Origin of the sequence: Pseudonocardia sp. EC080619-01 (assembly GCF_001420995.1) — a bacterium.
Classification (GTDB): Bacteria; Actinomycetota; Actinomycetes; order Mycobacteriales; family Pseudonocardiaceae; genus Pseudonocardia.
Genome location: NZ_CP012184.1, coordinates 3,491,683 through 3,548,312, shown reverse-complemented (window position 1 = coordinate 3,548,312; position 56,630 = coordinate 3,491,683). Strand labels below are relative to the sequence as shown.

At 74.9% G+C, this 56,630-nt stretch carries 56 protein-coding genes (2 of these 56 only partly in view); 16 read left to right on the top strand and 40 right to left on the bottom strand.

Annotated features, from left to right (window positions below):
- The 13 genes from AD017_RS16575 to AD017_RS16515 form a co-directional block, all read right to left on the bottom strand.
- Positions 1–106, bottom strand: the beginning of a protein-coding gene (locus AD017_RS16575) for a cytochrome c biogenesis CcdA family protein (protein ID WP_060574776.1). Its footprint begins 740 nt before the window's first position; the window shows 106 of its 846 coding nt (coding positions 1–106); the start codon lies at positions 104–106; the stop codon falls past the left edge of the window.
- Positions 107–188: 82 nt separating this feature from the next.
- The gene (locus AD017_RS16570; protein WP_010239755.1) at positions 189–785 is read right to left on the bottom strand and encodes a TlpA disulfide reductase family protein; all 597 of its coding nucleotides are present in this window, start codon (positions 783–785) and stop codon (positions 189–191) included.
- Positions 782–1,441, bottom strand: coding sequence for a histidine phosphatase family protein (locus AD017_RS16565; protein WP_082398767.1), 660 nt, complete (start codon positions 1,439–1,441; stop codon positions 782–784). Before AD017_RS16565 ends, AD017_RS16570 begins: the two co-directional genes overlap by 4 nt.
- 2 nt (positions 1,442–1,443) lie before the next feature.
- Positions 1,444–2,766 carry a glutamate-1-semialdehyde 2,1-aminomutase gene (gene hemL, locus AD017_RS16560; RefSeq protein WP_060574775.1) on the bottom strand — a complete coding sequence of 441 codons (1,323 nt, stop codon included), beginning with the start codon at positions 2,764–2,766 and terminating at the stop codon, positions 1,444–1,446.
- A gap of 19 nt (positions 2,767–2,785) precedes the next feature.
- Entirely contained in the window at positions 2,786–3,484 is a 699-nt protein-coding gene (locus tag AD017_RS16555) for a hypothetical protein (RefSeq protein WP_145982519.1), read from the bottom strand.
- A 235-nt stretch (positions 3,485–3,719) separates the two neighbouring features.
- Entirely contained in the window at positions 3,720–4,694 is a 975-nt protein-coding gene (hemB, locus tag AD017_RS16550) for a porphobilinogen synthase (RefSeq protein ID WP_082538259.1), read from the bottom strand.
- An 86-nt stretch (positions 4,695–4,780) separates the two neighbouring features.
- Positions 4,781–6,322, bottom strand: a complete 1,542-nt coding sequence (locus tag AD017_RS16545; protein ID WP_029239855.1) for a uroporphyrinogen-III synthase — start codon at positions 6,320–6,322, stop codon at positions 4,781–4,783.
- A 4-nt stretch (positions 6,323–6,326) separates the two neighbouring features.
- Positions 6,327–7,295 (bottom strand): hydroxymethylbilane synthase, encoded by a 969-nt coding sequence (gene hemC / locus AD017_RS16540; RefSeq protein ID WP_060574772.1) that lies wholly within the window; start codon positions 7,293–7,295, stop codon positions 6,327–6,329.
- Positions 7,292–8,710, bottom strand: a complete 1,419-nt coding sequence (locus tag AD017_RS16535) for a glutamyl-tRNA reductase (protein ID WP_010239771.1) — start codon at positions 8,708–8,710, stop codon at positions 7,292–7,294. The genes hemC and AD017_RS16535 overlap by 4 nt, the downstream gene beginning before the upstream one ends.
- Positions 8,707–9,471: a redox-sensing transcriptional repressor Rex gene (locus AD017_RS16530; protein ID WP_060574771.1), complete on the bottom strand. Its 765-nt coding sequence runs from the start codon at positions 9,469–9,471 to the stop codon at positions 8,707–8,709. The genes AD017_RS16535 and AD017_RS16530 overlap by 4 nt, the downstream gene beginning before the upstream one ends.
- 483 nt (positions 9,472–9,954) lie before the next feature.
- Positions 9,955–11,580: a molybdopterin-dependent oxidoreductase gene (locus AD017_RS16525; RefSeq protein ID WP_227012766.1), complete on the bottom strand. Its 1,626-nt coding sequence runs from the start codon at positions 11,578–11,580 to the stop codon at positions 9,955–9,957.
- Entirely contained in the window at positions 11,577–11,816 is a 240-nt protein-coding gene (locus AD017_RS16520; protein ID WP_369821678.1) for a glutaredoxin family protein, read from the bottom strand. The genes AD017_RS16525 and AD017_RS16520 overlap by 4 nt, the downstream gene beginning before the upstream one ends.
- 2 nt (positions 11,817–11,818) lie before the next feature.
- The gene (locus AD017_RS16515; protein ID WP_060574769.1) at positions 11,819–13,423 is read right to left on the bottom strand and encodes an AMP-binding protein; all 1,605 of its coding nucleotides are present in this window, start codon (positions 13,421–13,423) and stop codon (positions 11,819–11,821) included.
- Positions 13,424–14,120: 697 nt separating this feature from the next.
- Between AD017_RS16515 and AD017_RS16510 the strand changes: the two genes are divergently transcribed.
- The 3 genes from AD017_RS16510 to AD017_RS16500 all read left to right on the top strand — a co-directional run bounded on the left by AD017_RS16510 (position 14,121) and on the right by AD017_RS16500 (position 17,501).
- Complete coding sequence (locus AD017_RS16510; RefSeq protein WP_010237326.1) at positions 14,121–14,759, top strand: sigma-70 family RNA polymerase sigma factor; 639 nt, start codon at positions 14,121–14,123, stop codon at positions 14,757–14,759.
- Between the two features lie 181 nt (positions 14,760–14,940).
- Positions 14,941–16,383, top strand: a complete 1,443-nt coding sequence (locus AD017_RS34580; protein WP_060574768.1) for a DUF5667 domain-containing protein — start codon at positions 14,941–14,943, stop codon at positions 16,381–16,383.
- 233 nt (positions 16,384–16,616) lie between these two features.
- On the top strand, positions 16,617–17,501 hold the full coding sequence (locus AD017_RS16500; RefSeq protein ID WP_033200521.1) for an HAD family phosphatase: 885 nt from the start codon (positions 16,617–16,619) through the stop codon (positions 17,499–17,501).
- A gap of 24 nt (positions 17,502–17,525) precedes the next feature.
- Here the strand turns inward: AD017_RS16500 and AD017_RS16495 are convergent, their stop codons facing one another.
- The 14 genes from AD017_RS16495 to ddaH all read right to left on the bottom strand — a co-directional run bounded on the left by AD017_RS16495 (position 17,526) and on the right by ddaH (position 30,430).
- Complete coding sequence (locus tag AD017_RS16495) at positions 17,526–18,524, bottom strand: lysophospholipid acyltransferase family protein (protein ID WP_010241353.1); 999 nt, start codon at positions 18,522–18,524, stop codon at positions 17,526–17,528.
- 10 nt (positions 18,525–18,534) lie between these two features.
- Complete coding sequence (locus AD017_RS16490; protein WP_060574767.1) at positions 18,535–19,581, bottom strand: NAD-dependent epimerase/dehydratase family protein; 1,047 nt, start codon at positions 19,579–19,581, stop codon at positions 18,535–18,537.
- A gap of 207 nt (positions 19,582–19,788) precedes the next feature.
- Entirely contained in the window at positions 19,789–19,890 is a 102-nt protein-coding gene (locus AD017_RS33465) for a 30S ribosomal protein bS22 (protein WP_010241351.1), read from the bottom strand.
- 194 nt (positions 19,891–20,084) lie between these two features.
- Positions 20,085–20,297: a helix-turn-helix domain-containing protein gene (locus AD017_RS16485; protein ID WP_010241349.1), complete on the bottom strand. Its 213-nt coding sequence runs from the start codon at positions 20,295–20,297 to the stop codon at positions 20,085–20,087.
- Positions 20,298–20,494: 197 nt separating this feature from the next.
- Positions 20,495–21,301, bottom strand: coding sequence for a pyrroline-5-carboxylate reductase (proC, locus tag AD017_RS16480; protein ID WP_060574766.1), 807 nt, complete (start codon positions 21,299–21,301; stop codon positions 20,495–20,497).
- 21 nt (positions 21,302–21,322) lie between these two features.
- Positions 21,323–22,150: a thioesterase family protein gene (locus AD017_RS16475; protein ID WP_010241345.1), complete on the bottom strand. Its 828-nt coding sequence runs from the start codon at positions 22,148–22,150 to the stop codon at positions 21,323–21,325.
- 38 nt (positions 22,151–22,188) lie between these two features.
- The gene (locus AD017_RS16470) at positions 22,189–23,076 is read right to left on the bottom strand and encodes a sugar phosphate isomerase/epimerase (RefSeq protein ID WP_139323973.1); all 888 of its coding nucleotides are present in this window, start codon (positions 23,074–23,076) and stop codon (positions 22,189–22,191) included.
- Between the two features lie 2 nt (positions 23,077–23,078).
- The gene (locus AD017_RS16465) at positions 23,079–24,398 is read right to left on the bottom strand and encodes a hypothetical protein (RefSeq protein WP_145984060.1); all 1,320 of its coding nucleotides are present in this window, start codon (positions 24,396–24,398) and stop codon (positions 23,079–23,081) included.
- A complete protein-coding gene (locus tag AD017_RS16460; protein WP_060574764.1) occupies positions 24,395–25,405 on the bottom strand; it encodes a Ppx/GppA phosphatase family protein in 1,011 nt (336 codons plus the stop codon). The genes AD017_RS16465 and AD017_RS16460 overlap by 4 nt, the downstream gene beginning before the upstream one ends.
- A gap of 47 nt (positions 25,406–25,452) precedes the next feature.
- A complete protein-coding gene (locus tag AD017_RS16455; protein ID WP_010234386.1) occupies positions 25,453–26,142 on the bottom strand; it encodes a response regulator transcription factor in 690 nt (229 codons plus the stop codon).
- Between the two features lies 1 nt (position 26,143).
- Complete coding sequence (locus AD017_RS16450) at positions 26,144–27,385, bottom strand: cell wall metabolism sensor histidine kinase WalK (RefSeq protein ID WP_060574763.1); 1,242 nt, start codon at positions 27,383–27,385, stop codon at positions 26,144–26,146.
- A gap of 203 nt (positions 27,386–27,588) precedes the next feature.
- Entirely contained in the window at positions 27,589–28,323 is a 735-nt protein-coding gene (locus tag AD017_RS16445; RefSeq protein WP_060574762.1) for a phosphoglyceromutase, read from the bottom strand.
- A gap of 17 nt (positions 28,324–28,340) precedes the next feature.
- The gene (rocD, locus tag AD017_RS16440) at positions 28,341–29,576 is read right to left on the bottom strand and encodes an ornithine--oxo-acid transaminase (RefSeq protein ID WP_010232265.1); all 1,236 of its coding nucleotides are present in this window, start codon (positions 29,574–29,576) and stop codon (positions 28,341–28,343) included.
- A complete protein-coding gene (ddaH, locus tag AD017_RS16435; protein WP_174521757.1) occupies positions 29,573–30,430 on the bottom strand; it encodes a dimethylargininase in 858 nt (285 codons plus the stop codon). Before ddaH ends, rocD begins: the two co-directional genes overlap by 4 nt.
- A 100-nt stretch (positions 30,431–30,530) precedes the next feature.
- Between ddaH and AD017_RS16430 the strand changes: the two genes are divergently transcribed.
- The gene (locus AD017_RS16430) at positions 30,531–30,971 is read left to right on the top strand and encodes an Lrp/AsnC family transcriptional regulator (RefSeq protein ID WP_010232268.1); all 441 of its coding nucleotides are present in this window, start codon (positions 30,531–30,533) and stop codon (positions 30,969–30,971) included.
- A 59-nt stretch (positions 30,972–31,030) separates the two neighbouring features.
- Positions 31,031–31,537: a VOC family protein gene (locus AD017_RS16425; RefSeq protein ID WP_060574761.1), complete on the top strand. Its 507-nt coding sequence runs from the start codon at positions 31,031–31,033 to the stop codon at positions 31,535–31,537.
- Positions 31,538–31,553: 16 nt separating this feature from the next.
- Here the strand turns inward: AD017_RS16425 and AD017_RS16420 are convergent, their stop codons facing one another.
- Positions 31,554–32,318 carry a GntR family transcriptional regulator gene (locus AD017_RS16420; RefSeq protein WP_050802404.1) on the bottom strand — a complete coding sequence of 255 codons (765 nt, stop codon included), beginning with the start codon at positions 32,316–32,318 and terminating at the stop codon, positions 31,554–31,556.
- A gap of 188 nt (positions 32,319–32,506) precedes the next feature.
- Between AD017_RS16420 and AD017_RS16415 the strand changes: the two genes are divergently transcribed.
- The 8 genes from AD017_RS16415 to AD017_RS16380 all read left to right on the top strand — a co-directional run bounded on the left by AD017_RS16415 (position 32,507) and on the right by AD017_RS16380 (position 38,136).
- Entirely contained in the window at positions 32,507–32,917 is a 411-nt protein-coding gene (locus AD017_RS16415; protein ID WP_010232272.1) for a VOC family protein, read from the top strand.
- A 10-nt stretch (positions 32,918–32,927) separates the two neighbouring features.
- The gene (locus AD017_RS16410; RefSeq protein ID WP_060574760.1) at positions 32,928–33,560 is read left to right on the top strand and encodes a TenA family protein; all 633 of its coding nucleotides are present in this window, start codon (positions 32,928–32,930) and stop codon (positions 33,558–33,560) included.
- Positions 33,561–33,689: 129 nt separating this feature from the next.
- Complete coding sequence (locus AD017_RS16405) at positions 33,690–34,649, top strand: FAD-dependent oxidoreductase (RefSeq protein ID WP_139323976.1); 960 nt, start codon at positions 33,690–33,692, stop codon at positions 34,647–34,649.
- Between the two features lie 116 nt (positions 34,650–34,765).
- Complete coding sequence (gene cutA / locus AD017_RS16400) at positions 34,766–35,083, top strand: divalent-cation tolerance protein CutA (protein ID WP_060574759.1); 318 nt, start codon at positions 34,766–34,768, stop codon at positions 35,081–35,083.
- 74 nt (positions 35,084–35,157) lie between these two features.
- Complete coding sequence (locus tag AD017_RS16395; protein ID WP_010232279.1) at positions 35,158–36,153, top strand: helix-turn-helix domain-containing protein; 996 nt, start codon at positions 35,158–35,160, stop codon at positions 36,151–36,153.
- A 62-nt stretch (positions 36,154–36,215) separates the two neighbouring features.
- Positions 36,216–36,683 carry a hypothetical protein gene (locus tag AD017_RS16390; protein WP_060574758.1) on the top strand — a complete coding sequence of 156 codons (468 nt, stop codon included), beginning with the start codon at positions 36,216–36,218 and terminating at the stop codon, positions 36,681–36,683.
- Positions 36,676–36,993: a transcriptional regulator gene (locus tag AD017_RS16385; protein ID WP_010232282.1), complete on the top strand. Its 318-nt coding sequence runs from the start codon at positions 36,676–36,678 to the stop codon at positions 36,991–36,993. Before AD017_RS16390 ends, AD017_RS16385 begins: the two co-directional genes overlap by 8 nt.
- A 129-nt stretch (positions 36,994–37,122) precedes the next feature.
- Positions 37,123–38,136, top strand: a complete 1,014-nt coding sequence (locus tag AD017_RS16380) for a helix-turn-helix domain-containing protein (protein ID WP_050802402.1) — start codon at positions 37,123–37,125, stop codon at positions 38,134–38,136.
- A gap of 28 nt (positions 38,137–38,164) precedes the next feature.
- On the opposite strand, the gene AD017_RS16375 is transcribed toward AD017_RS16380, so the two are convergent.
- The 6 genes from AD017_RS16375 to AD017_RS16350 all read right to left on the bottom strand — a co-directional run bounded on the left by AD017_RS16375 (position 38,165) and on the right by AD017_RS16350 (position 46,092).
- Positions 38,165–38,731, bottom strand: a complete 567-nt coding sequence (locus AD017_RS16375) for a hypothetical protein (protein ID WP_060574757.1) — start codon at positions 38,729–38,731, stop codon at positions 38,165–38,167.
- Positions 38,732–38,967: 236 nt separating this feature from the next.
- Complete coding sequence (locus AD017_RS16370; protein WP_010240798.1) at positions 38,968–40,539, bottom strand: AMP-binding protein; 1,572 nt, start codon at positions 40,537–40,539, stop codon at positions 38,968–38,970.
- Positions 40,540–40,686: 147 nt separating this feature from the next.
- Positions 40,687–41,172 carry a YbjN domain-containing protein gene (locus tag AD017_RS16365; protein ID WP_010240797.1) on the bottom strand — a complete coding sequence of 162 codons (486 nt, stop codon included), beginning with the start codon at positions 41,170–41,172 and terminating at the stop codon, positions 40,687–40,689.
- Positions 41,169–42,455 carry a D-inositol-3-phosphate glycosyltransferase gene (gene mshA / locus AD017_RS16360; RefSeq protein WP_010240795.1) on the bottom strand — a complete coding sequence of 429 codons (1,287 nt, stop codon included), beginning with the start codon at positions 42,453–42,455 and terminating at the stop codon, positions 41,169–41,171. The genes AD017_RS16365 and mshA overlap by 4 nt, the downstream gene beginning before the upstream one ends.
- Entirely contained in the window at positions 42,452–45,208 is a 2,757-nt protein-coding gene (locus AD017_RS16355) for a sacsin N-terminal ATP-binding-like domain-containing protein (protein WP_060574756.1), read from the bottom strand. Before AD017_RS16355 ends, mshA begins: the two co-directional genes overlap by 4 nt.
- Positions 45,209–45,246: 38 nt before the next feature.
- Positions 45,247–46,092 (bottom strand): DUF3027 domain-containing protein, encoded by an 846-nt coding sequence (locus AD017_RS16350; protein ID WP_227012764.1) that lies wholly within the window; start codon positions 46,090–46,092, stop codon positions 45,247–45,249.
- A gap of 39 nt (positions 46,093–46,131) precedes the next feature.
- Between AD017_RS16350 and AD017_RS16345 the strand changes: the two genes are divergently transcribed.
- The 3 genes from AD017_RS16345 (at position 46,132) to AD017_RS16335 (ending at position 49,206) form a co-directional block, all read left to right on the top strand.
- Entirely contained in the window at positions 46,132–47,028 is an 897-nt protein-coding gene (locus tag AD017_RS16345) for a glutaminyl-peptide cyclotransferase (RefSeq protein ID WP_202968862.1), read from the top strand.
- An 88-nt stretch (positions 47,029–47,116) separates the two neighbouring features.
- Positions 47,117–48,682, top strand: a complete 1,566-nt coding sequence (locus AD017_RS35360; RefSeq protein WP_060574755.1) for a hypothetical protein — start codon at positions 47,117–47,119, stop codon at positions 48,680–48,682.
- A 17-nt stretch (positions 48,683–48,699) separates the two neighbouring features.
- Positions 48,700–49,206 (top strand): DUF2771 family protein, encoded by a 507-nt coding sequence (locus tag AD017_RS16335; RefSeq protein WP_157178911.1) that lies wholly within the window; start codon positions 48,700–48,702, stop codon positions 49,204–49,206.
- A gap of 9 nt (positions 49,207–49,215) precedes the next feature.
- Here the strand turns inward: AD017_RS16335 and AD017_RS16330 are convergent, their stop codons facing one another.
- The 6 genes from AD017_RS16330 to AD017_RS16305 all read right to left on the bottom strand — a co-directional run.
- Complete coding sequence (locus AD017_RS16330; RefSeq protein ID WP_227013337.1) at positions 49,216–50,193, bottom strand: MsnO8 family LLM class oxidoreductase; 978 nt, start codon at positions 50,191–50,193, stop codon at positions 49,216–49,218.
- A 648-nt stretch (positions 50,194–50,841) separates the two neighbouring features.
- Positions 50,842–51,228, bottom strand: a complete 387-nt coding sequence (locus tag AD017_RS16325) for a cold-shock protein (RefSeq protein ID WP_010224442.1) — start codon at positions 51,226–51,228, stop codon at positions 50,842–50,844.
- A 106-nt stretch (positions 51,229–51,334) separates the two neighbouring features.
- Positions 51,335–53,005, bottom strand: a complete 1,671-nt coding sequence (locus AD017_RS16320; protein ID WP_060576432.1) for an AMP-binding protein — start codon at positions 53,003–53,005, stop codon at positions 51,335–51,337.
- 92 nt (positions 53,006–53,097) lie between these two features.
- Positions 53,098–54,726: a phosphatidylserine/phosphatidylglycerophosphate/cardiolipin synthase family protein gene (locus tag AD017_RS16315; protein ID WP_060574753.1), complete on the bottom strand. Its 1,629-nt coding sequence runs from the start codon at positions 54,724–54,726 to the stop codon at positions 53,098–53,100.
- Positions 54,727–54,770: 44 nt separating this feature from the next.
- Positions 54,771–55,958 (bottom strand): S8 family peptidase, encoded by a 1,188-nt coding sequence (locus tag AD017_RS16310; protein WP_010224445.1) that lies wholly within the window; start codon positions 55,956–55,958, stop codon positions 54,771–54,773.
- A gap of 136 nt (positions 55,959–56,094) precedes the next feature.
- Positions 56,095–56,630, bottom strand: the 3' end of a protein-coding gene (locus tag AD017_RS16305) for a sulfate/molybdate ABC transporter ATP-binding protein (RefSeq protein ID WP_060574752.1). 556 nt of this gene lie beyond the right edge of the window; only the last 536 of its 1,092 coding nucleotides appear in the window; the start codon falls outside the window, past its right edge — the gene reads right to left on this strand; it ends in the stop codon at positions 56,095–56,097.

Below are 56,630 nucleotides of genomic sequence, written 5' to 3'. Positions count from 1 at the left end.
GCGGGACGACGCACGGCGAGGCGAAGCTGACCAGCCCGGCGGCGACCGAGACCAGCGCTGCGAGCAGCAGCGGTCCCGAGATCGCCAGTGTGGTGGTCGCGTCCATCGAATCCCAGGGTAGAAGGGCGACACGCCGCAACGTTCAGCGGGTTCTACAACGTGTAGTGCGACCGTGTGGTCGCCGTGGGTCACCCGGTCGCGGCCGGTGCCGGTTCCGCGGCCAGCTTCGTGATCAGCGGCAACAGGTCCGAGCTGCCCACCGGCACCAGGAACACCGCCGCGACCCGGGCCTGGCGGTCCAGCACGATCGTCGACGGGACGACGTTGCGCGGGTACCCGTCGAGCCGGGCGAGGGTGCGGCCGGACTCGTCGAAGATCGAGTCGTAGGTGAGCCCGCGGTCGTTGGCGAAGTCCTGCGCCGCCTGCCGGTCGTCGCGGACGTCGATGCCGAGCACGACGGCGTCGTCGCGGGCGGTGTCCTGCACCGCCTGCAGCTCCGGTGCCTCGGTACGGCACGGGCCGCACCACGAACCCCAGATGTTGATCACGCGGACCATGCCGGGGTGGTCGCCGATCCCGACCTCCGTCCCGGGCCTCAGCAGGCTCTCGCCCCGCAGGTCGGTGATCGGGCTGCGGCTCTCCGGCGGGTCGTAGGTGATCCGGGTCTGGCCGCCCGGGGCGACGAACCGGAACTCCTGCGGCCCGGAGCCGACGGCGTCGCGGCCGACACCGCAGCCCCCCACCAGCAGCAGCGCGGCGAGCAGCGGGAGCAGGACGCGCCTCATGCGCCGGTCACCATCGCGCCGCTGGGCCCGGCCGGCTCGGCGTAGCGGAGCCCGGTCATCCGCGCCCCGGTGAACTCGACGCTGGTCAGGGACGCGAGCGCGCACTGCCTGCGGCGCGGGTCGTGCCAGAGCCGCTGCCCGAGCAGGTAGCGGCGCACCGTCCAGATCGGCAGCTGGTGCGAGACACAGACGATCTCCCGGCCGGGTGCCAGCTCCCGCGCGGCGTGCAGCGCGCCCAGCATCCGGTGCGCGATGTCGAGGTACGGCTCGCCCCAGGACGGTGTGAACGGGTCACGCAGCAGCCGCCAGGCGTGCGGGCGCCGCAGCGCGCCGTCGCCGACGGCGAAGCGCTTGCCCTCGAAGAGGTTCCCGGACTCGATCAGCCCGTCGTCGGTGCCGATCTCGACACCGTGCGCGTCCGCGATCGGGCCCGCCGTCTGCTGCGCACGCAGCAGCGGCGAGGCGACGACCGCCGCGACGTCGTTGTCACCGAGGTGCAGGGCGACCGTCTTGGCCTGCGCCTCGCCGTGGTCGGAGAGGCGGAAGCCCGGTCGGCGGCCGTAGAGCACCTTCTCCGGGTTGTGCACCTCGCCGTGCCGCAGCAGGTGCACGACGGTCACCGGGCCGCTCGGGGCGGGGCTGGTCCGGTCACCCACGCTCAGGCCCCGTCCGGACGGGTGGCGGACGCGGCGGCCTTCGCGGCAGCGTCGACACCGGTCTCGATCTGCTCGAACGCGGCGTCGTCGAGGGCGGTGGAGACGAACCACCCCTCGAACGCCGACGGCGGCGAGTAGACCCCGTGGTCGAGCAGGGCGTGGAAGAACGCCGGGTGCCGCCAGGTCTCGGCGGCCTTCGCGCCGGCGTAGCCCGTGACCGGGGTGTCGGTGAAGAACGGGGAGAACATGGTGCCCGCGTACTGCACGGTGTGCGGGACGCCCTCGCGGGTCAGCGCGTCGGTGACCATCCGGCCGATCCGGTCGGCGTTCGCCGCCAGGGTCGCGTAGGCGGCGTCGTCGGCGTTGCGGAGCGTGGTGAGCCCCGCGGCGACGGCGACCGGGTTCCCGGCGAGGGTGCCCGCCTGGTAGACCGGCCCGGCCGGGGCCAGGAACGACATGTGCTCGACGGAGCCGCCGAACGCGGCCGCCGGGAGCCCGCCGGACATGACCTTGCCGAAGGTGTAGAGGTCGCCGGCGACGCCGTCGCAGCCGAACCAGCCCTGCTTCGACGCACGGAAGCCGGTCATCACCTCGTCGACCACCAGCAGCGCGCCGTTCGCGTGGCACAGGTCCCGCAGGGCGGCGTTGAAGCCCTCGACCGGCGGGACGACGCCCATGTTCCCGGCCGCCGCCTCGGTGATCACGCAGGCGATGTCCGCACCGCGCTCGGCGAACACCGCACGGACGGCGTCGACGTCGTTGTAGGGCAGGACGACCGTGTCGGCCGCCTGCGCCCCGGTGACGCCCGGGCTGGTCGGCAGGCCGAGCGTCGCCACCCCGGACCCGGCGTCGGCGAGCAGCGCGTCGACGTGGCCGTGGTAGCAGCCGGAGAACTTGACGACCACGCTGCGGCCGGTGATCCCGCGGGCGAGCCGGATCGCGCTCATCGTCGCCTCGGTGCCCGAGTTGACCAGCCGGACCTGCTCGACCGGGGTCCGGTCGACGATCTCGGCGGCCAGGTCGATCTCCCCCGGCGTCGGCGTGCCGAACGACAGGCCCTGCGACGCCGCGGACCGCACCGCCTCGACGACGGCCGGGTGCGCGTGCCCGAGGATCATCGGCCCCCAGGACGACACCAGGTCGACGTAGCGGCCGCCGTCGGCGTCGGTCAGCCGGCAGCCGTCGGCGGCGACCATGAACCGCGGGGTCCCTCCGACCGAATTGAACGCACGGACCGGGGAGTTCACCCCGCCCGGGATCAGCTCGGTCGCCCGCTCGAACAGGCGGGCCGACTCCTTCGGTTCCGGGTTCTGCGGAGTGCTCACGCCGCCAGTCTCCCAGCCGTCAGGCAGGCCGCTGTGCGGCCCCGACCTTGCGGGAGGCGTACCACTCGTTCGCCGGGCGGCTGTAGAGCATCACGACGCCGGCCGAGGCGACCGCCACCACCAGCACCGCGAACAGCGGCAGCGACGAAGCCATGATCAGCAGCAACGGCAGCCCGTAGACGCCGGTGAGGATCGCGACCGTGAGCCGTGCCCCCGGCCGCCCGAGGAACGCCACGACGGCCAGCGCCGCGTAGACCAGCGCCAACACCAGGAAGATCCCGCCCATCACCCGGAACAGCTGGGTCAGCTGGTCCATCGTGATCCCGGCCTGCGCCATCGCCTGGTCGAGCTGGTCGCGCGGGATGCCGGACTCGTCCAGGAGCGCGTCGTCCACCGTGAGGAACATCGTCGTGATCCCCATGACCAGGAACGGGACCGTCGCGGCGATCAGCAGGATCAGCCCGGTCAGCACCTGGCGCGGCCGCACGACCTTCCCGCCACCGGACGGTGCCGGGCCCCAGCCGCCCGCGGTGTTCCACTGCGGGGCCTGGCCGGCCTGGCCGGCCTGGTCCGGGGCCTGCTGCGGGTACGGCGCGGGCTGCATACCCGGGGTCCAGCCCTGCGGGTACGGGTTCTGCGGGTACTGCGGGTAGGCCCCCGACGACGGGCCCGGCCGGTAGTACTGCGGTGGGCCCTGCTGTCCGGGGTCGTTGCTCACGCCCACCACGGTAGCCGGACAGGTGTCCGGTTTGCCACGTTCGGCGGTACCGCGGACGGGTTCGCCTCAGCTCGCGGCCCGTGGCCTCCGCCCGGCGGACCGGGCCACTCCTTCCGGAGAATCGCTTCCCCAGGCAGCGATCTCGCAGAACCCACCCGTCCCGCAGACCCCGGCATCGGTGCGCGGACGCGGTCGCCCCGCGCGGAGCAGACCGGGAGCGGCCCGGCGCGGAGGCTCAGTCCAGCCAGCCCGCGGCCTCGGTGGCCCAGTAGGTGAGGACGACGTCGGCGCCCGCCCGGCGGATCGACGTGAGGGTCTCCAGGATCGTCCGGTCGCGGTCCAGCCAGCCCTTCTCGACGGCAGCCTCGATCATCGCGTACTCGCCGGAGATCTGGTATGCCGCGACGGGGACGTCGGCGACGTCGGCGACGCGGGAGAGCACGTCGAGATAGGCCAGCGCGGGCTTGACCATGACCAAGTCGGCGCCCTCGTCGAGGTCGAGGGCGAGCTCGCGCAGCGCCTCGCGGGCGTTGCCGCCGTCCTGCTGGTAGGTCTTGCGGTCGCCCTTGAGCTGCGAGTTCACCGCCTCGCGGAACGGCCCGTAGAACGCCGAGGCGTACTTCGCCGTGTAGGCGAGGATGCCGGTGTCGGTGAACCCGGCCTCGTCGAGCGCCTCCCGGATGACGCCGACCTGGCCGTCCATCATCCCGCTCGGCCCGACCAGGTGGGCGCCGGCGCGGGCCTGCTCGACGCCCATCCGCGCGTAGACGTCGAGGGTGGCGTCGTTGTCGACCCCGCCCTCGGCGTCGAGCACGCCGCAGTGGCCGTGGTCGGTGAACTCGTCGAGGCACAGGTCGGCCATGACGACGAGATCGTCGCCGACCTCGGCCCGCACGTCGCGCAGCGCGACGTTGAGGACCCCGTCGGGGTCGACGGCGCCGGAGCCGGTCGCGTCGTGCACCGCGGGGACGCCGAACAGCATCACCCCGCCGACGCCGGCCGACGCCGCCTCCGCGACCGCCTTGCGCAGGGTGTCGCGGGTGTGCTGGACGACGCCGGGCATCGACGAGATCGGCACCGGTTCGGTCGCGCCCTCACGGACGAACATCGGCAGCACCAGCTGCCGGGGACGGACCTCGGTCTCGGAGACCAGCCGCCGCATCGCGGGGGTGGTCCGCAACCGACGGGGGCGCTGCGCCGGGAAACCCATGCGCTCCAGGTTACGACCGTCCCGAACACACGTCGGCCCCGCGTCCCCCGGCGGGCGGGGTACACGGGGCCGGACGGGCGCGCCGCTCAGCGGCGGCGAGCCTTGACCTTCTTCGGCGGCGGGAGGTTCCCCTCGGCGCGCAGCTTCGCGGTGTGCGAGGCCAGCGCGTCGACCAGGGTCGGGACCCGGGACTCCTCGGGCTGCACGTCCACCCGCAGGCCGAACTCGCGGGCGGTCTCCGCGGTCGCCGGGCCGATGCAGGCGACCAGAGTGCGGGCGTGCGGCTTGCCGGCGATGCCGACCAGGTTCCGCACCGTCGACGACGAGGTGAAGCAGACCGCGTCGAACCCGCCGGTCTTGATCGCCTCACGGATCGGCGCGGGCGGCGGGGCGGCGCGGACGGTCCGGTAGGCCGTCACGTCGTCGACCTCCCAGCCGCGCTCCTGCAGCCCGGCGGACAGCGTCTCGGTGGCGATGTCGGCGCGCGGCAGGAGGACGCGGTCGACCGGGTCCAGGACGTCGTCGTGCGGCGGGAAGATGTCCAGCAGGCCCTCCGAGGTGGAGGACTGCGCCTCGTCGATGTCCGGGACCAGCTCGGGCTCGATGCCGAACTCGCGGACCTTCTCCGCGGTCGACCGGCCCACGCAGGCGATCTTCACGCCGGAGAACGCGCGGGCGTCGAGACCGAACTCGTGGAACTTCTCCCAGACGGCCTTCACCGCGTTGGTCGAGGTGAAGACGACCCACTGGTAGCGGCCGTCGACGAGGCCCTTGACCGAGCGCTCCATCTGCGCGGGCGACCGGGGCGGCTCGACGGCGATCGTCGGCACCTCCTCCGGAATGGCACCGTGCATGCGCAGCCGCTCGCTCATCACGCCGGCCTGGTCCTTGGTCCGCGGGACCAGCACCCGCCAGCCGTACAGCGCGCGGGACTCCCACCAGGAGAGCTCGCCACGGCGGCCTGCGGCGTCGCCCACGGCCAGGACCAGCGGGCCCTCGAGGTCGCCGCCGTCGGAGGCGAGCTTGCCGACCGACGACGAGACGGTCCGCTGGGTGGAGGTGGTGCCGCCCGAGGTGACCGCGACGGGGGTCTCGCCGGGCACGCCCTGGGCGGAGAGCCCGGCCGCGACGTCGCCGAGGAGCGCACCGGTGGCGTGCAGCACGACCGGCCCGGGCGACGCGGCCAGCGCCGCCCAGTCGACGCCCGCGCGGACGTCGGCCTCGACGTGCGCCGAGCCCAGGGCGACACCGGCGTAGGCCGGGACCGCCGTGGACGCGGGCACGCCCGGCACGACGTCGAACGCCGTGCCCGAGGCGGAGACGGCCATCGCCTCGGCGACGACCGCGTCGTTGGTCAGCGGGTCGCCGGAGACCAGCCGGGCCACCGACCGGCCCTGGCCGGCCTCGCCGAGCAGGTCGCTCGCGATGTCGGCGGGCTGGCCGACGGCGGGCCGCACCTCGGCCCCGTCGGCGGCGAGGGCGAGGATCGACTCCGGCACGTCCGGGTCGGTGATCACCAGCGGTGAGCCGGCGAGCACGTCCCGGGCGCGGACGGTGAGCAGTGCCGGGTCACCCGGTCCGCTGCCCACGAAGGCGATCCGCCCCGGGGTGTTGGCAGGTCCTGTCATCGTTTTAAGAACTCCCGATCCAGCGGTTCACGGAGCCGAGGCCCGCGGGGCGCAGGTCCTCTCCTCCCAGGTCGAGCAGCTCGTGTGCCAGCGTGGCTCCGAGCTTCTCGGCGGCGTCCATCTCTCCGGTGACGGAGGTGCGCAGCACGTCGCCCTCCGTGATGTCCCCGACCCCTGTCACCGCACGCAGCGACAGCCGGTCGACCGCGCGCCCGTCGTCGTCCAGGTCCGAGACGACGTCGGCCAGCGCACCGACCGGGGCGGTGCAGCCGGCCTCGAGGGTGGCCAGGACGGCCCGCTCGGCGGCGACGGCGGCGCGGACGCCCGGGTCGTCGAGCACCGAGCGCAGCACGTCCGCCAGCCCGGTGTCCGTCTCGCGGCACTCGATCGCGAGGGCGCCCTGGGCGGGGGCGGGCAGCATCTGCAGCGGATCGATCAGCTCGTCCGCCTCCTCGATGCGGCCCAGCCGGCGGAGCCCGGCCGCGGCGACGACCACCGCGTCCAGCTCGCCGGAACGGACCTTCCCGATGCGGGTGTCCACGTTGCCGCGGATCGGCACCACCTCGAGCCCCTGGCCGAGCGCGTAGAGCTGCGCGGCACGGCGCGGCGAGCCGGTGCCCACCCGGGCCCCGCGGCCCAGCTCCCCCAGCACGCGGCCGCCGGTGACGAGCGCGTCGCGGGGGTCCTCCCGGCCCGGGACCGCGGCGATCCGCAGGTGCTCGGGCTGGGCGGTGGGAAGGTCCTTGAACGAGTGCACGGCGACGTCGATGTCGCCCGCGTCCAGCGCGTCCCGCAACGCCGACACGAACACCCCGACGCCGAGCTGCGTCACCGGCGCCATCGAGCGGTCACCACTGGTGGAGACGGTGACGAGCTCGGACGGGTGCCCGGCGGCGGTCAGCCGGTCGGCGATCGTCGTCGACTGTGCGACCGCCAGCTTCGACGGTCGCGTCCCGATCTTCAGCGTGCTCACGAGATCTGCTCCGGGGGGCGGGACCCGAGCGACGGCTGCCCGTCGACCGGTGCGTTCAGTGCGGCCGTCACGTCGTTGCCGTCGACGGTCGCGTCGGAGCCGCGGACGGGTGCCGCGACCGCGGCCGCGGCCTGCGGGTCGAGCTCGAACAGGGTGCGCAGCGCGGCGGCGTAGCTGTCCCCGTCCGGCCCCTCGGCCAGGCGCTTGACCTGCACCGTCGGGGTGTGCAGGAGCTTGTCGACGACGCGGCGGACGGTGCGGGAGAGCTCCTCGCGCACATCCCCGTCCAGGTCGGGCAGCCGTCCGTCCAGGCGGAGCAGCTCGGCGTCGACGACCTCGGAGGCCCGACGGCGCAGCGCCGTGACGGTCGGGGTCACCTCGGCCGAGCGCTGCCCGGCCAGGTACTGCTGCGCCTCGGCGTCGACCATCTTCTGGGCGGCCGCGACCGAGCCGCCGTCGGTGGCGTCGAGCAGCCGGCGCTGCAGCGTGATCAGGTCGACCACCCGGACACCGGGCAGGTCGGCGACGGCCGGGTCGACGTCGCGGGGCAGGCCCAGGTCGCACACGACCAGCGGGCGCTCGCGACCGGCACCGGACAGTGCCTCGGCGACCGGGCCGGCGTCGACGACGTGGCCGATCGCCCCGGTGCAGGCGAGCATCAGGTCCGCGGTGCGCAGCTCGGCGGCCAGGTCCTCCATCGGCGCGGACCGCGCCGCGGTGCCCTGCTCGAGCACCTTCTCCACCAGGCGCTCGCCGCGCTCGGCGGAACGGTTGAGGACGACGATCTCGCTCGCCCCGGCCCGGCGCAGGTGCGCGGCGGCCAGCGCGCCCATCGCACCGGCGCCGACGATCACGGCGCGGGTGCCGTCGAGACCGGTGCCGCCCAGCTCCCGGTCGGCGTCGCGCAGCGCCTCGGAGACCACCGAGGCGCCCGCCTCGTCGATCCCGGTGCCGGCGTGCACCCGCTTGCCGACCCGCAGTGCCTGCTGCACCAGCTCGTGCAGCACCTTGCCGACCGAGCCCGACTCGTCGGCGGTGGCGTAGGCGCTGCGCAGCTGGCCGAGGATCTGCGACTCGCCGACGACCATCGAGTCCAGGCCGGCGGCCAGCTGGAACAGGTGCTGGACGGCCGAGCCCGCGTAGTGCACGAAGAGGTGGTCGGACAGCTCGCCGATCGGGAAGCCGGCGTAGCCGCCGAGCACGTCGGTGACGTCACCCAGGCCGCCGTGGAACGCGTCCACGACCGCACAGATCTCGATCCGGTTGCACGTCGAGAGGAGGACGGCCTCCTCGACGTGCGTGCGGTCGAGCATCTCCTCGAGCAGCTTGGGCACGTCGCCCGGGGCGACGGCGAGGCGCTCCAGCACCTCGACCGGCGCACTGCGGTGCGACAGGCCGACCACGAGGACGCTCATCGCGGGGACACCACCGATCCGTTCGTCTCGCTCGTCTCCCGGCCGGCGGCCGGGACCGTGGTCTCACCGGCGGTGTGCCGGCGGGCCACGTGGAACGCGAGGACCTGCAGCTCGACCGAGAGGTCGACCTTGCGGACCTCGACGTCGTCCGGCACCTGCAGCAGCACCGGAGCGAAGTTGAGGATGGACTGCACACCGCTCCGTACGAGCAGGTCGCAGACCGCCTGGGCCGCGGGGCCGGGCGTCGCGATCATCCCGATGGTCACGCCGTCGGCGGCACAGACCTCGGGGATGTCGCGGACGTGCCGCACGCGGATGCCGTTGATGTCGCTGCCGACGAGGTCGTCGTCGACGTCGAACAGGGCGCCGACCGGGAAGCCACGGCCGGCGAACCCGGCGTACCCGGCGAGGGCGTGACCGAGGTTGCCGACCCCGACCAGTGCCACCGACTGCCGGTGGTCCATGCCCAGCTCGCCCTGCAGCCGCGCCTGCAGCGACGCCACGTCGTACCCGACGCCGCGGACGCCGTAGGACCCCAGGTAGGAGAGGTCCTTGCGCAGCTTGGCGGAGTTCACGCCGGACGCACCCGCGAGCTCCTCCGAGGAGACGGTCTCGACGCCGGACTCCCGCAGCTCACCCAGCACACGCAGGTAGACGGCGAGCCGGGAGACGGTGGCCTCGGGTACCGGGCGGACGGGGCGCTCGCCGTCCGGCTGGTCGGCCGGGACGGCCGGGGCACCGGTCTCGGGCGGCAGGCTCACGGGCCTTCCTCCTCCGGCGTCGGTCGCGGGCGGGCGGGGCGCGATGTCGTTCCGGCTCCCGTCCCGCTCGCGGGGGGTTGTCCGCGGACGGTCGGTCATCGAAACTGATCGCACTCCGGGTCGGGGCTGTGCTGTCCGCACCTCTGGCACCAGGGGTGCGGTCACCGGTGCCCGTGCGCGGACCGGTCGGCGGACGGCCGGTCGACGCCGCGCGGGCTGGCCCGGTGGCACGGTGCCGCACGAGCGGCGATGCCGCCGGGCACGGCGACGGGAACCCACGGTAGCCGCTTGTGAAGGCCCGCACAAAGTTGCGATCTTGGTCCTCCGCGTGCTCTCTCCGGGCTCTGACCTGGACCTACCGGTGATCGATGCTCACGAACCGCTCACCGTGCGACCGAGGCCACTTCGAGGTCCACGACACCTCCGTCACCGGACGCCCGCCACCATCCGTGACGCAGGTCTCGGAGCCGGACCGGCCGGCGGTCAGACGACGGTGACGGTGCGGGACGGCAGGCCGGTCGCGGCCCCCGGCAGCGGTGGGCGGCGCTCGTCGGTCTGGACGGCGCCGTCGCCGTCGGTCGCGCGGCACTGCACCGTGTAGCCACCGGGCGGCAGCTCCAGCTCGGCCCGCCACATCCGCCAGGTCGCCCCACCCGCGGGCACCGGCGCGAGCTCGGCGTCCACCCAGCGGCCGTCGCCGGTGCCGACCTCGACCCGGGAGATCCCGCGCGGCACCGCCCACGCCGTACCGGTGACGACGACGCGGCCGGCCGGGACGCTCGCGTACGACGCCGGGGAGTCGATCCGCGACGCCGTCTCCATCGGCCCCGGCGGGTCCCAGCCCCGCGCCCGCCAGTAGTCGGCCCGGGCGGCGAACGTCGTGAACTCGACGTCGGTGACCCACTTGGTGGCCGAGACGTAGCCGTAGAGCCCCGGTACGACGATCCGCACCGGGAAACCGTGCTCGACCGGGAGCGCCTCCCCCTCCATCCCGACGGCGAGGAGCGCGCCGCGCGCCCGGTCCAGCAGCAGCGGGGCCGGGCTGCCCGCCGTCCAGCCGTCCACGGAGGTGGACAGCACCTGGTCGGCGGCCGGGTCCGGCGACGCCTCGGCGAGCAGTGGCGCCAGCTCGACACCGGTGAACCGGGTGGTGGACACGAGATCGCCGCCGACCTCGTTGGAGACGCAGGACATCGTGACCCAGCGCTCGACCAGCGGGCGTCCCAGCAGGTCGTCGAGGGTGAGCGTGAGCTCGCGGCCGACCATCCCGTGCACCCGCAGCGCCCAGGAGGCGGGGTCCACCGAGGGCACCCGCAGCGCGGTGTCGATCCGGTAGAAGTCCGCGACGGGCGTCGCGAACGCCGCGCCGCCCGGGAACGCGGCGCCGGCGGGCAGCGGGGGTGCCGGCGCGACCCGGCCGCCGGCGGCGAGCGCCCGCAGCCGGGCGGTGAGCCCGTCGCGGGCCGGGCCGATCCGCCCGGACGGGAGCAGCGGCGCCGTCAGTGCCGCGCCGGCGCCCAGCACGAATCCGCCCGCACCGGCCAGCGCCCCGGCCCGGAGGAACCGCCGCCGGGTCAGCGACTCCCGCAGCGGGCGGCCGTCGGGCAGCGTCCCGGCGGCCGACGGTGACGGCACGCGGGCCGCCAGCCGGTACAGCCGCCGGAACGTCGTCACGGTGACGACTACCGCGACAGCGCTGGGGACGAGGTCCAGCTGACCGGCCCCGGGTGCGGTCACGGCGGCGACGACGCCCAGCAGCCCGAGCACGGCCAGGCCCACGACACCCGGGCGGTCGGAGCGCCGGGACAGGGCCCCGGCCCCGGCGGCGGCGAGCGCGAGCACGACCACCACCCCGGCGACGACCGCGTGCCGGCTGCCGACGCCGGCGACGACGGTCGCGAGCTCGGCGACCGCGGGCGGGGTGCGGGCCACGACCTGTCCCGCCACCACGCCGACCGGCGCGGCCTGCGGTGCGACGACGAGCGCGGCGAGCTGCCCGGCCCCGACGCCGAGCGCGGTCGCGGCCAGTCCGGCGAGCGCACCGCGCGGCGCGGGCACCACCGGGCGCACGGCGTCCGCGGGGGCCGCGGCATCTGTGGCGGGGCTCACGGACCTGCGGCGAGGTCCGCCCGCAGGCGCGCCTCGTCGACCCGGAACGAGTCGTGCTCCCGGCCGTCGAGGAGCACCACGGGCACCTGGTCGCCGTACTCGGCGCGCAGCTCGTCGTCGGTGTCGACGTCGAGGGTGTCCCAGCCGGTTCCCGTCTCGCCGCACACGCGTGCGAGCACCTCGGCGGCCTCCTCGCAGAGGTGGCAGCCGTGGCGGGTCAGCAGCCGCACGCGCACGGTCACATCCTCGCCAGCGTCCGGCGGGCGATCTTCCCGGTGGGGGTGCGCGGCAGCTCGCCCGCGAACGAGACGACCGCGGGGCGCTTGAACCGGGCCAGGCGGGCCGCGCAGTGCTCGGCGACGGCGTCCTCGGTCAGTCCCGAGCCGGCCACGGCCACCACGACGGCCTTCACCGCGGCGCCGGTCCGGTCGTCGGGCACGCCGACCACCGCGACCTCGGCGACCGCGTCGAGCTCGGCGATCACCTGCTCGACCTCCCGCGGGTAGACGTTGAACCCGTTCACGATCACCAGGTCCGACGAGCGGTCGACCAGGAAGAGGTCGCCGTCCGGATCGAGGTAGCCGACGTCGGCCGTCACGAACCAGCCGTCGGCGTCCGGGCCGCCGGCGCCGTCCGGCCAGTAGCCGGAGAACAGGTTCGGCCCGCGCAGCGCGATCAGGCCGGTGTCGTCGCCCGGGTCGGAGCCGACGTCGAGGTCGATCTCGTCGGCGTCGGGCTCGGGCTCCGGGTCGTCGAGCGGGCGGCCCGCGGCGTCCACCAGCCGCAGCTCGACGCCCGGCAGCGGCCGCCCGACCGAGCCCGGCTTGGCGGGCCGGCCGGGGTCGTTGCTGGTGATCACCGGGCCGCCCTCGGACAGGCCGTAGCCCTCGTGCAGGTCCAGACCGGTCGCGGCGCGGAAGTCGGCGAGCCAGGCCGCGGGCAGCGGCGCGCCGCCGGAGGTGCACAGCCGCACCCCGCCCATCGCCCGGTGCAGGTCGCCCGGGTCCCCGTCCGGACCGGCCCGGTCGAGCAGCATCCGGAACATCGACGGGACCCCGGCGATCACGCTCACCCGCTCGTCGACGACGGCGGCGAGGACCCGGCCGGGTTCGAACCGGCCCGGGAGGACGACGGTCGCCCCGGCCCAGCAGACCTGCAGCAGGCCGGCGGCGAGCCCGTAGACGTGGAACAGCGGCAGCGCGAGCAGCACCCGGTCGACGCCGTTCACCGGCGCGGGGCGCAGCTCGGCGGCCTGCCGCCGGTTGGCCAGCAGCGCGCGGTGGCTCAGCTGCACCCCGCGCGGGCGGCCGGTCGTGCCGGAGGTGAAGACGATGACGGCGATGCGCTCCGGGTCGGCCGGTCCACGCTCGGCGGGCGGCGCGTCCGGCGGTGGCGCCGACGGGTCGGGCGGGGCGAGCAGGGTCGCCCCGGCGCCCTCGGCGCAGCCGGTGGCGACGCGGTCGTCGGCAGCGGCCACGACGACCGACGGGCCCGCCTGCTCGAACACGATCTCCAGCTCGCGGGTGACCGAGCCCGCGCCGAACGGCACGGCGACGGCATCGGCCCGCAGCGCGCCGAACACCGCCACGCAGTACGCGGCCCCGTCCGGCAGGCCGATCGCCACCCGGTCGCCCGGGCGGACGCCCGCCGCACGCAGCCGGGCCGCCTCGGCGCTGATCGCGCCGTCGAACGCGGCCCAGGACAGGGTGAGCGGTGTGTCGCCGGTCAGGTCACGGACGGCGTCGTGCCCGGGACGCCCGGCGGCGTTGCGGGCGACGAGGTCCGCCAGGTGGACGGGGTCGTCCCCGGTGGGACCGGCGGCAGCGGCAGCGGAACTCGGCACGGGTCTCTCCTCGGCGGACGGCGGCGGGAACAGTCTGGCAAACCGCTGCCCGACACCGGCACCGCTCATCGCCGCATACGAACCGTGTCGATTCGGACACGCTCAGCTAACGGTTCACTGACCGCGCGTAAGGGGCCGCTCGCCGGACCGGGGCACGGTGAAAGGCGGCGAGTGCCGTGCACCACTCGATCACCGTTTATGCTCCGCCGCTACACGAGGTTCAACGCGCGAACCGCCGGTTCGACGCGCGACTCACCCGAGGGAGTGGCATGCAGCTCGTCGCCAGCGCACCGCTGAGCAGCGCCCCGGGCGCCGCACGGCACCGCGCCGGGCAGGACGCCCCGCGCCGTGCCGGACCCACCGGGACGTGTCGCGCACGCCGGCGTCCGACCCCCCGGGATCCATGACCCGGCCGATGCGACCGCAGCGGCTCTTCCGGCCGCGAGAACGACCCGAGACCGCAGTTGATCCAGCCGTCCGTCCCGGTGGGGCCCCCGATCCCCGCCGAGACCGACCCGACGCCGTCCGCCCCCAGCCGGACGGGGAGGTGTCCGTGACTTCAGCGACCTCAGCGCCGTCCCAGCCGACGGGGCCGATCGCGTCCGCTCCCCTGGTCGACGCTCACTCCGACTACCCCGCTCAGCCCGCCGCTCACACCCCCGACGGCCGAAACACCCGATCGGGTCCCGAGCGCGAGATGCCGGCACCACGCCAGGCGCCGCAGATCTCCCAGGACCTGCCCCGCCCGGAGCAGGACCCGGCCGACGAGGCCGCCCGTGCCGTCGAGGACGCGAACAGCTCCTGGGCGCTCGTCGAGGCGTGCCAGGCCGGTGACGCCGGGGCCTTCGGCGAGCTCTACGAGCGCTACCACGACGTGGTGTTCCGGTACGTCCTGTTCCGGATGGGCGACCGCGCGTTCGCCGAGGACGTCACCCAGGAGACCTTCGTGCGCGCGCTGCGCCGGATCTCCTCGGTCAGCTACCAGGGCCGCGACATCGGCGCCTGGTTCGTGACCATCGCCCGGAACCTGATCTTCGACTACGTGAAGTCCAGCCGGTACCGGCTGGAGCAGACGACGTCGGAGATGGTCGAGCACTCCCCCGCCACCGGCGGGCCGGAGCAGCAGGTCCTCGACATGGCGACGAACGACGAGCTGCTCGCGTCGGTCGCCAAGCTCAACGCCGACCAGCGCGAGTGCATCCAGTACCGGTTCCTCCGCGGCCTGTCGGTCGCGGAGACCGCCGAACTGATGGACCGCAACGAGGGGGCCGTGAAGGCCCTCCAGCACCGCGCCGTGCGCCGGCTGGCCCAGCTCCTCCCGGACGGCCTGCGGTGAGCGCCTCAGCGGCACGAGCCGCCGGGACGCGAGAGGGGGTGCGAAACACTGCGGTGAGCGCACTACTCGATGCGGTGAACGGTAGTGGACCCGTAACCTCGCGGCCGATCGGTCGTTGTGCAGACGAGCGCGCCAGGTTAGCGCCGACGAGCAGCGCGAGACTGCAGTGAGGACGGACGGCATGCCCAGGGCATGGGACGACAGGTATCCGGCGGAGGACGGTTTCGACCGCGCCCCGGCGGGTGCCCCTGCGTCGGAGGAGCTGGCCCACGAGATCGCACTGGCCGCGGCGCTGGACCGCTCGCGCCGCGACCTCTCACCGGACCCGCACGCGTCGGCACGGATGCGGCAGCGGCTGTTCGACGTGCTGGCCCAGGAGGGCGTGGGCCGCCCCGAGCAGCCGCCCGCCGGTGCCCCGGCACCGCGGCCGGTCGGGAACCGCTCCGAGCTCTCCGACCTGACCGCGCCGATCGGCCCGCCGATCGCCGACGACCTCGACTGGGAGGCCGTCTCGAACCGTGCGTCCGCCGGTGAGCGGACCCCGGTCGCGGACGACCCCGGCGCCCGCTCGTCGCGCTCGCGGCGCGGCGGCAGGCACGTGCTGCCCAGCGACCACCCGGACCACCCCGGCCTGCCGGTCGGCGCCGCCGCGGGCCCCGCCCGCGACGCGGACGCCGGCCCCGGCCGGGAGGAGACCGTGCGCCCGTCGGGACCGCGGATGCTCGACCGCAGGCGGCCGAGCGTCCGGAAGCGGTTCGGCGTCGTCGTCGGCGGTTTCGCGGCGCTGGCCGTGATCGCCGGCGTGACCTCCACGGTCAGCCGCGACGCGCTGCCCGGTGACGCGATGTACGGGGTGAAGCGGGCCAACGAGAGCATCGGCGGCGCCTTCACCGTCGGCGACCAGGCCGAGGCCTCCCGCCAGCTCGATCTCGCGCGCTCGCGGGTGGACGAGCTGGAGAACCTGATGGCGCGGGCCACCCCGCCCGCACCGGCGTCGGTCGCCGCCGCCATGGAGGACTTCGACCGGGCCGCCAGCACCGGCAGCCGCATGATGCTGACCGGCTCCGGAACCGGTGGCGCCCAGGCGGCGGAGCTCGCCGAGCTGCGCACCTGGGCCGCCGCCCAGTCCGGCCGGATCTCGCGGCTCCAGGAGGAGCTGCCCGCCGAGAGCCGTCCGGAGACCGCCGAGGCCGTCCGCCTGCTGGACCGGGTGCTCGCCCGGGCCGAGGCGCTGCGCGCCGACAGCGGTTGTGCCGCGGACAGCGGCGGCACCGTCGACGATCTCGGCCCGGTGCCGGGTGAGTGCCGCACCGGTGGCGGCGCTCCGGTCGACGCGTCGAAGCAGTCGGCGACGGCGACGGCGACCCCGGAGGGCAGCACGGCGCCGTCGAGCAGTGAGGCTCCGACCTCGGAGACCACGAGCCCGGAGACGTCGACGTCCGAGTCGCCGACCAGCGAGACCGGGTCCGGTGACTCCGGTGGCGGCCTGCCGCTGCTGGGTGGCGGTTCGTCGTCGAGCAGCTCGCCGAGCAGCCCGTCGCAGGAGAAGTCGCAGGACGACGACGGTCTGTCGATCACCATCCCGCCGCTGCTGCCGGGTCTCGGCCCGGTCACCCTCGGCTGACCAGGACGTTCGAACGTCGGTACGCGGGCCCGGTCCGGAGCATCACGCTCCGGGCCGGGCCCGCACCCGTGTCCCGCCAGTAGGCTGGGAGAGCGCCCGAGCCCCCTCGGAGCGCGTGACGCCGTCGCACCAGGAAGGCCGCCGTGGTGAGTGATCCCGGGTCCGCTCCGGACGAGGTCCGACTCGACGCGACCGGCGCCGGGACCGACACCGGGCTCGCGGAGGAGCCCGGCGTGCTGGAACAGGCGACCGCGCTCGATCCCGCACAGCGGGCGGGTCAGGCGTCCGCCGCGGCCGCCGTCGCCGCGGAGCACGCCGAGCACGAACCGCCCGACGCCGACGCCCCGCCGCCGGACCTGACCGCCGCGGCGTTCTTCGACGTCGACAACACGATGATGGTCGGCGCCTCGATCTTCCACTTCGCCCGCGGGCTCGCCGCACGGAAGTTCTTCACCACCTCGGACCTGGCCGGGTTCGCCTGGCAGCAGCTCAAGTTCCGGATCGGTGGCCGCGAGGACAAGGGCGGCATCGCCGGGCACCGGGACACCGCGCTCTCGTTCGTCGCGGGGCGGCCGGTCGACGAGGTCGTCTCCCTCGGCGAGGAGATCTACGACGAGCTGATGGCCGACCGGATCTGGGCCGGCACCCGGGCGCTCGCCCAGATGCACCTCGACGCCGGCCAGCGGGTCTGGCTGGTCACGGCGACGCCGATCGAGCTGTCCCGCATCATCGCCCGGCGGCTCGGCCTCACCGGAGCGCTGGGGACGGTCGCGGAGTCCGTCGACGGCCTCTACACCGGGCGCCTGGTCGGCGAGATCCTCCACGGCCCGGCGAAGGCGCACGCCGTGCGTGCACTGGCCGCGTCGGAGGGGCTCGACCTGCGCCGCTGCACCGCCTACTCCGACTCGGTGAACGACGTGCCGATGCTGTCCGCCGTGGGGACCGCGGTCGCGGTCAACCCGGACTCGGAGCTGCGGGACGTCGCGAAGGCCCGGAACTGGCAGATCCGCGACTTCCGGACCGGCCGCAAGGCGGCCCGGATCGGGGTGCCGTCGGTGCTCGGCGCCGGCGCCGTCGCGGGGGCCGTCGCCGCCGGGATGGCCTACCGCAAGAAGTGACCGGGCACCGGGACCGGCGCCCGGTCAGCCCAGGAAGACGTTCCGGCGCTGGGACAGCAGCCGGTACAGCGTGTGCTGGATGGTCTCCCGGACCTGGTCGGTCAGGTTGAACACCAGCATCGGGTCCTCGGCGTCGGCGGCGGTGTGGCCGTCGGTGCGGATCGGCTCGCCGAACTCGATGTACCACTTCGACGGCAGCGGGACGAGACCCGCCGGGCCGAGCAGCGGGAACGTCGGGGTGATCGGGAAGTACGGCGCACCGAGGAGCCGCGCGAGCGGCGCCAGGTCACCGAGCTTCGGGTAGATCTCCTCGGCCCCGACGATCGAGCACGGGATGATCGGCACGCCGGTGCGCAGCGCCGCGGAGACGAAGCCGCCGCGGCCGAAGCGCTGCAGCTTGTAGCGGTCACGGAAGGGCTTGCCGATGCCCTTGAACCCCTCCGGGAAGACGCCGACGATCTCGCCGGAGCTCATCAGCCGCTCGGCGTCGGGGTTGCACGCCAGGGTCGCGCCGGACTTGCGGGCCAGCGAGCCCGAGACCGGCATCGTGAACATCAGGTCCGCGCCGAGCAGCCGCAGGTGCCGGTTCGCGGGATGGTCGTCGTGCACGGCGACCGTGGTCATCACCGCGTCCAGCGGCAGGGTGCCGGAGTGGTTCGCGACGAGCAGCGCGCCCCCGGTCTCCGGGATGTGGTGGGTGCCGATCGTCTCCACCCGGAACCAGCGCTGGTAGAGCGGGCGCAGCACGGGCAGCACCAGGGCCTCGGTCAGCTCGGGATCGAATCCGAACTCGTCGACCTGGTAGTCACCGCCGAGGCGGCGCCGGAGGAACTCCAGCACCTGCTCGAGCCCCGCCTCCCAGGCCGGCTGCTCGTCGTCGTCGGCGTCCGGAACCGGTGGCACCGCGGTCGGGCGCGCCGGTTCCTCGTCCCGCGCGGGGCGGGCTGGTCCCCGGTTGCCCCGGATCGGGATCACCCGCGCCTCGGCCATGCCGTCGCCCTCCTGCTTCTCGCGTGCCTTCATGCCGGCGCCCTCAGCGGAGTGCCCGTGCGAGACCGAGCAGGCCGCGTTCGGCCGACGCGATCCGCTCCGTGCCGAGCACCGGGCTCAGCGCCTTGCCCCGGACGAAGTCGTCGAACGCCTGCGTGGTCGTCCACCGGGGTTCGAACCCGAAGTCGTCGATCAGCCGGGTCAGGTCGACGACCCGGCCGAAGTTGAGGAACCGCATCTGCTCCGGCGAGAAGTCGACCACCCGGGCACCGCGCAGCACCCGGCTGACCGGGGCGACCGCGGTGCTGGGTACCGGCAGCGCGATCTTGCCCGCGCGCCGGATCGCCTGGGACAGCATCAGCACACCGTGCGCGGCGACGTTGTAGACCCCGGGGAGCTCGTGGGTGGCGGCCCGTTCCAGGACGGCGAGCCCGTCCTCCTCGTGCAGGAGCTGGATCCGCGCGTCGTACCCGAGCACCGTCGGCACGACGGGCAGCGCGAAGTACCGGGTCAGCACGGTGTCGATGCGCGGGCCGATGAAGTTCGCGAACCGCAGCACCGTCGCCGTGACGTCCGGCCGGCGGCGGCTGAACCCCCGCAGGTAGCCCTCGATCTCCGCGGCGTCCTTGGCGTAGCCGCCCGAGGGGAGGTCCTTCGCCCCGGTCGCCTCGTCGAACACCGCGGGGTCGCGGGAGCTGGAGCCGTAGACCGCGGTCGTCGACTTCAGCACGACCCGCCGCACGCTCGGCGCCTTCTGGCACGCGGCGAGCAGCTGCATCGTGCCGATGACGTTCATCTCCTTCATCGTCGCGCGGCCGCCCGAGGAGGCGGGGCTGGCCGACAGCGACGCGTGGACGACGGTGTCGACCCCGGCGGTGGAGATGACCTTGGCGATCAGCGGGTTGCGGATGTCGGCGCGCACGAACTCGGCGCGGCCCATGCGCCGCAGCAGGTCCCGCGGCGGCGGGACGGTGTCGACACCGAGCACCCGGTCGATGTCCGGGTTCGCCGCCAGCCGCGCCGCGAGGTGACCGCCGAGGTAACCGCTCACGCCGGTGACGAGCACGACGTTCGGGGTCGGCGACGACATGGGGCGACCTCACTGGACGGAGCCTGCGGACCACGCGGAGACACCGCAGGAACGGTGGACGACCGGACCGATCCTAGTGCGTGGCGGTCGTCGTGGGCACGGCCGCGGACGGGAACGGCGTGACGAGTCTGTGAACGCCGTGTGCGGCCCCGTGAACGACACCGGCCGCGCACCCGCCGATGAGCGGGTACGCGGCCGGTGCGCGAGTCACTTGCCGAGCTTGCGGCGCTGCACCCGGGTCTTGCGCAGCAGCTTGCGGTGCTTCTTCTTCGACATCCGCTTGCGGCGCTTCTTGATGACCGAGCCCATGGGTGCTCCTCCTGTATCGACGCAGATCGCCCGCGACCGCACCACCGGGTGGCCTCGAGGCGGGCCGCCCGCACCCGCCGGAACGACGGAGCAGGCCGTGCGACCGGTGGGAGTCGGCAGCCGGAGAACGAGTCTACCGGGGTGCCGTGACACCCCGGGACCGGGGGACCACCGTACGGGGGACGGTCCCGCGATCAGCCCGCGTCGAAGTAGGCGTTGCGCAGGTAGTCCTCGACGGCGCGCTGCGGCACCCGGAACGAACGGCCGACGCGCGCGGCCGGCAGCTCACCCGAGTGCACCAGCCGGTACACGGTCATCTTGGAGACCCGCATCATCGAGGCCACCTCGGCCACCGTCAGGAACTGGACCTGGGCCGGCCGCAGGGGCTCGGGACGTTCCGCCGCCATCGGGCACCGCCTTCCTCCCCCGACCAGTGCCCCCGGACGCCCGGTGGTGGGGGATGCGTGAGCAGTCTACCGGGACGGATGTGACGATCGGTCCGCCGGAGGGGGGCCCGATCGGGGAACGGTCGGGCGCGTCGGGGTGACGACGGGTCGTCCGATGCGCTGATCGGGGGATGACGGAGGGTGGCCTCCGGTGGTCGTCACCCCCGACCGAGGGCCACGGACCGGTCGTGGGCGGCGGTCACGGCGTCCGCGAACGCCGACCGCAGGCCGTGCCGCTCCAGCTCGCGCAGGGCCGCCGCCGTCGTCCCGGCCGGGGAGGTGACGTTCTCCCGCAGCACCGCCGGGTGCTCGCCGGTCTCCCGCAGCATCCGGGCGGCACCGAGCGCGGTCTGCACCGTCAGCTCGGTCGCGGCCGGCCGGGTCAGCCCGAGCGCCACCCCGGCCTCGATCATGGCCTCGGCGACCAGGAAGAAGTAGGCCGGTCCGGAGCCGGAGACCGCGGTGGCGGCGTCCTGCTTGGCCTCGTCGATCCGCAGCACCGCCCCGACGGTGCCGAGCAGCGCCTCGGTCTCGGCGAGGTGCCCGTCGCCGGCGTGGGCGCCCGGGGAGATCGCGCACATCGCGGCCCCGAGCAGCATCGGGGTGTTCGGCATGACCCGCACGACCGGCGTCCCCGCGGGCAGCGCCCCCTCGAACAGCGACGTCGGCAGGCCCGCGCACAGCGACACCACGAGGGTGCCCTCGTCCAGTGCCCCGCCGATCTCGCCGAGCAGCGCGACGACGTCCTGCGGCTTCACCGCGACGACGACCGTCCCGGCGCCGCGCACCGCATCGGCGGCCGGCTCGGCGGCCACCCCCAGCTCGGCGGACAGCTGGGCGGCGCGCTCCGGGAACCTCTCGGAGAACACCAGCTCCCCGGCGTCCCGCCCGGCGGCGAGCAACCCGCCGAGCAGCGCCTCGCCGATCCGTCCGCCACCCAGTACCGCGATCCGTGTCCCAGTCATGGGCGGCAGCCTAGGAACCCGCTACCCGCCCAGCGGTGCGAGGGCGAGCTGACGGGCCTGGCACACCGTGCGCCCGGTCGCGTCGACGACGGTGACGTCCTCGTCGAACTGGGTCCCCGATACGGTGCGGGAGCGGGAGTCGACCCGCAGCCAGCCGGGCGACGGACGGCCGCGCAGCAGCGCGGTGAGCTGCACCGTGGGCGCCCAGCCCGGACGTCCGCCGAGGTTGAACACGGTCGGCGGGAGGATGTCGCCGGCCAGCAGCGCGAACAGGACGTCCGGCTCCTCGCCGCGCGGGCGCACCCAGCCCGACATCTCCGGGGGCCCGGTCTCCCCGCGCAGGAACGGCAGCGCGTCCGCCGGGTAGCGCAGCTCGCAGGCGGAGGCCAGCCCGCGGGCGCCGCCCTGCGCGGACGCGGGGTCGACGGCGTCGGCGGCCGGGTCGGGACCGAGCCCGACCGCGGTGTCCCAGCGCGGCTCCCCGCCGGGGAGGACGCCCGCGGTGACGGTCGCGTGCAGCATCAGCTTCCCGGCCTGGGTCAGCCGTACCGCGACCGACGAGATCGTGCGGCCGATCTTCAGCGGGGTCGCCTCCAGCTCCACGGGCGCGAGGTCGGGCGCGCGCAGGAAGTCCGCCGAGACCGCCAGCGGGTCGACGGCCGGGGAGCCGTCGGCGGACAGCCGGGTGAGCCCCGCCTTGGCCATCAGCACCATCAGCAGCCCGCCGAACGCCTTCGGGCCGACCGCCCAGACGTCGTCGAGGCCGGCGCGGAACCTGCCGTCGCCGAGATCGTCGAGGACGTGCGCGTCCGCGAAGGGACGTCCGGTATCGACCGTCGTGCCGCTCATGGGCTCAGGTTACCCATGGGTAGAACCGGGGTGGACGGTCAGCGGGAGCCGCCGACGCCGGCCGGGACGGTCGGCGCGAGGTGCAGCCGCGCGAACAGCAGCGACTCGGCGAGCAGGCCGGTGCGCTCCTGGCGGGTGCGGCAGCGGCGGGTGGACACCTCGAGGACGACGGTGCCCCCGTCGCGGGCGAACGCGCCGTCGGCGAGTGCCTGGCACACCTCGGCGCACGGCTGGGCGCCACGGCCCGGGACCAGGTGCTCGTCCCGCGGGGCCCCGGAGCCGTCGGTGAGGTGCAGGTGGGTCAGCCGGTCACCCATCCGCGCCATGAGGTCGAGCGCGTCGACCTCGGCGGCGGCGGTGTGCGACAGGTCGAGGGTGTAGGCGCCGTACCCGATGTCGGTCGGGTCGTGGCCGAGCGCGTACGGCACGGTGCTGATCGAGCCCCGCTTCACCGGGAACATGTTCTCCACCGGGAGCGTGACACCGTCGTGCTCGAACGCCCGCGCGACCTCGTCGCCGAACACGTCGGCGTAGCGGCGCTGCCAGCGGAACGGCGGGTGGACGACGACCGTCCGCGCGCCGAGCCGGGCGGCGACCTCGACGGTGCGGCGGAGCCGGTGCACGGGGTCGGCGCCCCACACCCGCTGGGTGACGGCCAGGCAGGGCGCGTGCACCGCGAGCACCGGGACACCGTGCCGGTGCGCCAGCCGCTCGATCGCCCGCGGGTCCTGGCTGACCGGGTCGGTCCAGATCATGAGCTCGACGCCGTCGTAGCCCAGCTCGGCGGCGATCTCGAAACCGGCCGCCACACCCTCCGGGTAGACCGAGGCGGTGGACAGCGCGACGGGAACCGGGAGCGGGGCGACGGCGGATCCGGGCAGGGGCGACGACGTCACATGACGTGGAGTCGTCTCCCGGTCGCTCATCGTTACCTGTCCAGCAGCACCAGGATCGCCGGGGACACCGTCAGCAGCAGCCCGACCAGCACCGCGAACAGCGTGGTCTTCAGGTCGTCGTTGCGCAGCAGCGCCCGCACGCCGAGCACGAGGCCGACGGTCAGTACGACCGCGAGCGCCAGCGCGACGATCGGGAAGGAGAACCAGAGGAACCGGAACAGCACCCAGATCCCGGCACCGGCGACGGCGCCACCGATCCACTGCGCGATGACGACCGCCCAGGCCTGGCCCGTTCCCGCGGCACCCGCGGACGCGGCGTCGTCCAGACCGGCGGGCGGCTGGGCCTCGTCGCGGGAGCGGCGGCGGCGCGGCTGCCCGTCGTCGTCGGGGAGGGCGCCGTGCTCGAGCTCGCCGTGGTCCTCGTAGTCGTCGTACTCGTCGGCGTCGGGGCGCGGGCGGGGCAGGACACCGGTCCGGCCGCCGTCGGCGTGCGGGTCCCGCTCCCACTCGCCGCTGTCCCCGTCGTCGGCGAACGGGTCGTAGGCGCCGGTCGGCGGGCCCGCGTCGGCCGGGGCACTGCCGTAGGGGGCACTGCCGTACGGGGCGCCGTCGTACGGGGCGCCGTCGTCGTCGGTGAGCGCCGGGGCGCCGAACTGGGTGGGCGGACCGCCGTCGGGGTCGCCGGCCGCGGGGCGGCGGGCGTTCATGCGGCTGGTCGGGATCTCGTCGGCGCCCTCGGAGCCGTACGGGCCCGCGTCCGGGGGGCCGTAGCCGTCGTCGGGCCGGAACGGGCCACGCTGCGCGCCGTCGGGTGCGGGCGGGGCGCCGTTCGGGGCGGGACGGCCGTTCGGCGCGAACGCCTGCGGCCCGGCACCGTTCGGACCGTGACCGTTCGGGCCGTGCGGGGCGCCGTTCGGACCTGCGCCGTTCGGACCGGCGCCGTTCGGACCGGCGCCGTTCGGGGCACCGAAGGGCGTGCCATAGGGCGCACCGCCGTTCGGCGGGGTCCCGTTCGGGGCGTTGCCGTTGGGCACGAACGGGGCCTCGGGCGGAGCGGGCCTGCGGGACGGGAACGACGGGTGCTCACCCGGCGCCGGGGCGTCCCCGCCGCGCGGGGCGACGCCGTCGGCGGGCCACCCGGCGGGACCGCCGGGACCGCGCTCCGCGGGGGCCGGACGGCGGGGCGCAGGCCCCGCCTGTGCCTCGGGGGCGGGACCACCGGAGCCGGGCGGCGGGCCGTCGTCGTCCTCGGACGCACGCCGGCGACGGCGCCGTCCGCTCTGGGAGCCGCCATTGGCGGCGAGCAGCTCGGCGACCGTCCGCTGCCGCGGCTCTGGGCTGTCCACACTCATCCCGACCACCGTGCCCTGTGTGTTGTCAAGGGTCCAAGCCCACCCCCGGAAACGTGCGCCGAGCGGTCGTCCCCGTTCGTTCCGTCGAGCATGTCGAACCGCCGGAGGATCACGCCCTCACGCAACGCCCACGGACAGATGTCGAGCTCGTCGACCCCCAGCGCGTCCATCGCGGCCTGCGCGACGACCGTCCCGGCGACGAGCTGGTGCGCGCGGCTGGCGCTGACCCCGTCCAGCTCCGCGAGGTCCGGGCCGGACATCCGGGTCACGAACCCGGAGAGCTGGCGCAGCCCCTGCGCGGTGAGCGTGCGGTGGGTCCGCGGGCCCGCGCTGGACGGCGCGGCGCCGGCGAGCCGGGCGAGCGTCCGGAAGGTCTTCGACGTGCCCACCGCGCGATCCGGGCGGCCACCGGCGCGCAGCCGTCCGGCCACCGGGGCGAGCTCGTCGCGGACCCGCTCGGCCAGCGCCGTCAGCTCGGCGCGGGGCGGCGGGTCGGCGGAGAACGCCTCGCGGGTCAGGCGCCCGGCGCCGAGCGGCACCGAGGCGGCGACGTCCGGCGTCTCGTCCCGGCCGACGGCGAGCTCCAGCGACCCGCCCCCGATGTCGAGCACCAGCAGGCGCCCGGCCGACCAGCCGCACCACCGGCGGACGGCGAAGAAGGTCCAGCGGGCCTCGTCCTCGCCGGGCAGCACCTCGAGGGTCACCCCGGTCTCGCGCTGCACGAGCGCGAGCACCTCGGCCGAGTTGGTGGCGTCGCGCAGCGCCGAGGTCGCGAACGCCATCAGGTCGTCGCACCCGGCGGCACGGGCCGTGTCCCGGGCCCGGTGCACGCTCTCCAGGAGCGCCTTGACGCCCTCCTTGGTCAGCGCACCCTTGCGGTCCAGGTGCTCGGCCAGCCGGAGCTGGTCCTTGTCCGAGGACATCGGCTTCGGGTGGGCACCACGGTGCGCATCCACCACGAGCAGATGAACGGTGTTGGACCCCACGTCTAGGACGGCCAGTCGCACGGGTGTCAGGTTACCGAGCCGTTATCCACTCCCGGACGGCCACCACGTCACACATCGAACTTGTAGCCCAGTCCGCGCACGGTGACCAGGTGCTTCGGCGTCGACGGGTCGTCCTCCACCTTGGAGCGCAGGCGCTTCACGTGGACGTCGAGCGTCTTCGTGTCGCCGACGTAGTCCGCGCCCCACACCCGGTCGATCAGCTGGGCCCGGGTGAGCACCCGCCCGACGTTGCGGAGCAGGTACTCGAGCAGGTCGAACTCCTTGAGCGGGAGCGGGACGTCGTCGCCGTTCACCGACACGACGTGCCGCTCGACGTCCATCCGGACCGGGCCGGCCTCGAGGATCCCGTTGCCGCTCTCGGTCTCGCCGGTGGCCTCGCCGCCGCGGCGGAGCACGGCGCGGACGCGGGCGATCAGCTCGCGGGCCGAGTACGGCTTGGTGACGTAGTCGTCGGCGCCGAGCTCCAGCCCGACCACCTTGTCGATCTCGCTGTCCCGGGCCGTCACCATGATCACGGGGACGGCGGAGCGGGAGCGGAGCGCCTTGCAGACGTCGGTGCCGCTCATGCCGGGGAGCATGAGGTCGAGCAGCACGATGTCGGCGCCGTTGCGGTCGAACTCGCTCAGCGCGTCGTTGCCGTTGGCCGCGACGGCCGTGGTGAAGCCCTCCTTGCGCAGCATGAACGCGAGCGGGTCGGCGAAGGACTCCTCGTCCTCCACGATCAGCACCCTGGTCATCTCATCCTCCGGTTGTCGCGGTCTCGGGGGTCTCGCTACCGGCCGCCCCCCTGGGGCCCTCGACGCCCAGCCGGGCGGGGAGCCGCATGGTGAACGTCGAGCCGGTGCCGGGACGGCTCCACAGCCGCACCTCACCGCCGTGGTTCGCGCAGACGTGCTTGACGATCGCCAGGCCGAGCCCGGTGCCGCCGGTCGCGCGGGACCGGGCCGGGTCGACCCGGAAGAAGCGCTCGAACACCCGCTTCTGGTGTTCCGGGGCGATGCCGATGCCGCGGTCGGTGACGGCGATCTCGACCGAGCCGCCGACCTCCCGCCGGCTCACCGACACCGACGAGTCGGTGGGCGAGTACGCGATCGCGTTCTCGACGAGGTTGGTCAGCGCCGTGACGAGCAACGTCCGGTCCCCGTCGACGACCAGCCCGGAGGGTCCGTCGGCGGTGATCTCGACGCCGTGCGACTCCGCGGAGTTGCGGCTGCGGGCCAGCGCCTCGGAGGCGACGTCGTCGACCTCGACGGCGGCCAGCTCGGGCAGCCGCTCGGCGCCGGTCAGCCGGGACAGGGCGATCAGCTCGGAGACGAGGTTGCCCATCCGGGTGGCCTCGCGGAGCAGCTTCTCGCCGAACCGCCGGACCTCGGCGGCGTCGTCCTCGGAGCCCTCGGCCGGGTCCAGGCCCTCGAGGGTGTCGAGCAGCGCCTCGGCCAGCAGCGCGACCGCGCCGACCGGCGTCTTGAGCTCGTGGCTGACGTTGGCGACGAAGTCGCGGCGGGTGGCCTCCAGCCGTGCCACCTCGGAGGTGTCGACGGCCTCGACCAGGGTGAACCCGTCGCCGAGGGCGTGGATCCTCGCCTGCACCGCGACCGGCCCGCGCGGGGTGCGGTCCAGCGGGGAGAGATCGACCTCGAGCAGCCGGTCCCCGGCCTGCACGCGCTGGCAGGCGGCCCAGGCGCGGGGGTCCAGCCGGTCCTCGGTGACGGCGCCGAGCGCGGCGGCCCGCGGGTTGTGCAGCAGCACGTCACCCGCGGCACCGACGACGGCCAGGCCGGAGTCCGACTGGCGGAACGTGCGGTGCAGCAGCTCCCCGAGGGTGGGTGCCGCGGCGGACGGCCGGTCGTCCGGGGTGCGGGACGCGACGGCGGTGCGGCGGGCGGGGCGGCCGGCGGACGGACGCCGCGCCAGCGCGGCCCCGGCCAGCAGGCCCAGGCCGAGCGCGACGACCGCGATCAGCCACGCGAGCGTGGTCACGGGGGCATCGTAGGCAAGCGGGGGTGCCCTCTGGCCAGCGCCGGACCCCGGATGGTGACGCCCGCGACCCGCCCGCGCGACACTGTTCGGCCCGCGTTCACCGCGGGTTCAGCACTAGGTGATCGCAAACCCGGTGGAGCGGGTGACGCCACCCGGACGCCACCCGGCAGCCACACCCCGTACGCCGCGCGCCGCTCCCGCGGTCAGCGGCCCTGGTTCGCCACGCCCGCGATCGCCGCCTCGGCCGCGGCCGGGTCGAGGTAGCGACCGCCCGGGTTCGTCGGGCGCAGGTCGTCGTCGAGGTCGTAGACCAGCGGGATGCCGGTCGGGATGTTCAGTCCGGCGATGTCGGCGTCGGAGATCCCGTCGAGGTACTTCACGAGCGCGCGCAGCGAGTTGCCGTGCGCGGCGAGCAGCACGGTCCGACCGTCCCGCAGGTCCGGCACGACCGACTCCTCCCAGTACGGCAGGAACCGCGCGACGACGTCGGCGAGGCACTCCGTCAGCGGCGCGTCGACGCCGGCGTAGCGCGGGTCGGCGTCCTGGGAGAACTCGCTGCCCTTCTCGATGGGCGGCGGCGGGGTGTCGTAGGACCGGCGCCAGAGCATGAACTGGTCCTCGCCGAACTCGGCCAGGGTCTGCTTCTTGTCCTTGCCCTGCAGCGCGCCGTAGTGCCGCTCGTTGAGCCGCCAGTCGCGCTTCACCGGGATCCAGTGCCGGTCCGCCGCGTCGAGCGCGATGTTCGCGGTGGAGATGGCCCGGCGCAGCAGCGAGGTGTGCACGACGTCCGGGGCGACGCCGGACTCGCGCAGCAGCTCGCCACCACGGCGGGCCTCGGCCTCGCCCTGCTCGGAGAGCGGGACGTCCACCCAGCCGGTGAAGAGGTTCTTCGCGTTCCAGTCGCTCTGGCCGTGGCGCAGCAGTACGAGGGTCGGCATGCGCCACAGCCTGCCAGCTAGGCCGCGCCGAGGTCTCGCAGTACGTCCGCGAACGTGTCCACCAGCACGTCGGTCTCGTCCCGGGTGATCACCAGCGGCGGCGAGATCCGGACGGTGACGCCGTGCGTCTCCTTCGCCAGCACCCCGCGGCGGGCGAGTGCGACGCAGACGTCCCGTCCGGATCCGAGCCGGGGGTCGACGTCGACGCCGAACCACAACCCCGCCCCGCGCACGGCGGTCAGCCCGGGCAGCTCCCGCAGCCGCGCGCCCAGGTGCGCACCGAGGTCGCGGGCCGCCGCCTGGTACTCCCCCGTGGCCAGCAGACCGCACACCGCGGACCCGACGGCCGCCGCGAGCGGGTTCCCGCCGAAGGTCGAGCCGTGCTCGCCGGGACGCAGCACACCGAGCACGTCACGCCGCCCGACGACGGCGCTGACCGGCAGGATCCCGCCGCCGAGCGCCTTGCCGAGGGTGTAGAGATCGGCCCGGATCCCGGCGAGGTCGCTGCACAGCGTCGCGCCGGCCCTGCCGAGCCCGGACTGGATCTCGTCGCAGACCAGCAGGACGTCACGGCGCGCGGTGATCTGCCGGACGTCGCGCAGGTACCCCTCCGGCGGGACGATCACGCCCGCCTCACCCTGCACCGGCTCGATCAGGACCGCGACGGTGTCGTCGGTGAGCGCCGCCGCCAGCGCCGCGGTGTCGCCGTAGGGGACGCGGTCGAAGCCCGGGGTGAAGGGGCCGAAGCCGTCGCGGGCCGCCGGGTCGTCGGAGAAGGAGACGACGGTCGTCGTCCGGCCGTGGAAGTTGCCACCGGCGACGACGATCCGGGCCGCACCGGGCCGCACCCCGCGCACCCGGTAGCCCCAGGCCCGAGCGACCTTGATCGCGGACTCGACGGCCTCGGCGCCGGTGTTCATCGGCAGCACGGCCTCGGTACCGGTCAGCCGGGCGAGCTCGTGCTGGAAGTCCGGCAGCCGGTCGTTGTGGAAGGCGCGCGCGGTCAGCGTCAGGGTGTCGAGCTGGCGGTGTGCGGCCGCGACCAGCGCGGGGTGCCGGTGGCCGAAGTTCAGCGCGGAGTAGCCGGCGAGGACGTCGAGGTAGCGACGGCCGTCGACGTCGGTGACCCAGGCACCCTCACCCGCGCTCAGCACGACCGGCAGCGGCGCGTAGTTCGCGACGCCGTACCGCTCGTCGAGCGCGATCCGCTCGGTGGTCGCACCGGTGCCGGTGCCGTTCTCCAGGACGGTCACGGTGCCTCCCGCAGCTCGAGGGTGCAGCACTTGATCCCGCCGCCACCGCGGCGGAGCTCGGAGGTGTCGACGCCGACGGTGCCGAACCCGCGCTCGGCGAGCTCCGCGGCGAACTTCTCGGCCTGGGGCGCGTGGACGACGGTGCGCCCGTCGGAGAAGCAGTTCAGGCCGAGCACGGCGGCGTCGTCCTCGCCGACGATCACGGCGTCCGGGAACCGAAACCGCAGGACCTCCTGCGACGCGTCGTCGAACGCCGACGGCAGGTAGGCCACCGCACCGGGCCCGCCCGCCGGGTCGAGCACGGCGAACGCGGTGTCCAGGTGGTAGTAGCGGGGATCGACGAGCTGCAGCGACACGACCTCGCGGCCGAGCACCCGGGCGGCCTCGTGGTGCGCCGCGGGATCGGTGCGGAACCCGGTGCCCGCGTAGATCGTGTCGCCGACGAGCAGCAGGTCGCCCTCGCCCTCGTTGACGGCCTCGGCCTCGCGCACGTCGAACCCGGCCGACCGGAACCACGCGCCGTACGCGGGCCCCTCGGCGGCGCGCTCGGCGTACCGGAACCGCGCGGTGAGCGCGACACCGTCGACGACGGTGCCGCCGTTCGCGGCGTAGACCATGTCCGGCAGGCCGGGCAGCGGGTCGACCAGCCGCACGTCGAACCCGAGCTCGCGGTAGACGGCGTGCAGGTCCTGCCACTGGCGCACGGCCAGCGGGGTGTCGGTGACCTGCTCCGGCCGCATCCAGGGATTGATCCGGTAGCTGACGGTGAAGTGGGTGGGCCGGCACATCAGCACCGACGGCGCGGGGCGGGCGCGGTCGTCGTCGGGGAGCGGCACGATCGGCTCGGCGGTCATGCGCACATCGTGCCGCGCATGACCCGTGCGTTTCCCGTCCTGCTGCGCACGATCAGCGCGTGCTGTACCGATCTGGCGCACGGATCTAGCATCCGACGCCGTGAACGAGATCGACGCGACCGACCGGAAGCTGCTGGACCTGCTGCGCATCGACGGCCGGGCCGGCTGGGCCGAGCTCGGCGAGCGCGTGGGGCTCTCCGCGTCCGCCGTGCGGCGGCGGGTGGACCGGCTCACCGCGCGCGGGGTGATCACCGGTTTCGGCGTCCGCGTCGATCCCGGCGCCGAGCGGGAACCGGGGGTCGAGGCCTACGTCGAGCTGTTCTGCCGCGGCACCGTGGCGCCGAGCGAGCTGCAGCGGATGCTGTCGGCGGTGCCCGAGGTGGTGACCGCCGGGACGATCACCGGCGAGGCCGACGCGCTGGTCCTGCTGCGCTCGCGCGACGTGCGCTCCCTGGAGGACGCCCTGGAGCGGCTCCGGATGGCGGCGAACGTCGACCACACCCGCTCGGCCGTCGTCCTCACCTGGCTGGTCTCTCGTTGAACTCCCGCCGCGCCGGGCGTACCGTCTGAGTTGAGAGTTCAACTTCTTGGGAGCCACCGATGCCCGTGCAGCGCCTGAACCACGCCGTCCTCTACGTCCGCGACGTCGCCCGCAGCGTCGCCTTCTACACCGACACGCTCGGCTTCCGCACGGTCGTCGAGCTCCCGGGCGGGCAGGGCGCGTTCCTGCAGGCCGCCGGCTCGTCGAACGACCACGACCTCGCCCTGTTCGGGATCGGGGACGGGGCGGGCGCCTCGCAGGCCGGGCGCGGCACCGTCGGGCTCTACCACCTGGCGTGGGAGGTCGACACCCTCGGCGAGCTCGCCCGGGTCGGGCAGAAGCTGCAGGAGGCGGGCGCCCTCGCCGGCGCCTCCGACCACGGCACCACGAAGGCCCTCTACGCCCACGACCCGGACGGGCTGGAGTTCGAGGTCTGCTGGCTGGTGCCTGCCGCGCTGATCGACGGCGGGGACGGGATGCGGACCGCCCGGCTCGACCTCCAGGCCGAGATCGACCGCTACGGCGCCGACACCCCGGGCGGGATCGGCGTCTCGGTGCCTGCCTGAGCGTCCCCGGGCGGGGTCAGGACGGTTCGGACAGGTCCACCCGGTAGCCGGACCGCGCGGAGAACCGGGCGGTGACGGAGAACCGGTCGCCCCGCACCAGGGTGTGCCGCCACTCGACCGGGCGGTCCCCGGAGAGCCCGAGCCGCTCGATGGACAGCGCGGCCACGCCCTCGCCGATCCCGAGCAGCTCCTGCTCGCCGCGGCCCGGGATCGTCGCGCGGATGTTCTCGCTGCCGCCGTCGACCCGGATCCCGCAGCGACGCCGGTACTCGGGGTAGATGCCGGTGTGCGTGAAGTCGATGTCGAGCAGCGGCGCGGCCAGGTCCTCCGGCAGCCACACCCGGTCGACGGCCAGGGGCTCGCCGTCGGCGAGCCGCAGGCGCTCCAGGTGGACGAGCGGGGTCGACTCCTCCAGACCCATCCGGGTCGCGATCACCCCGTCGGCCCGCACCTCGAAGGTCCGCACGACGCTGCGCTGCGTCCGCCCGGCCGCCTCGACGGCGACGTAGAGCGAGTACGGCTCGTCCAGCGGCTGCTCGATCGGCGCCGGCCCGGCCGGCCGGGCGACCCGGCCGCGGCTGGCGACGACGGCACCGTCCTCCCGCATGCGCCGCAGCGCCTCGCGGACGGTGTAGCGGCTCACCGAGTACTCGGCGGCGATCGCGAACTCGCCGGGCAGGGCGGCGTCGAACTCGCCCTCCTCCAGCCGCCGGCGCAGGTCCGCCAGCAGCTGCTGCCACAGCGGCGTCCCGTCGCCGCGGACCAGGGTCCGCCCGCCCATCACCGTCACCTCTCGTCGCCCGGTCACGACGTCCGGGGTCCGCACACCGTAGGCGAGCACGATCGGCTCACCCGCGGGTGGCACGCTCCCGGCGCCGGGTGAGCACGACACCGACCATCACGACGGCCGCCGCCACCGGAACGACGAGATCGGCCCCGGGGCCTGACGCGACACCCCCTCCCAGGGGCATGCTGGTGCCCCCTGACCAGGAGGTGCCCGTGCTCGACCACCTGTCGCTGCCCGTCCGGGACCCGGACGCGTCGGCCCGCTTCTACCTGCAGGTCTTCGCCCCGCTCGGGCTGTCGGAGATGATGCGGTTCCCCCGCGACGGCGGATCCGTCGTCGCGATCGGCGGCACGGACGGGCAGCCCCGGTTCTGGCTCGGCCCCGGCGGGCCCGCCACACCGCCGGAGCTGCACGTCGCGCTCGCCGCACCGGACCGGGCCGCGGTGGACGCCGTGCACGAGGCCGCACGGGCGGCCGGCACCGAGGTGCTGCACGCGCCGCGGCTCTGGCCCGAGTACCACCCCGCGTACTACGCGGTGTTCCTGCGCGACCCGGACGGGCACAACGTCGAGGCGGTCTGCCACCGCCCCTAGCCTGGACGCCATGTCGTTCACCGGGGAGCTGCGGGAGTCGAGCACGACGGCGTGGGACGCGGCGGTCGGGCACCGCTTCGTCGACGAGCTGTGGGACGGGTCGGTGGACCGCGACGTCCTGCGGCACTACCTGGAGCAGGACCTCCAGTTCGTCGACGCCTTCCTCGCGCTGCTCGGCGCGGCCGTCGCGGACGCGGACCGGCCGGCACCGCGGGTGCGGCTGGCCCGGCAGCTCGGGCTCGTCGCCGGGCCGGAGAACGACTACTTCGAGCGCTCGCTCGACCGGCTCGGCGGCACGAGCACCCCGGACCGGCGGGCGCCGACCGTCGGGTTCGTCGACCTGATGGGCGAGGCACGCGACGCCGGGTACGCCGAGGCGCTCGCGGTGCTGCTCGTCGCCGAGTGGCTGTACCTGGACTGGGCGACGCGGCCGGGTGCCACCGCGCCGGACGACGCGGTCTGCCGCGAGTGGATCGACCTGCACCGCGGCATCGAGTTCGAGGAGTGGGTGGCGTTCCTCCGCGACGAGCTGGACCGGGTCGCCGACGCGCTCGGCCCGGAGCGGCGCGAGCGGGTCGCCGCACTGTTCGTGCGCGCGGTGGACCTGGAGCTGGCGTTCTTCGACGCCGCCTACGAGCTCTGACCCCCGGACCACTCTGTCCGCTCACCGATTGCGGGAGTGCTCGCCGGATCGGGTGAGCGCGGACGGAACCGGTGAGCGTCCGGGTCCGCCCCCGCGCGGCACGGCGGGGGTCGGTGGCAGGGTCGGGGTGTGGGGGACTGTCGGCGGGCCGTGGTGGTGGGTGCCGGGATCGCGGGGCTGAGCTGCGCGATCCGGCTGCGTGAGCGGGACTGGTCGGTACGGGTGCTGGCCGACGTCCCGGTGGAGGGGTCCACCTCGCACCTCGCGGCGGCGGTCTGGTTCCCGACCCGCGCCGGGCCCCGCGACAAGGTGCTCGACTGGGGCCGGCGGACGTTCGACGCGCTCGCCGCACAGGCCCGTGCCGGCGTGCCGGGCGTCGTCATGCGGGAGTCGCTGACGCTGTACCGCGCGGAGCCGGAGCCGCAGTGGTGGGCCGCGGCCGTCGACGGGGTCCGCCCCGCGCGGCCCGACGAACTCCCTCCCGGCTATCGGCACGGGCTGCGGTTCGCGGTGCCGCTGGTGGAGATGCCGGTGCACCTGCCGTGGCTGGCCGGCGAGGCGCAGCGTCGCGGGATCGTCCTCGAACGCCGTCGCGTCGCGTCGCTCGCGGAGGCGGGCGGCGGGGCGGACCTCGTCGTGAACTGTTCCGGGCTGGGGGCGCGCACGCTGGTCGGCGACACCTCGGTGACCCCGGTGCGCGGGCAGATCGTGCGGGTCGCCAATCCCGGTCTCGCCCTCTCGGTGCGCGACGAGCAGCATCCCGGCGGCCGGGCGTACGTCCACCCGCGCGAGCACGACTGCATCCTCGGCGGCACCCTCGACGAGGGTGTCTGGGACGCCACCCCGGACCCCGCGGTCGGCGCGGCGATCGTCGGACGCTGCGCGGACATCGCCCCGGCGCTGCGCGGCGCCGAGGTCCTCGAGCACGTCGCCGGCCTGCGTCCGGCCCGCCCGGAGGTGCGGCTGGAGGCCGAGGACGCGACCGGGGACACCCCGCGGGTGATCCACGACTACGGCCACGGGGGCTCCGGGATCACGCTGTCCTGGGGCTGCGCCGACGACGTCGCCGCCCTCGCCGAGCCGGCCTGAGCCGTCCGGCGCCCGGGTGTCGTGACCCTCCGTCCACAGGCGATCCACATGTGGATGGTTCCGTCCACGATCGGCCGTCACCCCCGCACACGGTGTGTGGGACGACAATCCCGGGCATGAGCGAACACGTCGTCGTCCTCACCACGACCGACAGCGAGGCCGCCGCGCGAGAGCTGGCCGCCGGTGCCGTGGAAGCACGGCTCGGGGCCTGCGCCCAGGTTCTCGGGCCGGTGACCAGCGTCTTCCGCTGGGACGGTGCGGTGCAGACGGAGGCGGAGTGGCGGGTCGAGATCAAGACAGCCGGGGACCGCGTCGACGCGCTGATCGCGCACCTGGTGGAGCGTCACACCTACGACGAGCCGGAGATCATCGCGATGCCGGTCACCGGGGGCAGCACCGGGTACCTATCCTGGGTGGTGGGAGAGACCCGCTGAACCGCTCGCACGGATCGCGCCGACGCGGGTACGTTCGCGCCACGTACGACCGGTCGACGTGCCTGGAGGCGAACGTGACCGAGCACCTGCCCCGGAGCGCCGTCGCCCGGATCAGCTTCCGGTCCGGCACGGCCGCCGAGGTCGAGCGGTTCGCCGCCGAGCACTACGCGGCGACCTCGGTCCGGGACGTCCCGGGCGGACGCGGGTTCGAGCTCGGGCACGAGACCCTCGCCGCTCCCGGGTTCTCGCTCAGCGAGATGTGGCTCTCCCTCGGGCTCGACGCACTGGTGGACCCGGTCGACGAGCACTACGTCGTCGACCACGTGCGTGCCGGCCGGATGCTGTGGGAGACCGAGGCGTTCGGCACGCTGCGGCTGGGCCCCGGGGACATCGCGGTGATGCCGCCGTCGGGCCGGTTCCACGACCGCGTCGAGGAGGCGGACCTCGACGTCGCGGCGCTCGATGCCCGGATCGTCGCCGAACTCGCCGAGCAGGTCCACGGTGTCCCCGCCGAACGGTTCCGGCTGACCGGTCTGCTGCCCGTCTCCCCCGGCCACGCCCGCGACTGGGACCGGACCGTGGTGCACGTCCGTGACCGGCTGCTCGGCAACCCGATGCTGGTCGAGAGCCCGATCCTGCTCGACGCCGCGCTCCGGATGCTGGTCGGCGCGTTCCTGGTGACGTTCCCGAGCACGGTGCTCACCGACGCCGCCCGCCGCAACCGGACCTCGGTCGCCGCACCCCCGGCCCGCGTCACCCGGGAGACCGTCGAGTACCTGCGCACCCACGCCGGTTCCCCCGTCGGTCCGCTCGATCTCGTCCGCATGACCGGCGTTCCGGCGCGCGACGCGGCGGCCGGACTGCGCCGGGCGGGCGCCGATCCGGCCGCGGTGCTCTGGCGGAGCCGGCTCGACGGCGCCCGCCGTGACCTCGTCGCCGGTGACCCCGTCCTGATCCCGGACCTCGTCGACCGGGTCGCGGCGCGCTGGGGCTTCGCCCGCCCGGACCGCTTCCGGATCACCTACACCCGCGAGTACGGGGAGACCCCCGAACGGACGGCGCGGCGCTGACGCTACTTGCTCAGCAGGAAAGTAGGATGGACGGCGCACCTGCCGAGCAAGGAGGGTTCCCCATGACCACCCCCACCCCCGACGACGCCGCGGTCGCAGTCGCCGAGGTCGACGCCGCCCGGGGCGCGGTCGGCGCCGCCACGCACCGGAGCCTGCCGGTCGTCCTCGCCGCGACGTCCGTGCTGACCTTCCTCGACTTCGCCGTGAAGGACGAGATCGCCGGCCCCCGCCGGCGCGCCGCCGCGACCGTGCTGATCCAGACCGCGATCGCCGGGATCGGCCTGCTCGACGCCCGGGCCGGCCAGGTGAACCCGTACGCCGTCGCGACCGGGCCGGAGCCCGCACGGGGCGCGCGGCTCGCCGCGGTCGGCCTGGGCTGGTACGCCGCCGAGCGGCTGGCCGTGCACCTGCTCCGGCGCAGCAGCCTGACCAGGCCGAACACGGTCGCGGGCCTGCTGCTCGCCGTCACCAGGCCCGCCGGGACGCTGGTCACGCTGCGCATGCTGCCGCGGGCGGACGGCCGTGCCTGAGCCCGCCGCCGACTCCCGCCTGGTCCCGCTGCTGCTCGACCCGACCCGCCTGCGGATCGCCGCCACCCTCGTCGCGGCGGGCGAGGTCGAGTTCGGCTTCGTCCGCGACCGTGTCGGCCTGTCCGACTCGGCGCTGTCGAAACAGGTGAAGGCCCTCACCGGAGCCGGCATCGTCACCTCCCGCCGTGAGCCGTCAGGCGCCGCGCGGCGCACCTGGCTCCGGCTGACGACGGAGGGCCGCGAGCAGGTCGGGACGCACATCCTCGCGCTGCGGGAGATCTCCTCCGGGGGCGACCCCGGACCCGCCTGACCCGTCGGCGTACCCCCGCCCCCCTGGCCGGAACGCCTGCTCACGCTCCGGCAGTGGACAGCGACCGACTTCCTGGCCACTATGCGATATGTAGTCGCCAGAAGGCATCGGTGACAGGGGGTGAGGTCGATGACGGGGGAGGCGCCCCTGGACCGGTTCGACGTGCGGTCGCGCGATCCCGAGTTCGCCCACGAGGTGATCCGCGAGGCGTACTTCGACCACGAGGTCCGGTTCCTCGGGTCCACCGAGGACTTCGAGTTCGCCCACACCGGCGTGGTGGCGCCGCAGTTCATGACGGTCCGCTTCGAGTACGCCATGGCTGCCCGGCTCCGGTCGGGGGCGTCCCCGCAGGACCTGGTGATCGACACCGTGGCGACCGGGCGGCTGGCACTGAGCGACGGGCCGGACGTGCTGCGGGTCTCCCCGGGCGAGCCCGTACTGATGCCCACCGACGGGGCGGGCTGGGACTTCGAGATGGCCGCCGTCCAGGTGGACGCGGTCGTGCTGGACCGCACCACCGTGGAACGTGCCGCCGAGTCGCTGTTCGAGGTCGACGGGCCCGGGCCGGTGTTCCCGTCGCGGACCGCGGCCTCACCGGAGTCGGCCCGGTACTGGAACGGCGTCGTCGCCCACGTCCGGGACGCGATCCTTGCCGACGACGAGGTGGCGTCGAGCCCGCTGGTCCTGGCCGAGGCCGCCCGGTCGCTGGCGACGGCCGCGCTGGTGGCCTTCCCGAACTCGGCCCGCACGCGGTTCGACGACCGTGCCCGCGACGGCTGGTCGGGCCCGGCGGTCCTGCGGCGGGCGCTGGACTACGTCGACGAGCACGCGGGCGAGGACATCGGTGTCGCCGACATCGCCCGCGCGGCCCGGATCGGGGTGCGCGGACTGCAGCACCTGTTCCGCAGGCACCGTGGCCGCACGCCGCTGGAGGAGCTCCGCCGGGTGCGGCTCGCCCGCGCACACGCCGACCTCCTGGCGGCCGACCCCACCTACGGGGACACGGTCGGCGCGATCGCCGCACGCTGGGGCTTCGGGCACGCGGGCAGGTTCTCCGTGGAGTACCGGAAGGTCCACGGTCGCGCGCCCTCCGAGACCCTGCGCGACCGGCCGCGTACGGCGCAGCGGAACCGGCCGGGCTGACGGTCCGGACGCCCCGTCGCCGTCCGGATCACGGGTCGCGTTGCGCCTGCTCGATCTCGCGCTGGTCGCGGTCGGCGGCACCGCGGGCACGGTCTGCCGCACCGGTCACCCGGTCCCGGCCGGCGGCTTCGCGGTCCGCGGCGGCTCTGCGCCGGTCCTCGGCGGCGGCGGCGCGGTCGGCCGCCAGCAGCCGTAGCTCGTGGAGGAGCTCCGTCCGCCGGACGTAGTGCTCCCCCACCTGGCGGATCAGGTGGGCGAACTCCGGCCTCGCGGCGTCGAGCATGCTCCGGTCGACCTCGCGGTCGACCTCGGCCTGCTCCCGTCCACCCGAGGCCGGGCCGTCGGCGTCCGGGGCGCCGATGACGTGACCCTCGTGGTCGGCCGGGAGCGCGCCGGCGAGGAGCGCGGCCTGGCGGGCCGCTGCCGCCCGGTCCCGCTCCGCCGCGTGGTCGTCGCGCTCCTTCGCGGCACGTGCCAGACGCTCGGCGCCGCGGTCGCGCCCGTCCGCGTCGTGGTCGGCCTGTGCCGCCCGGCGGTTACGCGCCTCCTCACGAGGATCGTCGTGGTCGGTCTCGGACCGTCTGACCTCGTCCATCGCTGTCGCACCTCGATACGCGGTTCCGGTGCCTGCCAGCGTGGCCCGGTCGTCCCTCCGGGGCAATGCTCCCGGGGCCGTGCGGCGGGACCGGGTACCTCCCCGGCGGGCCACACCGTCCCGGGGACCGTCCGCCCTCCGCCGATCGGCGTGACCTCCGCCCACGAAAACCGGGACGGCGCCGTCCCTGCGGTTCCGCAGGTCACGACACCGTCCCGGTGGGTCGTACGGAGGGATCAGGCGTTCGACGTCTCCCGGGCCCGCAGGTCCTTGCGCAGGATCTTGCCCGACGCCGACTTCGGGATCTGGTCGATGAACTCGACCACCCGCACCTTCTTGTGCGGGGCGACCTTCCCGGCGACGAACGACATGACCTCGTCCTCGGTCAGGTCCGCACCCGAGGCCTGCTTCACCACGAACGCCTTCGGGACCTCCTCGCCCTCGGCGTCCTTGACCCCGATCACCGCGGTGTCGGCGATCTTCTCGTGGGTCAGGAGCAGGGCCTCCAGCTCGGCGGGCGGCACCTGGTAGCCCTTGTACTTGATGAGCTCCTTGACCCGGTCGACGATCGAGTAGACGCCCTCGTCGTCGACGACGGCGATGTCACCGGTGTGCAGGAAGCCCTCGGCGTCCTTGGTGGCGTCGGTGGCGTCGGTGTTGTTGAGGTACCCGACCATCACGTTCGGGCCCTTCACCCACAGCTCGCCGCGCTCGCCGACGCCGACCTCCTGGCCGGACTCGGGATCGACCAGCTTGCACTCGATGTTCGGCAGCGCGAAGCCGGACGAGTTCAGGTCGAGGTCGCCGCGGTCGTCGGGCATGCAGTGGCTGACCGGGGACAGCTCGGTCATGCCGTAGCCCTGGAGCACGGTGCAGTCGAGCCGCCTGGCGACGGCCCGGCCGAGCTCGCCGTCCAGCGGCGCGGCGCCGGAGAAGATCGTCTTCACGCAGGACAGGTCGTAGGAGTCGACGACCGGGTGCTTGGCCAGCGCGACGGCGACCGGCGGGGCGATGTAGAGCCGGTCGACGCGGTACTCGTGCACGATCCCGAGGAACTGCTCGAGATCGAACTTCGGCATCGTGACGACCGTGGCCCGGGCGTGCAGGCCCTGGTTCATCATCACGGTCATGCCGTAGATGTGGAAGAACGGCAGGAACGCCATGATCTTCGTCTGGTCGGTGACGTCCCCCATCGCCTGCACCTGGAGCAGGTTCGCGACCAGGTTGCGGTGGGTGAGGATCACGCCCTTGGCGAGGCCGGTGGTGCCCGACGAGTAGGGCAGCACCGCGGTGTCGGTCGAGCTCGTCGCGAGCTCGGGGGCCGGCGCGCCGGACGAGACGAGATCGGCCAGCGAGTCGTGACCCTCGGTCGCGTCGATCGTCAGCACGACGTCCTCGGAGAGCCCCGCCTCCTTGGCGCCGGGCACGGCCCGGTCCAGGAACGGCGAGACGGTGATGACCATCTTCGCGCCGGAGTCGCGCAGCTGGTGCGCCAGCTCCCCGGCGGTGTACATCGAGTTCGCGCTGGTCACGATGCCGTTCGCACGCAGGATGCCGTGGAACAGCGCCGCCCACTGCGGGAGGTTCGGCGCGAACAGGGCGACGACGTCGCCCTGCACGACGCCGCGGGCGGCGAGCCCGCCCGCGATCTTCTCGACGAGGTCGTGGAACTCGGTGTAGGTCAGCTGGCTGCCGTTCGTGCCGTCCAGGATCGCGGGCGCGTCCGCCCGATCACCGAACCCGTCGGCGAACAGGAACTCGGTCAGCGAGACGTCGGGGATGTCGACATCCGGGTACGGGCTGCGCATCGACAAGGCTTCGCTCCTTCGCGAGGTCCATCTCGGGGGCCGGGCGCCGGCTCGGCCGCCCGGGGTCGCGGGACATGCTAAGGGCACGGTGATCCCCCGCGCCGGGTGCGCCGTGAAAAGTTACCCGCGGGTCACCGGCGGGCCGGCTCACTCGACGAGGTGCTCGAACGCCTTCAGGTTCGCCGTCGACTCGCCGTGCGCGGTCCGCCACGCGTACTCGCGCCGGATCGACGAGGCGAAACCGAGCTCCAGGAAGGTGTTGAAGTCGCCGTCCGCGGTCTCCAGCACCGAGCCGAGGAGCCGGTCGACCTCGTCGGCGGTCACCGCGTGCCGGGGGACCCGGCCCACCAGGTGGATGTCACCGACCCGGTCCAGGCAGTAGTGCACGCCGTAGAGCTTGGCGTTGCGCAGCAGCATGAACCGGTAGACACCCTCGAAGTTCTCGTCCGGCCTGCGGCACACGAACGCCTGCACCGCGAGGGTCTGCTCGCGGACCAGCAGCCAGGTCTGGGTCTGCAGGCGGGCCTCCCCCGGCAGCGTGACGAGCCACTGGCCCGCACCCCGGTGGACGTGGTCGACCTCCATGTCGGCGAGCGCGTCGCCGATCACCGTGTCGAGATCGTCGTCGCTCATACCCGTCCCAGCACCCGCGCGCGGAACTCGGCGCGGGCCTCGTCGTAGGCGCCCAGCAGGGCGTCGGTCGTGCGGTCCCAGGAGAACCGGCGCGCGTGCCCGGCCGCGACACCGGCCATCCGCTCCCGGCGGGCCGGATCCAGCGCCAGCTCGCCCAGCGCGTCCGCCCAGTCGGAGATGTCGTGCCCGGTCACGAGCAGCCCGGACCGGCCCTCGGCGACGGCCACCGGCAGCCCGCCCACCCGGGTCGCGACGACCGGGGTGCCGCAGGCCTGGGCCTCCAGCGCGACCAGACCGAACGACTCGTTGTGGCTGGGGACGGCGACCACGTCGGCCGCCCGGTAGACGGTCACCAGGTCGTCGCCGCCGCGGGGCGGGAGGAACCGCACGACGTCGGTGATACCCAGCTCGGCGGCCAGCTCGTGCAGCGAGGTCGGCTCGGCCAGCCCCGACCCGGACGGCCCGCCCGCGATCAGCACGACCAGCCGCTCGCGCAGCGACGGCGTCCGGGCGAGCAGCTCGGCGGCGGCGCGCAGCAGCACGTCCGGGGCCTTGAGTCGCTGGATGCGGCCGACGAAGGCGAGCACGACGGCGTCGGCCGGGAGGTCCAGCTCCGCGCGGGCCGCAGCCCGGTCGCCGGGCCGGAACCGGTCGGTGTCGACCCCGGGCGGGATGGTGACGGTGCGGCGCGGGTCGGCGTCGTAGAGGTCGAGCAGCTGTTTGGACTCGATCTCGGTGTTCGCGACGAGCCGGTCCGCCTCGGCGACGACCTGGTCCTCGCCGATCACCCGGGCCCGCGGTTCCGGGGTGTCCCCGGCCGCCAGCGCGGCGTTCTTGACCTTGGCGAGGGTGTGCGCGGAGTGCACCAGCGGCACACCCCAGCGGTCCCGGGCCAGCCACCCGACCTGGCCGGAGAGCCAGTAGTGCGAGTGGACGACGTCGTACCAGCCGGGTTCGTGCCGGGCCTCGGCGCGCAGCACGCCCGCGGTGAAGGCGCACAGCTGGCTGGGCAGGTCGTCCTTGCCGAGCCCCTCGAACGGACCGGCCGCGACGAACCGGACCGTCGCACCCGGCGCGAGCTCCACCGTCGGCGGCTGCTCGGACGACGTGGCGCGGGTGAAGATCTCCACCTCGACGCCACGACGGGCCATCCGGATCGCGGTCTGCGCCACGTAGACGTTCATCCCGCCGGCGTCGCCGGTACCGGGCTGTTCGGTCGGGGAGGTGTGCACGGAGAGCACCGCGACCCGGCGCGGCAGCGCCCTCGAGTCGTCGATCGTCACGGGGTCATCCTGACACGGCGTCGCAGGGCCAGCGCGGCCACCAGCGCCCGCAGCGGGTCCGACGCGTGCCACTCACCGGCCGTGCCCGGCCAGGCCGGGACGGTCACCGCGCGGCCGTCGTCGAGGTCGACGACCAGCTCGTCGTGCACCCGCAGCTCGCCGTCGGGCGGCTCGGCGCCGACCGCGAGACAGGCCGGGACGATCTCCGGGAGCGTGGTCCACGCCACCGGCCGTCCGGCCCCGCGGACGGTGCCGGTGACCCGGTCCGACGCCAGCGGGAGATCGAGCAGCTCGGCGAGGGCGACCGGGTCGTCACCGCCCGGGACGGCAGGCTCGTCACCGAGTGCGGGCAGCACCCACGGCGCGTCGAGGACGACGGCGCGGTCCGATCCCGCCACCGCGCCCGTCACCGTGCGGACGTGCCCGGGCGGGTCGAGGTCGTCGAGCTCGACGACGCCCGCGGCGTACGCGGCGGTCAGCGCGGAGTGCACGGTGCCCGCGACGTCCCCGGCGACCTGCCGGTCCGGGTCGGCCAGCCGGTCGAGCAGCTCGACGGCCTCGTCCGCCGCGCCGATCGTGACCCCGTCGCGGACGCCGACCGCCGCGAGCACGGCGTCGTCGACGCCGGGGAGCTCCGGCACCGGGTCGTAGAGCCCGGCCACCGACGACGCCGACAGCAGCCGCCAGGTCGACGGCAGCCGCCCGCCGATCCGCACGTGCCTGCCCAGCCACCAGGCGGTGTACCCGGTGAGCATCGCGGCGCGCGTCTCGCGGCCACCGGCGAGCAGGGCGAGCGCCTCCGGCCAGGCGTCGTCGGCGACGAGGTCCAGGTCCCGGACGGCCGGCGGCTCGTGCTCGCCGTCGTGGTCGTGGTCGTCCGCGTCGTAGGCGTCCGCGTCGTGCAGCACGTCCGGGTCGAACGCGGCGACCACGAAGCCGTCCAGCACCCCGGCCGCGACCAGCGCGTCGGCCCCGGCGTCGAGCCACCCGGCACCGACGGTGCCGACGGGGGCGTCCGGGTCGAGGAGGTCGCGCACCGCGGCACCGGGCAGGACGAGCTCGTCGGCACGCGCCGGGCGGCCCCGGTCGTCGGTGAGGGCGAGGGCCCCGAACCGGCCGTCCCGCTCCGCCGACGGGGTGTCGAGCAGCGCCAGCACCGCGCGGGCGAGCGGTGCGGTGTCGAGACCGGCCTCGGCGTCGTCGAGGGAGCGTTCGACGGCCGCGTGCAGGGCCGGGGCGGCGAGCAGGGCCGCGCGGTCGGCGTCCGCGGCGCCGAGGCGGTGCAGGAGCGGGTGGACGGCGTCCGGGTGCGCGATCCGCAGCTCCGGGACGGCCGGGGTGCCGGTCTCGGCGATCAGCACGGAGGCCGGGCCGGGGACCAGGCGCCCGTCGGCGAGCGGGACGGGCAACGCACCCAGCTCGGCGGCGAGACCGGGGACCGTGTCGACGGCCGGGGCGAGCAGCGCGTAGAGCGACCGCCACCACGCCGGTCCCGCCTCGACGCCGGTGAGCCGCTCGGCCAGCGCCGCCGCGCCGACCCGGTCGGTGTCCAGACCCGCGGGCGGGACGACACCGGACGCGACGAGCCGCCCGAACGCCGGGTCGGCGGCGGCGAGCAGCTCCGGCAGGCCCTCGGCCGGTCCGCCCAGGTCGAGCCACTCGGCACGGTCGGGGGCGAGGAGCCCGGAGGTGCCGTGCTCGCCGGCGGCGGGCAGCCACGGGGCACGGGCCAGCGCCGCCCCGATCGCCTCGCGCAGCCGGCCGTCGAGCGGGGACCGGGGGAAGGCCGGCTCGGGCACCAGCGCCGCCCGGTCCGCGGCGGGCACCGACCGGACGAGCGCGACGTAGGCCGTCGCGGCAGCGTCGACCAGCTCGGCCGTGGCCGGGTCGTCGGCCCGGATCCGTCGCCGGTCCGGGTCGAGCGGGAACGGGGCGAGCAGCCGGGCGGGGAGGGACAGCTGCTCCAGGCTCGGGGTGGGCGCGTGCAGCACCTCCCCGGCGTCGACGGGCAGCGGCCTCGGCCGGCCGTCCTCGCAGGGCAGCGCCCAGCGCACCGCGCCGTCACCCGCGAGGAGGAACTCCCGGTCGCCGACCCGCACGGCGCCGTCGCCGGACGGGGTGCGGGTGAGCACCTCGGTGCCCGCCTCCACCCGCTCGAGAGCGGGCAGCGCGAGCAGCAGGTCGGGGCAGGACCGGGCGAGCTCGTCGAGCAGCGCCGCCGGGTCACCGTGGTCGGGCCGCAGCCGGACCTCGGTGGCGTACCCCTCGGGCGGCGGGGCCTCGTCCGACGGCCAGACCAGCCGCAGCGCGGGTACCCGCGGGTCGCGTGCCAGCTCCGCCTCCGCCGCACCACCGAGCGCGCGGACCTCGTCCGCGGTCCGGGACGCGGAGAACGCGACCCCGCCGCCTGCCGTCACCAGGCGGGGCCGCGAGCAGACGGCGAGCACCGCGGCGAACCCGACGCCGAAGCGGCCGGTCGCGCCCGCGGCGTCCCGCTTCGCCGACGCCCGCAGCGCGGCCAGGGCGGCGACCCCGGCGGCGTCGAGCGGCGCGCCGGTGTTCGCGATCCGCAGCTCGTCCCCGGCGACCGTCGCGCGGACGTGCCCGGGCACCCCGGCCGCGACGGCGGCGTCGGCCGCGTTCTGCAGGAGCTCGGCGACCCAGGTGTCGGCGTAGCCGCCACGGCGCAGGTCGTCCTCGGCGTTGACGTCCTCGCGGAACCGGGTCGGCGACGACGCCCACGCCGCGAGCACGCCCTCCCGGAGCGCGGCGGTGCCGAACGGGTCGGTGCTCAGGACCCCGGACCGACCGGTTCGAGGTCCACGCCGTCGTCGTAGACCAGCGCGGAGACGTACACCGGCGAGCCGGAGGTCTCCGCGACCGACGAGTGCGCGCCGCAGCCGAACCCGACCGCGACGACCTGCCCGTCGGCCGGGGACGACGCGTTGGCGCACGCCCCGAACGAGCCGTGCAGCGCGCCGGCCAGCGGCACCAGGAACCCGCAGGTCCCGCAGGACGCCGGGGCGGAACGGGCGAGATCGGCGGACGGGCCGTGCTCGCCGTCGGTCCAGCGCTCGGCGGCGTCGGAGCGCCCCAGCGGGGACAGCACGCGCTCGCGGCCGAGCCCGGCCTCGCGGGCCAGGTCGTCGACGGCGGGGTCGCCGGAGTCGAGGTAGCCGGGGACCAGGCGCGGGTCGTCCGGCGAGACCGGCAGGAGGTCGCCCGGCTTCAGGTCGTCCGGGCGGATCCGCTGGTCCCACGGGACCCAGTCGGGGGCGACGAGCGCCGTGTCGCCGGGCAGCAGCACCGTCTCGGAGACGGTGACGGGCTCGCCCTCCCCCGCGCTCGCGATCGTGACCGCCCACCGCCAGCCGCGGTAGCCGGGGAGATCGGCGACGAAGGAGTGGGTCACGGCGCCGTCGTCCTCCACGTCCGTCCCCAGGTGCGTCCCCACGGCGGCGGCCGCACCGGCGGCGCCGAGCTCGTCGGCGGCCTCGTCGACGGCGGCCGACCGGGCGGCCTCGACGGCGTCGAACAGCTGGGGCGGCGCGGGCCGTGGCCCGGCGGGCGCGGGGGTCACCTCGGGCACGGGCGTGCCCGGCACCTCGACAGTGGCCTGGTCCTCACCTGCAGTCACCTCACCAGTGTGCCACCCGGTCCCGGGCATGCTGGTGCGGTGCCCACCCGTCCCGCCGACCGGCCCGCGCACGACCGCACGGCGCCGCGCCGGCGCACCGCCCCACCGCTCCCCCGGATCCGCCGGTCGGCTCTCCTCCTGACCCTCTGCGGCTCCCTGGTGCTGTCCGCCTGCGGCGCCGCCGGGTCCGCGACGCCCGCCGTCGTGTCCCGCACCGGCGACATCCCGGTCGTCCGGCCGGAGGTGCTGGCGGAGATCCCGCACGACACGGACGCGTTCACCCAGGGCCTGGAGCTGCGCGACGGGACCCTCTACGAGGGGACCGGCCGGGTGGGCGAGTCCGAGATCCGGGCCCTCGACCCGGGCACCGGTGCGGTCCGGGCGTCGAGCCCGCTGCCCGGTTCCTACTTCGGCGAGGGGATCACCGTCGCCGGGGACCGGATCTGGCAGCTGACCTGGACCGACGGCGTCGCGATCGAGTGGGACCGCGCGACCCTGCGACCGCGCCGCGAGGTGCCGGTCGACGGCGAGGGCTGGGGACTGTGCCTGTCCGGCGGGACGGACGGTGGCGGGGCCCGGGTCGTCCGGTCCGACGGCACCGACCGGCTGCGCTTCCACGATCCTGCCGACCTGGCGGAGACCGGGTCGGTCGCCGTCACCCTGGACGGTGCGCCGGTGTCCGAGCTGAACGAGCTGGAGTGCGTCGGCGACCGGGTGTGGGCGAACGTCTGGCAGACCGACCGGCTCGTCCGGATCGACCCGGCGACCGGTGTGGTCGACGCCGTCGTCGACGCCGCGGGCCTCCTGCCTCCCGGGCGGCGGGCCGGTGCCGACGTGCTGAACGGCATCGCGCACGTCTCCGGCGACGAGTACCTGCTGACCGGGAAGCTCTGGCCGTCGACGTTCCGGGTGCGGCTGCCGGTGCCGGACGCCTGACCGCCGGCCGCTGCGCCGCACGGGTGACGGCGCGCCCGGTCCCCCGGGACGCGGCGAAACCGTCGGTCCCTCTCGGCACAATGGGGGCGTGGCAGGGAACCCGTTCCGGCGCCGTCGTGCACGCACGGCGGCGGGCCCGCCGTCCCGTGCGCCGCGCACCGACCCGCGGACGACGCCGATCAGCTCGGACTCGACGCTCCGGTACCCGGGTACCGAGGCGGACGGCTCCGCGCGGTCCGACACGACCCGGTCCTCGACCGCGACCGCGGAACCACCCCGGGCCGGTGCGTCCGGGCCGCGGAAGCTGACCGTCACCCGGGTGGCGGTGCACCGCACCCGGGAGCTGTCCGGGCGCGCGGTCGGCCTGTTCCGCCGGGCCGCGACCGCCGACGGCGCGGACCGCTCCGGGCTCACGGCGCTCACCTACGCCACGATGCTGACCTACGCGCTCGACGCCGCGGTGGCCGTCGCCCTGGCGAACACGCTGTTCTTCGCGGCCGCGACGGCCGAGTCGAAGGCGAACGTCGCGCTCTACCTGGCGATCACCGTCGCCCCGTTCGCGCTGGTCGCACCGGTGATCGGGCCGGCGCTGGACCGGCTGCAGCGGGGCAGGCGGATCGCGATGGCGGTGTCCTGCGCCGGGCGGGCCGTGCTCGCCGTGGTGCTGGTGTTCCAGCTCGACACCTGGCTGCTGTACCCGGCGGCCCTCGGGATCATGGTGCTGAGCAAGTCGTTCCTGGTGCTCAAGGCCGCCGTGACACCACGGGTGCTGCCGTCCTCGATCACGCTGGCGACGACGAACTCGCGGCTGACGACGTTCGGCATGGCCGCGGGCGGGGTGGCCGGTGCGGTCGCCGCGGGCGCGGCGGCGCTGCTGGGTTCCCCCGGTGCGCTGTGGTGGACGGCGGCGCTCGGCGTCGCCGGGGCCGTCCTGTGCCTGCGCATCCCCCGCTGGGTCGAGTCGACGGCGGGCGAGGTCTCCGCCGCGGTCCCCGCCGGGCGGCCGGGTCCGGCACGGGCCAGGGTGCCGGCGACGCGCGCGGTGCTGGTCGCGCTGTGGGGCACCAGTGCCGTCCGGGTGCTGACCGGGTTCCTCACGCTGTTCGTCGCGTTCGTGGTGAAGGCCGGGGCCGAGCAGGCCCCCGCCGGGGACCCGGCGGGACAGCTGTTCGTGATCGGCATGGTCGGCGCGGCCGCCGGTGCCGGGCTGTTCCTCGGCAACGCCGTCGGTGCGCGCAGCCGGTTCGGCCGGGTGGAGCCGGTGGTCCTGGCGGCGGCGGCCGCGGCGCTGCTCGCCGCCGTCGGGGTCGCGCTGCTGCCCGGGGTCCCGGCGGCGGTGGTCGCGGCGCTGGTGGCGTCGTCGGCGAGCGCGCTGGCGAAGGTCTGCCTGGACGCGGTGATCCAGCGGGACCTGCCCGAGCACGCCAGGGCGTCGGCGTTCGGGCGGTCGGAGACGGTGCTGCAGACGGCGTGGGTGCTGGGTGGCGCGATCGGGGTGCTGGCCCCGCACGACACGTTCCGGACCGGGTTCCTGATCGTCGCCGGTGTGGTGGCGGTGTTCGGGCTGCAGACCGCGCTGATCCGGCGCGGCGGCACGCTGGTGCCGGGGCTGGGCGTCCGGGCCGCCCCGGTCGCCCAGGGCGGGCTCCGCTGATCCGTAGGGTGGTCGGTGTGATCACCCGTCCCCGACGGTCCGCGCGCACGCTCGCCGGGCTCCTCGCCGTCGTCGCGGTCCTGCTCGCCGGATGCGGCGGCTCGTCCCCGACCGTGACCTTCGACGTCGCCGGGAACGCGCTGACCGCCGCGCCCACGCAGTTCTGCGACAACCGCATGGAGGACTGCACCGACGACCCGAACGCCCGGGTCACCGCGGACGTCCCGCCCGCCACCGCGATCCGCATCACCGTGCCGGACGAGGTGTCCTCCGGGCCGTGGCAGGTCGCCTACGCCTTCACCCGCGACGGCTCGCCGCAGCCGATCCAGCAGCGCAGCGACATCGCGCCGGCCGGGAGCCGCACCGAGTTCACCCTGGAGCTCCCGCAGCCGACCGACCGGCTCCTCACCGCGCAGGTGCAGCTGTTCGGACCCGCTCCGGCGATCGACCAGGAGACCCTGCAGATGCAGTTCCCGGTGCGTGCCACCTGGGTGCTGGTGGGCGAGCAGCAGCCGGCGTCCTGAGCGCCGGGGTCACCGACGGGCGCCGGGCGCGGCGCGGGTCGCACCCAGCAGCCTGGCCAGGGCCGCGTCGGACTCCGCGAGCGCGTCCCGGTCCCAGGTCGACGAGCTGACCAGCAGCTCGTCGGCACCGGTGCGCTCCACGAGATCGTCGAGGTGCTCGGCGACGGTGTCCTCGTCGCCGGCGACGGTGCGGCTCAGCGCCGACGCGACGAGCTCCCGCTGCCTGCCGGTCGACCGGCGGTCCCGCGCGGGCGGCTCCAGCGGCGGGAACTCCCCCGTCGTCCGGGCGGCGGCGAGCGCCCACGCCTCCGGCCACGCCAGCTCCGGCGGCCCCACCAGGACGTCCGCCGAGACCACGAGATGGGCGGCCGCCCCGGCCCGCTCGCGGTATCCGTCGAGCGCGGCGCGGTCGTCGAGCACCGGCCCGCCGACGACGACCGGCAGCCCCAGCTCACCCGCCAGCCGCAACCCCGCCCCGGTGGCCAGCAGGAACACCGGCACCGACCGCTCCAGCCGCGGCCGCGCGGTGACGGGCCCGGTGCCGTCGAGGTAGGCCAGGAGCTCGGTGACGCCGGCCCGGAACGCGTCGTCGCCGGCGTCCGCCGCACGCAGCGCCCGGCGGACCGGCTCGGTGAACCCCGGCGAGCGCCCGAGCCCCACGTCGATCCGGCCCGGGTACAGCGCCGCGAGCGTCGCGACCTGCTCGGCGACGACGAGCGGCTGGTGGTTGGGCAGCATGATCCCGCCGGAACCGACCCGGATCCGCTCCGTCGCCGCGGCCACGGCCGCCATCAGGACCGGTGGGCTCCCGGACGCGATCCCCGGCACCGCGTGGTGCTCCGCGACCCAGAACCGGTGGTAGCCCGACCGCTCCGCCCGCCGGGCCCGGTCGACGGTGTGCCGCAACGCCGCCGAGTCGGGTTCCCCCGCCCGGGTCCGGGATCGGTCCAGCAACGACAGGCGCACGCCCGGTGCAACGCGAGCCACGGCCCGGACATTTCGCCTGCCCGTGCCGGGCCCGCCCCCACCCACGGGCCCCCCTCGCGCCACCGCCACCGCCGATCCGGTTTCGCACGGGATCGCTCGCCTCGCACGGGATCCGACCCCGTGCGAACGACGGGAACCCGTGCGAATGGGTGGGCGGGGTGGGCGGATCCGTGCGGCTCACGGGCGCAGGGCCTCGGGGCGCCGGCCGATCCGGCACGGTGGCCCGCCGGCGCGCTCGGCGGCGGGTGAGCTGCACAACGGCTCCGCGCCAGGGCAACGTGCCGCCCGGGACAGCACGACACGCGACCCGATCTGGGGGCCTCCCCACCGAGATCGCTGCCTCAGGAAGCGACCCTGCACAAGGCGACCCAACATCCAAGCGCAAGCGCGGGCGCAGGCACGGGCACGGGCACAGGCACAGGCCGGCACGGGGCGCCGTCACACCCGGACCGGCCGCCGTCTCACCGGGTAGAGATCGCTGCCTGGGGAAGCGATTTCACAGAAAGAGGCACGCCGGGCACAGCGCTACGGGGCCAGGCCCCGCCACCGAGGGCGCTGCGACGCCCGCCTCTCGGGCCCGCCAGGGCCGCCCACACCGCCGCGCCCGGGCTCGAGGGTCCCCGGCGTACCGCGCTCGATCCGCGGCGCTCAGCCGTCGAGGTCCCGGGCGACCGCGCGGACGACCTCGGCGGCCAGCTTGCACGTCTTCCGGTCGGGGTACCGGCCGTGCCGCAGCGCCGGCTGGATCTTGTTCTCCAGCAGGCCCATCATGTCCTCGATCAGGCCGTGCAGCTCCTCGGCCGGGCGGCGCGTGTTCTCCACGGCCGACGCCTGCTTCTCGACCACGCGGACCGACAGCGCCTGCGGGCCCCGCCGTCCCTCGGCCATGCCGAACTCGACCCGCTGACCGGACTTGAGCGCCTCGGTCCCGGACGGCAGTGCCGCCTTGCGGACGTAGACGTCCTCGCCGCCGTCCTGGGAGAGGAAGCCGAAGCCCTTCTCCGCGTCGTACCACTTCACCCTGCCGGTGGGCACCGTGCTCCTCGATTCCCTGCGTTCCTGCCTGCACGACGAACGCGCCCGGGGAAGCCGGTGGCTTCCGGACGCGTCGCCTCATCGTACCGCGTGGTAGGTGCCGGGGTCAGGCGTTTCGGGCGCCCGCCGCCTCACCGAGATCGAGCAGGCCGACCGACTTCTCGCGCATCTCGACCTTGCGGACCTTGCCGGTGACCGTCATCGGGAACTCGTCGACGACCAGGACGTAGCGCGGGATCTTGTAGTGCGCCAGCCGTCCGGTCGCGAACTCCTTCAGGGACTCCGGGGTCATCGCCGCCGCACCCTCGCGGAGGACCACCCAGGCGCAGAGCTCCTCGCCGTAGCGGGCGTCGGGGACCCCGATGACCTGCGCGTCGAGCACGTCGGGGTGGGTGTAGAGGAACTCCTCGATCTCGCGCGGGTACACGTTCTCCCCACCCCGGATGACCATGTCCTTGATCCGGCCGGTGATGTTGACGTAGCCCTCGTCGTCCATGACGGCGATGTCCCCGGTGTGCATCCAGCGAGCCCGGTCGATCACCTCCGCGGTCTTCTCCGGCTGGTCCCAGTACCCGAGCATGACCGAGTAGCCGCGGGTGCAGAGCTCACCGGCCTCGCCCCGGGGCAGGGTCTTCCCGGTCTCCGGGTCGACGACCTTGACCTCCAGGTGCGGGTGCACCCGGCCCACGGTGGAGACCCTCAGGTCCAGCGAGTCGTCGGCGCGGGTCTGGGTGGACACCGGGCTGGTCTCGGTCATGCCGTAGCAGATCGTCACCTCGGTCATGCCCATCCGCTCGACGACCTGCTTCATCACCTCGACCGGGCACGGCGAGCCGGCCATGATCCCGGTGCGCAGGCTGGACAGGTCGTACGACGCGAAGTCCGGGTCGTTGAGCTCGGCGATGAACATCGTCGGGACGCCGTAGAGCGAGGTGCAGCGCTCCTGCTCGACGGCCTTCAGCGTCGCCTTCGGGTCGAAGCCCTGGGCCGGGATGACCATCGTCGCGCCGTTGGTGGTGCACCCGAGGTTGCCCATGACCATGCCGAAGCAGTGGTAGAAGGGCACCGGGATGCAGACCCGGTCCGCCTCGGTGTAGCCGCAGAGCTTCCCGACGTAGTAGCCGTTGTTGAGGATGTTGTGGTGCGACAGGGTCGCGCCCTTCGGGAACCCCGTGGTCCCGGACGTGTACTGGATGTTGATCGGGTCGTCGGCGGTCAGCGACGCCTGGATCTCGGCGAGCCGGACCCGGTCCGCGGCGGCGCCGCCGGCGGCCAGGGCCGCCCACTCGTCCGACCCGGCGATGACGACGCGCAGCAGGTCCGGGCAGTTGCCGCGGACCTCGGCGATCATCTTCTCGTAGTTCGAGGTCTTGAACTCGCGCGCCGCGACCAGGGTGGAGATCCCGGCCTGCTTCAGCACGAACTCCAGCTCGTGCGTCCGGTACGACGGGTTGATGTTGACCAGGACGACGCCGAGCTTCGCCGTGGCGTACTGGGTCAGCGTCCACTCCGCCATGTTCGGGGCCCAGATGCCCAGCCGGTCCCCGGTCGCGACGCCGGCGGCGAGCAGGCCGCAGGCGAGCCGGTCGACGTCCTCGCGCAGCTGCGTGTAGGTCCAGCGACGCCCGGTGGCCACCTCGACCAGCGCGTCGTTGTCACCGAACGCGGCGGCGGTGCGGTCGAAGTTGTCGCCGATGGTGTCACCGAGCAGCGGTGTGTCCGAGATCCCGGATGCGTACGACGGGACGACGGGGTGTCCGGCGGCGGGGGAGGTCACGACGTTGTTCTCCTCGACGGTGCGCGGCAGAGCGATCTGCGACACATCCTCGTCCTTGAGCAGGCCGGTGCCAACACCCCCTCGGGAGAGGGCTACGACGACAGCCTGCGCCCGGCCCGCCTGCCCGACTCGGCGACCCGCGTCGCCCCGCGCCGGGCTCCGCGGGCGGCCCGCTGCAGCGGCTTCGGCGACGGCTCGGGCCACGGACCGACCGGGACGAGCACCCGTTCGGCCGGGGCGAACCCGGCCGGGTAGCCGGGGACCCGCCAGGTGCCGGCCGGTGCGTCCGGCGGCAGCCACTCCGGGCGCCACATCCCCAGGGCCAGTGCCAGGTCCTCCAGCGACGGTCGCAGTTCCTCGGTGAGGTCCGTGCGCAGGTGCTCGGCCCACAGCCGTACCCGCAGGTCACGGACCTGGTCGCCGGTCGTGACGAGTGCGGTGCTCAGCTCGGTGTCGGTGCCGCGCATCGACCGCGAGAAGAAGTTGGCCGACCCGACGGCGGCGAACACGTCGTCGACGAGCATCAGTTTGGTGTGGACCGTGAGGTCCTCGATGCGGTGCATCATCACGTTGCCGCGGTCGGCGGGGTCCAGCTGGTCGACGACGCCACGCTGCACGTCGCCGGTGACCCGGCGACGGAACTTGTTCACGCCGGCGTCCACCGGGTCCCGCCGGCCGGAGCAGACGAGCACGATCTTCACCCCGCGGGCGGCGGCGTCGCGGAGCAGGCCGTAGAGCCGGAACGCGCGCCGGCCGCCGGGGACCTCGAAGAAGTACTGGTCCTCCAGGTAGACGTAGTGCCGCGCGGCGCGGATCGCGGCGCTCAGCGCGTGGAAGACCTCCTGGACGCCGTCGCGCGGCAGCACCGTCCAGTGCCGCCGGTGGAGCATCCCGAAGTGGTCGATCTTCCACGGCCGGAACGAGCGGAGCACCTGCACCGCGGTACCCGGCTCGTCGCGCGGCGGCGCCGGCGGCGACGGCGGGAGGAGCGGCGCGACCGGCTCGGGGTTGATCGGCTCCCAGTCGACCGGGTTCACCATGAACCTGCGCGGCGGGAGCGTCACCGCCTCGGTCCAGCGGGCCCGGTAGACCTCCCAGACCCGGGCCGCGGCCGGACCGCGGAGCCGGACGGCGCCGTCGTGCCAGCCCCACCGCTCCGCACCGATCGAGAGCCGGTCGTGCGGCTCGGCGTCGAACCGGTTCGCCGACAGGTCGAGCCCGCCGACGAAGGCGGTCAGCTCCCCGCCCACGTGTGCCAGCACGATCTTCTGGTGGTGGCAGCCGATCCCGGAACCGGACCAGTCCAGCAGCACACGGCCGCGCAGCTCCGGGCGGCGCCGCAGCTCCAGCGCGGCGAACGCGTTCGCCCGGAACGGCCCGATCGCCACCCCCGGCACCGAGCCGGAGAACAGGGCCCCGGTCAGCAGCACGCGGACGTCCACACCGGCGGCGACGAGCCGGGCCAGCCGGTCGGCGAGGGGCTCGTAGCCGTCGTCGCCGGGTTCCCGCCCGGTCAGGTCCATCTCCGGTTCCAGGTTGAGCCCGGTGATCAGCACGGAGTCCCCGGCGCCTGCCCGGTCCAGGAGCCCACGCAGGTCGGCGAAGTAGGTGACACCGTCGACGATCGGGTGCCACTCGGTGTCCTCGCGGAACGTCGGGGACTCCGGGGTCCCGGGAACGAGGTAGCGGGAGACGAGATCGTCGAGCGACGGGCCGGGCATGGGCCGACGCTATCCGCCGGTCCCTCCGCCGGTCTCTCCGTGGGTCACAGCCCGCCGGTCTGCAGCAGCCGGTTCGGCGTGCCCCCGGTCTCGCCGCCGCTGATCTTCCCTCCGACGGCGTTGTCGAGCATCCACGACCGCACCGTCGCCGCGGGCTGGTCGCCGCGGGCCTGCTTGTAGAGGGCCGCGACACCGGCGGCGAACGGGGCCGCCATCGACGTCCCGGTGTAGGAGGCGGTGCCCCCGCCCGGCACCGGGGCGACGATCCGGGATCCCGGCGCGTAGAGCGACACGCAGCGCCCGGTGGAGGAGTTGGAGGCCCGGCGGTCCTCGATGGTGGAGTTCGCGACGACGAGCACGCCGTCGACGGCCCGGGGCAGCGCGGTGCAGTCGTCGCCGCCGGTGTTGCCCGCCGAGGACGCCGAGAACACCCCGGCACCGATCATCCGCTTCACGGCCTGCTCCAGCATCGGCGAGTTGCCGTAGCTCCAGGACATGACCGCCACCGACGGGCCGCGCTTGTTCTGCACGACCCAGTCGATCCCGGCCAGGAGCGACGACAGCGTCCCGGTGCCGTTGCAGTCCAGGACCTTCACGGCGCGGACGTTCGCGCCGGGCGCGACGCCGTAGTCCTTCGCGGCGGCGATCCCGCCGACGACGGTGCCGTGCCCGTCGCAGTCCTCGTTGCGCTGGTCGATCGTGTTGGTCTCCAGCTTCGCCCGGCCGCCGAACTGCGGGTGGCTCGCGTCCACACCGGTGTCGAGCACGAACACGTCCACACCGGAGCCGTCCGCGGTGTGCCGGTACCGCCCGTCGAGCGGGAGGTCCGGCTGGTCGATCCGGTCGAGACCCCAGTTGCCGGGGGCCTGCTCGTCCTGCGCCGGGTCGGCCGGTGCGTCCTGGTGGGTGCCCTGCGGGTCGACCGCACTGATCGTCCGGTCCTCCTCGACGCCGACCACGCCCGGCCGTCCGCGCAGCTCGGCGGCCTGCGTCGCGTCGAGCTGCGCGGCGAAGCCGTGCACGACGGTGTCGAAGGTGACGCTCGGCCGGGCGCCGACCGACTCGGCGGCGGCCCGGGTCTGGCCGGCCGAGGCGGTCTGCACCAGGTAGCCGGTCGGCGCCCCCGGCGCGGTCTCGGCGGCGGACGCCTGGGTCGCGAGGGGAACACCGAGAGCCACCGCCAGGACACCGGCAGTGACCGAGCGGGCGGCACTGGAACGCAGGAGGCTCACGGACAGCGACGCTATTCGCCTGTGACGGATGGTGCGAGAGACACGATGGTGTCTCGGGTGAACGGCGGTACCGGTGGGGTGAACGAGGTTTCGGGTGCGGACGGGGCGCAGGTACCCCGCTCCGGCCCGCGACCGGTCACGAGAGGCGGCCGTGCACCGCCACCTCGGTCGCCTTCACGGCGAACCACACGTCGTGACCGGGTTCGACACCCAGATCGGCGACGGCGGCCGGCGTGACGTCCGCGGCGAGGCCGTCCGTCCAGGCGGGGCCGCCGGCCGGCGCCGCGGCCCGGAGCCGCACGGCGTCGCCCCGCGGTTCGAGCGCCGCCACCCGCACCCGGAACACGTTGCGCGGGCTCCCGTCGGGCCGGTCGACGTGCACCGAGACCGCCGACGGCGGGAACACCGCCACGGCGGGCTCGCCGTGGGCGACCTCGACCGCCCGGCCGTACAGCTCGACGCCGTCGGCGGTGCGGATCCCGTCGCCGTCCGCGGTGCCGGGGACCAGGTCGAGGCCGGCGATCCGGGCCGAGAAGGGGCTGCGCGGGCGGGCCAGCACGTCGCGTGCCGGTCCCTGCTCGACGATCCGCCCGCGGTCCAGGACGACCACCCGGTCGGCGAGCACGAGGGCGTCCAGCGCGTCGTGGGTGACCAGCAGCGCGGTCTGCTTGG

Bases quoted from the DNA above. Each gene is read 5' to 3' on its own strand.
- AD017_RS16315 (WP_060574753.1), bottom strand. From the start codon at position 54,726: ATGCCCGGCCCGTCGCTCGACGATCTCGTCTCCCGCTACCTCGTTCCC.
- ddaH (WP_174521757.1), bottom strand. From the start codon at position 30,430: ATGACCGCCGAGCCGATCGTGCCGCTCCCCGACGACGACCGCGCCCGC.
- AD017_RS16510 (WP_010237326.1), top strand. From the start codon at position 14,121: ATGCCGGCACCACGCCAGGCGCCGCAGATCTCCCAGGACCTGCCCCGC.
- cutA (WP_060574759.1), top strand. From the start codon at position 34,766: ATGAGCGAACACGTCGTCGTCCTCACCACGACCGACAGCGAGGCCGCC.
- hemB (WP_082538259.1), bottom strand. From the start codon at position 4,694: ATGGGTTTCCCGGCGCAGCGCCCCCGTCGGTTGCGGACCACCCCCGCG.
- AD017_RS16420 (WP_050802404.1), bottom strand. From the start codon at position 32,318: ATGGGCGGGCGGACCCTGGTCCGCGGCGACGGGACGCCGCTGTGGCAG.
- AD017_RS16490 (WP_060574767.1), bottom strand. From the start codon at position 19,581: ATGTCGTCGCCGACCCCGAACGTCGTGCTCGTCACCGGCGTGAGCGGT.
- AD017_RS16370 (WP_010240798.1), bottom strand. From the start codon at position 40,539: ATGCGCAGCCCGTACCCGGATGTCGACATCCCCGACGTCTCGCTGACC.
- AD017_RS16425 (WP_060574761.1), top strand. From the start codon at position 31,031: ATGCCCGTGCAGCGCCTGAACCACGCCGTCCTCTACGTCCGCGACGTC.
- AD017_RS16495 (WP_010241353.1), bottom strand. From the start codon at position 18,524: ATGAAGGCACGCGAGAAGCAGGAGGGCGACGGCATGGCCGAGGCGCGG.
- AD017_RS16380 (WP_050802402.1), top strand. From the start codon at position 37,123: ATGACGGGGGAGGCGCCCCTGGACCGGTTCGACGTGCGGTCGCGCGAT.
- AD017_RS16545 (WP_029239855.1), bottom strand. From the start codon at position 6,322: ATGACAGGACCTGCCAACACCCCGGGGCGGATCGCCTTCGTGGGCAGC.
- proC (WP_060574766.1), bottom strand. From the start codon at position 21,301: ATGACTGGGACACGGATCGCGGTACTGGGTGGCGGACGGATCGGCGAG.
- AD017_RS16465 (WP_145984060.1), bottom strand. From the start codon at position 24,398: ATGAGTGTGGACAGCCCAGAGCCGCGGCAGCGGACGGTCGCCGAGCTG.
- AD017_RS16365 (WP_010240797.1), bottom strand. From the start codon at position 41,172: ATGAGCGACGACGATCTCGACACGGTGATCGGCGACGCGCTCGCCGAC.
- AD017_RS16535 (WP_010239771.1), bottom strand. From the start codon at position 8,710: ATGAGCGTCCTCGTGGTCGGCCTGTCGCACCGCAGTGCGCCGGTCGAG.
- AD017_RS34580 (WP_060574768.1), top strand. From the start codon at position 14,941: ATGCCCAGGGCATGGGACGACAGGTATCCGGCGGAGGACGGTTTCGAC.
- AD017_RS16455 (WP_010234386.1), bottom strand. From the start codon at position 26,142: ATGACCAGGGTGCTGATCGTGGAGGACGAGGAGTCCTTCGCCGACCCG.
- AD017_RS16475 (WP_010241345.1), bottom strand. From the start codon at position 22,150: ATGAGCGGCACGACGGTCGATACCGGACGTCCCTTCGCGGACGCGCAC.
- AD017_RS16410 (WP_060574760.1), top strand. From the start codon at position 32,928: ATGTCGTTCACCGGGGAGCTGCGGGAGTCGAGCACGACGGCGTGGGAC.
- AD017_RS16445 (WP_060574762.1), bottom strand. From the start codon at position 28,323: ATGCCGACCCTCGTACTGCTGCGCCACGGCCAGAGCGACTGGAACGCG.
- AD017_RS16390 (WP_060574758.1), top strand. From the start codon at position 36,216: ATGACCACCCCCACCCCCGACGACGCCGCGGTCGCAGTCGCCGAGGTC.
- AD017_RS16375 (WP_060574757.1), bottom strand. From the start codon at position 38,731: ATGGACGAGGTCAGACGGTCCGAGACCGACCACGACGATCCTCGTGAG.
- AD017_RS16470 (WP_139323973.1), bottom strand. From the start codon at position 23,076: ATGAGCGACCGGGAGACGACTCCACGTCATGTGACGTCGTCGCCCCTG.
- AD017_RS33465 (WP_010241351.1), bottom strand. From the start codon at position 19,890: ATGGGCTCGGTCATCAAGAAGCGCCGCAAGCGGATGTCGAAGAAGAAG.
- AD017_RS16415 (WP_010232272.1), top strand. From the start codon at position 32,507: ATGCTGGTGCCCCCTGACCAGGAGGTGCCCGTGCTCGACCACCTGTCG.
- AD017_RS16485 (WP_010241349.1), bottom strand. From the start codon at position 20,297: ATGGCGGCGGAACGTCCCGAGCCCCTGCGGCCGGCCCAGGTCCAGTTC.
- AD017_RS16570 (WP_010239755.1), bottom strand. From the start codon at position 785: ATGAGGCGCGTCCTGCTCCCGCTGCTCGCCGCGCTGCTGCTGGTGGGG.